At 35.5% G+C, this 57,671-nt stretch carries 58 protein-coding genes (1 of these 58 running past the window's edge); 36 read left to right on the top strand and 22 right to left on the bottom strand.

What is annotated here, in order from left to right; genetic code table 11:
- Positions 1-139: 139 nt before the first annotated feature.
- From QWY86_RS03950 to QWY86_RS03960, 3 genes are all read right to left on the bottom strand, one after another.
- A complete protein-coding gene (locus QWY86_RS03950; protein ID WP_290239002.1) occupies positions 140-907 on the bottom strand; it encodes a TatD family hydrolase in 768 nt (255 codons plus the stop codon).
- A 455-nt stretch (positions 908-1,362) separates the two neighbouring features.
- Entirely contained in the window at positions 1,363-2,358 is a 996-nt protein-coding gene (locus QWY86_RS03955) for an FKBP-type peptidyl-prolyl cis-trans isomerase (protein ID WP_290239003.1), read from the bottom strand.
- 75 nt (positions 2,359-2,433) lie between these two features.
- The gene (locus QWY86_RS03960; protein WP_290239005.1) at positions 2,434-3,444 is read right to left on the bottom strand and encodes a DHH family phosphoesterase; all 1,011 of its coding nucleotides are present in this window, start codon (positions 3,442-3,444) and stop codon (positions 2,434-2,436) included.
- Between the two features lie 215 nt (positions 3,445-3,659).
- Between QWY86_RS03960 and QWY86_RS03965 the strand changes: the two genes are divergently transcribed.
- From QWY86_RS03965 to QWY86_RS03980, 4 genes are all read left to right on the top strand, one after another.
- Entirely contained in the window at positions 3,660-4,079 is a 420-nt protein-coding gene (locus QWY86_RS03965; protein ID WP_056088170.1) for a nucleoside-diphosphate kinase, read from the top strand.
- Between the two features lie 101 nt (positions 4,080-4,180).
- A complete protein-coding gene (gene bamJ / locus QWY86_RS03970; protein WP_290239011.1) occupies positions 4,181-4,918 on the top strand; it encodes a BamJ family beta-barrel-assembly machinery protein in 738 nt (245 codons plus the stop codon).
- A gap of 56 nt (positions 4,919-4,974) precedes the next feature.
- Positions 4,975-5,148 carry a hypothetical protein gene (locus tag QWY86_RS03975; RefSeq protein ID WP_290239013.1) on the top strand — a complete coding sequence of 58 codons (174 nt, stop codon included), beginning with the start codon at positions 4,975-4,977 and terminating at the stop codon, positions 5,146-5,148.
- Between the two features lie 75 nt (positions 5,149-5,223).
- Entirely contained in the window at positions 5,224-5,730 is a 507-nt protein-coding gene (locus tag QWY86_RS03980) for a hypothetical protein (protein WP_290239015.1), read from the top strand.
- A gap of 14 nt (positions 5,731-5,744) precedes the next feature.
- Here QWY86_RS03980 and QWY86_RS03985 read toward each other — a convergent pair whose 3' ends face one another.
- Complete coding sequence (locus QWY86_RS03985; RefSeq protein ID WP_290239017.1) at positions 5,745-6,035, bottom strand: DciA family protein; 291 nt, start codon at positions 6,033-6,035, stop codon at positions 5,745-5,747.
- Positions 6,028-7,131: a DNA replication/repair protein RecF gene (gene recF, locus QWY86_RS03990; protein ID WP_290239020.1), complete on the bottom strand. Its 1,104-nt coding sequence runs from the start codon at positions 7,129-7,131 to the stop codon at positions 6,028-6,030. Before recF ends, QWY86_RS03985 begins: the two co-directional genes overlap by 8 nt.
- 85 nt (positions 7,132-7,216) lie before the next feature.
- On the opposite strand from recF, the gene QWY86_RS03995 reads away from it, so the two are divergent.
- From QWY86_RS03995 to QWY86_RS04010, 4 genes are all read left to right on the top strand, one after another.
- On the top strand, positions 7,217-7,624 hold the full coding sequence (locus tag QWY86_RS03995) for a hypothetical protein (RefSeq protein WP_290239022.1): 408 nt from the start codon (positions 7,217-7,219) through the stop codon (positions 7,622-7,624).
- A 124-nt stretch (positions 7,625-7,748) separates the two neighbouring features.
- Entirely contained in the window at positions 7,749-8,414 is a 666-nt protein-coding gene (locus tag QWY86_RS04000) for a tetratricopeptide repeat protein (RefSeq protein WP_290239024.1), read from the top strand.
- A 222-nt stretch (positions 8,415-8,636) separates the two neighbouring features.
- The gene (locus QWY86_RS04005) at positions 8,637-10,049 is read left to right on the top strand and encodes an MBL fold metallo-hydrolase (RefSeq protein WP_290239026.1); all 1,413 of its coding nucleotides are present in this window, start codon (positions 8,637-8,639) and stop codon (positions 10,047-10,049) included.
- A gap of 236 nt (positions 10,050-10,285) precedes the next feature.
- Positions 10,286-11,254, top strand: a complete 969-nt coding sequence (locus QWY86_RS04010) for a YpdA family putative bacillithiol disulfide reductase (protein WP_290239027.1) — start codon at positions 10,286-10,288, stop codon at positions 11,252-11,254.
- 91 nt (positions 11,255-11,345) lie between these two features.
- Here the strand turns inward: QWY86_RS04010 and QWY86_RS04015 are convergent, their stop codons facing one another.
- Together QWY86_RS04015 and QWY86_RS04020 are read right to left on the bottom strand one after the other, a co-directional pair.
- Positions 11,346-12,338 carry an alpha/beta hydrolase gene (locus QWY86_RS04015; RefSeq protein ID WP_290239030.1) on the bottom strand — a complete coding sequence of 331 codons (993 nt, stop codon included), beginning with the start codon at positions 12,336-12,338 and terminating at the stop codon, positions 11,346-11,348.
- Positions 12,339-12,866 carry a DinB family protein gene (locus QWY86_RS04020; protein WP_290239032.1) on the bottom strand — a complete coding sequence of 176 codons (528 nt, stop codon included), beginning with the start codon at positions 12,864-12,866 and terminating at the stop codon, positions 12,339-12,341.
- 285 nt (positions 12,867-13,151) lie between these two features.
- Between QWY86_RS04020 and QWY86_RS04025 the strand changes: the two genes are divergently transcribed.
- The 3 genes from QWY86_RS04025 to QWY86_RS04035 all read left to right on the top strand — a co-directional run bounded on the left by QWY86_RS04025 (position 13,152) and on the right by QWY86_RS04035 (position 16,910).
- On the top strand, positions 13,152-14,123 hold the full coding sequence (locus QWY86_RS04025; protein ID WP_290239034.1) for a polyprenyl synthetase family protein: 972 nt from the start codon (positions 13,152-13,154) through the stop codon (positions 14,121-14,123).
- Positions 14,123-15,175 (top strand): TerC/Alx family metal homeostasis membrane protein, encoded by a 1,053-nt coding sequence (locus QWY86_RS04030; RefSeq protein ID WP_290239036.1) that lies wholly within the window; start codon positions 14,123-14,125, stop codon positions 15,173-15,175. Before QWY86_RS04025 ends, QWY86_RS04030 begins: the two co-directional genes overlap by 1 nt.
- Positions 15,176-15,461: 286 nt before the next feature.
- Complete coding sequence (locus tag QWY86_RS04035) at positions 15,462-16,910, top strand: M20/M25/M40 family metallo-hydrolase (RefSeq protein WP_290239038.1); 1,449 nt, start codon at positions 15,462-15,464, stop codon at positions 16,908-16,910.
- A 127-nt stretch (positions 16,911-17,037) separates the two neighbouring features.
- Here the strand turns inward: QWY86_RS04035 and QWY86_RS04040 are convergent, their stop codons facing one another.
- The gene (locus QWY86_RS04040) at positions 17,038-17,466 is read right to left on the bottom strand and encodes a CBS domain-containing protein (protein ID WP_290239039.1); all 429 of its coding nucleotides are present in this window, start codon (positions 17,464-17,466) and stop codon (positions 17,038-17,040) included.
- Positions 17,467-17,881: 415 nt separating this feature from the next.
- On the opposite strand from QWY86_RS04040, the gene ahcY reads away from it, so the two are divergent.
- A complete protein-coding gene (ahcY, locus tag QWY86_RS04045) occupies positions 17,882-19,198 on the top strand; it encodes an adenosylhomocysteinase (RefSeq protein ID WP_290239042.1) in 1,317 nt (438 codons plus the stop codon).
- Positions 19,199-19,505: 307 nt separating this feature from the next.
- Entirely contained in the window at positions 19,506-19,832 is a 327-nt protein-coding gene (locus QWY86_RS04050) for a DUF6370 family protein (RefSeq protein WP_290239043.1), read from the top strand.
- Positions 19,833-20,053: 221 nt separating this feature from the next.
- Here the strand turns inward: QWY86_RS04050 and QWY86_RS04055 are convergent, their stop codons facing one another.
- Both QWY86_RS04055 and QWY86_RS04060 read right to left on the bottom strand, forming a co-directional pair.
- Positions 20,054-20,434: a GtrA family protein gene (locus QWY86_RS04055; protein ID WP_290239045.1), complete on the bottom strand. Its 381-nt coding sequence runs from the start codon at positions 20,432-20,434 to the stop codon at positions 20,054-20,056.
- Position 20,435: 1 nt separating this feature from the next.
- Positions 20,436-22,076 carry an ArnT family glycosyltransferase gene (locus QWY86_RS04060; RefSeq protein ID WP_290239047.1) on the bottom strand — a complete coding sequence of 547 codons (1,641 nt, stop codon included), beginning with the start codon at positions 22,074-22,076 and terminating at the stop codon, positions 20,436-20,438.
- An 84-nt stretch (positions 22,077-22,160) separates the two neighbouring features.
- Here QWY86_RS04060 and QWY86_RS04065 point away from each other — a divergent pair, with 84 nt between their 5' ends.
- The 3 genes from QWY86_RS04065 (at position 22,161) to QWY86_RS04075 (ending at position 24,544) form a co-directional block, all read left to right on the top strand.
- On the top strand, positions 22,161-22,877 hold the full coding sequence (locus QWY86_RS04065) for a pyridoxine 5'-phosphate synthase (protein WP_290239049.1): 717 nt from the start codon (positions 22,161-22,163) through the stop codon (positions 22,875-22,877).
- Positions 22,878-22,964: 87 nt separating this feature from the next.
- Positions 22,965-23,855, top strand: coding sequence for an EamA family transporter (locus QWY86_RS04070; RefSeq protein ID WP_290239051.1), 891 nt, complete (start codon positions 22,965-22,967; stop codon positions 23,853-23,855).
- A 125-nt stretch (positions 23,856-23,980) separates the two neighbouring features.
- A complete protein-coding gene (locus QWY86_RS04075; RefSeq protein WP_290239053.1) occupies positions 23,981-24,544 on the top strand; it encodes a hypothetical protein in 564 nt (187 codons plus the stop codon).
- A gap of 4 nt (positions 24,545-24,548) precedes the next feature.
- Here the strand turns inward: QWY86_RS04075 and QWY86_RS04080 are convergent, their stop codons facing one another.
- The gene (locus tag QWY86_RS04080) at positions 24,549-25,397 is read right to left on the bottom strand and encodes a hypothetical protein (RefSeq protein WP_290239054.1); all 849 of its coding nucleotides are present in this window, start codon (positions 25,395-25,397) and stop codon (positions 24,549-24,551) included.
- A 376-nt stretch (positions 25,398-25,773) separates the two neighbouring features.
- On the opposite strand from QWY86_RS04080, the gene gcvP reads away from it, so the two are divergent.
- Positions 25,774-28,650 (top strand): aminomethyl-transferring glycine dehydrogenase, encoded by a 2,877-nt coding sequence (gcvP, locus tag QWY86_RS04085; protein ID WP_290239056.1) that lies wholly within the window; start codon positions 25,774-25,776, stop codon positions 28,648-28,650.
- A 296-nt stretch (positions 28,651-28,946) separates the two neighbouring features.
- Here the strand turns inward: gcvP and QWY86_RS04090 are convergent, their stop codons facing one another.
- Positions 28,947-29,306 carry a VOC family protein gene (locus QWY86_RS04090; protein ID WP_290239058.1) on the bottom strand — a complete coding sequence of 120 codons (360 nt, stop codon included), beginning with the start codon at positions 29,304-29,306 and terminating at the stop codon, positions 28,947-28,949.
- 409 nt (positions 29,307-29,715) lie between these two features.
- On the opposite strand from QWY86_RS04090, the gene QWY86_RS04095 reads away from it, so the two are divergent.
- Positions 29,716-30,288, top strand: coding sequence for a YceI family protein (locus QWY86_RS04095; RefSeq protein WP_290239060.1), 573 nt, complete (start codon positions 29,716-29,718; stop codon positions 30,286-30,288).
- 426 nt (positions 30,289-30,714) lie between these two features.
- On the opposite strand, the gene QWY86_RS04100 is transcribed toward QWY86_RS04095, so the two are convergent.
- Positions 30,715-31,479 carry an MBL fold metallo-hydrolase gene (locus QWY86_RS04100; protein ID WP_290239062.1) on the bottom strand — a complete coding sequence of 255 codons (765 nt, stop codon included), beginning with the start codon at positions 31,477-31,479 and terminating at the stop codon, positions 30,715-30,717.
- Between the two features lie 124 nt (positions 31,480-31,603).
- Here QWY86_RS04100 and recJ point away from each other — a divergent pair, with 124 nt between their 5' ends.
- From recJ to QWY86_RS04145, 9 genes are all read left to right on the top strand, one after another.
- Positions 31,604-33,307 (top strand): single-stranded-DNA-specific exonuclease RecJ, encoded by a 1,704-nt coding sequence (gene recJ, locus QWY86_RS04105; RefSeq protein ID WP_290239064.1) that lies wholly within the window; start codon positions 31,604-31,606, stop codon positions 33,305-33,307.
- A 102-nt stretch (positions 33,308-33,409) separates the two neighbouring features.
- Positions 33,410-34,150: an LPS export ABC transporter ATP-binding protein gene (gene lptB, locus QWY86_RS04110; protein ID WP_290239066.1), complete on the top strand. Its 741-nt coding sequence runs from the start codon at positions 33,410-33,412 to the stop codon at positions 34,148-34,150.
- Between the two features lie 9 nt (positions 34,151-34,159).
- Positions 34,160-35,677, top strand: a complete 1,518-nt coding sequence (locus QWY86_RS04115; RefSeq protein WP_290239067.1) for a GH3 auxin-responsive promoter family protein — start codon at positions 34,160-34,162, stop codon at positions 35,675-35,677.
- Positions 35,678-35,712: 35 nt separating this feature from the next.
- Positions 35,713-36,141, top strand: a complete 429-nt coding sequence (locus tag QWY86_RS20185; RefSeq protein WP_435406623.1) for a YkvA family protein — start codon at positions 35,713-35,715, stop codon at positions 36,139-36,141.
- On the top strand, positions 36,125-36,448 hold the full coding sequence (locus tag QWY86_RS04125; RefSeq protein ID WP_290239069.1) for a DUF2752 domain-containing protein: 324 nt from the start codon (positions 36,125-36,127) through the stop codon (positions 36,446-36,448). The genes QWY86_RS20185 and QWY86_RS04125 overlap by 17 nt, the downstream gene beginning before the upstream one ends.
- 7 nt (positions 36,449-36,455) lie before the next feature.
- The gene (locus tag QWY86_RS04130) at positions 36,456-36,902 is read left to right on the top strand and encodes a CCC motif membrane protein (RefSeq protein ID WP_290239071.1); all 447 of its coding nucleotides are present in this window, start codon (positions 36,456-36,458) and stop codon (positions 36,900-36,902) included.
- Positions 36,903-37,004: 102 nt separating this feature from the next.
- A complete protein-coding gene (locus QWY86_RS04135) occupies positions 37,005-37,415 on the top strand; it encodes a BrxA/BrxB family bacilliredoxin (protein WP_290239073.1) in 411 nt (136 codons plus the stop codon).
- A gap of 391 nt (positions 37,416-37,806) precedes the next feature.
- The gene (gene pnuC, locus QWY86_RS04140) at positions 37,807-38,430 is read left to right on the top strand and encodes a nicotinamide riboside transporter PnuC (RefSeq protein ID WP_290239075.1); all 624 of its coding nucleotides are present in this window, start codon (positions 37,807-37,809) and stop codon (positions 38,428-38,430) included.
- Positions 38,431-39,519, top strand: a complete 1,089-nt coding sequence (locus QWY86_RS04145; RefSeq protein WP_290239077.1) for an acyl-CoA dehydrogenase family protein — start codon at positions 38,431-38,433, stop codon at positions 39,517-39,519.
- Here QWY86_RS04145 and msrA read toward each other — a convergent pair.
- From msrA to QWY86_RS04185, 8 genes are all read right to left on the bottom strand, one after another.
- Positions 39,516-40,058 (bottom strand): peptide-methionine (S)-S-oxide reductase MsrA, encoded by a 543-nt coding sequence (msrA, locus tag QWY86_RS04150; protein WP_290239079.1) that lies wholly within the window; start codon positions 40,056-40,058, stop codon positions 39,516-39,518. The genes QWY86_RS04145 and msrA overlap by 4 nt on opposite strands.
- A 75-nt stretch (positions 40,059-40,133) precedes the next feature.
- Complete coding sequence (locus QWY86_RS04155) at positions 40,134-41,543, bottom strand: hypothetical protein (protein ID WP_290239081.1); 1,410 nt, start codon at positions 41,541-41,543, stop codon at positions 40,134-40,136.
- Positions 41,544-41,608: 65 nt separating this feature from the next.
- Positions 41,609-42,655: a hypothetical protein gene (locus QWY86_RS04160; RefSeq protein WP_290239084.1), complete on the bottom strand. Its 1,047-nt coding sequence runs from the start codon at positions 42,653-42,655 to the stop codon at positions 41,609-41,611.
- Positions 42,656-42,752: 97 nt separating this feature from the next.
- On the bottom strand, positions 42,753-43,634 hold the full coding sequence (locus QWY86_RS04165; RefSeq protein WP_290239086.1) for an RsmD family RNA methyltransferase: 882 nt from the start codon (positions 43,632-43,634) through the stop codon (positions 42,753-42,755).
- A gap of 3 nt (positions 43,635-43,637) precedes the next feature.
- Positions 43,638-43,964: a type II toxin-antitoxin system VapC family toxin gene (locus QWY86_RS04170; RefSeq protein WP_353958901.1), complete on the bottom strand. Its 327-nt coding sequence runs from the start codon at positions 43,962-43,964 to the stop codon at positions 43,638-43,640.
- 56 nt (positions 43,965-44,020) lie between these two features.
- Positions 44,021-44,263, bottom strand: a complete 243-nt coding sequence (gene vapB, locus QWY86_RS04175; protein WP_290239088.1) for a type II toxin-antitoxin system VapB family antitoxin — start codon at positions 44,261-44,263, stop codon at positions 44,021-44,023.
- A 20-nt stretch (positions 44,264-44,283) separates the two neighbouring features.
- A complete protein-coding gene (locus tag QWY86_RS04180) occupies positions 44,284-45,036 on the bottom strand; it encodes an ABC transporter ATP-binding protein (protein WP_290239089.1) in 753 nt (250 codons plus the stop codon).
- Entirely contained in the window at positions 45,036-45,770 is a 735-nt protein-coding gene (locus QWY86_RS04185) for an MlaE family ABC transporter permease (protein WP_132403625.1), read from the bottom strand. The genes QWY86_RS04180 and QWY86_RS04185 overlap by 1 nt, the downstream gene beginning before the upstream one ends.
- A 145-nt stretch (positions 45,771-45,915) precedes the next feature.
- Between QWY86_RS04185 and QWY86_RS04190 the strand changes: the two genes are divergently transcribed.
- The 6 genes from QWY86_RS04190 (at position 45,916) to QWY86_RS04215 (ending at position 52,641) form a co-directional block, all read left to right on the top strand.
- On the top strand, positions 45,916-46,605 hold the full coding sequence (locus QWY86_RS04190; RefSeq protein WP_290239097.1) for an SDR family oxidoreductase: 690 nt from the start codon (positions 45,916-45,918) through the stop codon (positions 46,603-46,605).
- A 19-nt stretch (positions 46,606-46,624) separates the two neighbouring features.
- On the top strand, positions 46,625-47,302 hold the full coding sequence (locus QWY86_RS04195; protein WP_290239099.1) for a PspC domain-containing protein: 678 nt from the start codon (positions 46,625-46,627) through the stop codon (positions 47,300-47,302).
- Between the two features lie 5 nt (positions 47,303-47,307).
- The gene (locus tag QWY86_RS04200; protein ID WP_290239101.1) at positions 47,308-48,282 is read left to right on the top strand and encodes a toast rack family protein; all 975 of its coding nucleotides are present in this window, start codon (positions 47,308-47,310) and stop codon (positions 48,280-48,282) included.
- 123 nt (positions 48,283-48,405) lie between these two features.
- A complete protein-coding gene (locus QWY86_RS04205) occupies positions 48,406-49,008 on the top strand; it encodes an RDD family protein (RefSeq protein ID WP_290239103.1) in 603 nt (200 codons plus the stop codon).
- A gap of 166 nt (positions 49,009-49,174) precedes the next feature.
- The gene (gene ispG / locus QWY86_RS04210) at positions 49,175-51,154 is read left to right on the top strand and encodes a (E)-4-hydroxy-3-methylbut-2-enyl-diphosphate synthase (RefSeq protein ID WP_290239105.1); all 1,980 of its coding nucleotides are present in this window, start codon (positions 49,175-49,177) and stop codon (positions 51,152-51,154) included.
- A gap of 212 nt (positions 51,155-51,366) precedes the next feature.
- Positions 51,367-52,641 (top strand): mechanosensitive ion channel family protein, encoded by a 1,275-nt coding sequence (locus QWY86_RS04215; RefSeq protein WP_290239107.1) that lies wholly within the window; start codon positions 51,367-51,369, stop codon positions 52,639-52,641.
- Positions 52,642-52,750: 109 nt separating this feature from the next.
- Here the strand turns inward: QWY86_RS04215 and QWY86_RS04220 are convergent, their stop codons facing one another.
- Positions 52,751-53,581, bottom strand: coding sequence for an alpha/beta hydrolase family protein (locus QWY86_RS04220; RefSeq protein ID WP_290239109.1), 831 nt, complete (start codon positions 53,579-53,581; stop codon positions 52,751-52,753).
- Between the two features lie 58 nt (positions 53,582-53,639).
- On the opposite strand from QWY86_RS04220, the gene QWY86_RS04225 reads away from it, so the two are divergent.
- From QWY86_RS04225 to hemC, 3 genes are all read left to right on the top strand, one after another.
- Entirely contained in the window at positions 53,640-53,864 is a 225-nt protein-coding gene (locus QWY86_RS04225; protein WP_290239111.1) for a YtxH domain-containing protein, read from the top strand.
- Between the two features lie 407 nt (positions 53,865-54,271).
- Positions 54,272-55,498: a glutamyl-tRNA reductase gene (gene hemA, locus QWY86_RS04230; protein ID WP_290239112.1), complete on the top strand. Its 1,227-nt coding sequence runs from the start codon at positions 54,272-54,274 to the stop codon at positions 55,496-55,498.
- 598 nt (positions 55,499-56,096) lie between these two features.
- Positions 56,097-57,671, top strand: the 5' portion of a protein-coding gene (gene hemC / locus QWY86_RS04235) for a hydroxymethylbilane synthase (protein WP_290239114.1). Its footprint extends 6 nt past the window's final position; 1,575 of the gene's 1,581 nt are visible here — the first part of the coding sequence; its start codon is at positions 56,097-56,099; its stop codon lies off the right edge, out of view.

Below are 57,671 nucleotides of genomic sequence, written 5' to 3' on the forward strand. Positions count from 1 at the left end.
CAGACAACTCTTGCGAATCGTAAAAAGTAAAAGAACCAAAGGAAAATATCAAACATGGACCAACTACAAAAGAGCGATATGAGCCTTAAGTTAATGACATTGGGGCAGGGGGAGGATTTATTAATCAATAATAACCAATTTACACGCCAAAAATTTTCTTAGAATTAGCTGTAGTAATGTTCGCAATTTCCTCTACCGATACATTATAAATATCGGCCAGCTTTTGAGCAACATAAATTAAATAGCTGCTTTCGTTTGGTTTGCCTCGAAATGGAACCGGGGCAAGGTAAGGTGAATCGGTCTCGAGTACCAGTTTTTCGAGTGGAATATTAACCAAAACCTGATCTAATCCAGCTTTTTTAAAAGTTACTACGCCGCCAATTCCGAGGTAAAAATTCAAATTAATAGCTTGGTTGGCTTGTTGTTCATTACCTGTGAAGCAATGGAAAATGCCTCTTAATTTATCGTCTTTTTCTGCCTCCAATACTTCAAAAACCTCATCAAAAGCCTCTCTGCAATGGATAACAATTGGTAAACCTAAATCTTTGGCCCAATTAATTTGTTTACGAAAGGCATCTTGCTGAATGCCTAAAGTGGTTTTGTCCCAGTATAAATCAATTCCAATTTCGCCGATTGCATAAATTTTTCTGCCTTCAATACTGTTGTATATTTCTTCCAGTTGAGTTTCATAATCATCTTTAACATCGCAAGGGTGCAAGCCTGCCATAGCAAAACAATTATCAGGGTATTTTTTCACCAAGTCATCAATCATTTTAATTGAAGCCACATCAACATTTGGCAAAAACAAACGGTTAACATTATTTTCAAAACAACGCTCCATCAATTGAGCTTGCTTTTCTGCGTCCTGTTCATAATATAAATGCGTGTGAGTGTCAGTAAAATTCATGGGGCAAAGGTAAGGATTTAAAAAATGGACTAGCTTTTTGAATTGTGCTATTTTTTTGAAAATGGATGTTTTTAAGCTTTTGGCAGCTTGCAGTCCTGCTTTCCGTTGCAATCTTTTTGGTTGTCCTTCGACTACGCTCAGGATGACAATCCAAAAAGTATTTTCACTCCAATCAGGTTTATAAACCGTGGTCAGTTTTGTATGGCGTAAAAGCAACCGTTGTTAAATAGCCCCGACATACGCGGAAATACTTTTGGCTAACTAAACTTACGAAGTTCCGCTCCAAATGCTTCCTTAACTTTGTAAGTTATCGGACTGAAGTTTTTTCGAGCCAAAAGATTGCAGCATTGGCGAGACAGGTGTTGCCATGAAACAGAAACAATCCGCTCCAAAAAAGCTCAAATAAAAGCCTCAGAATTATAAATCCTGAGGCTTTAATATGTTTTAAACTATAATTATTGAGCAGGAGTTGCCATAGGTTGTGCTGCAACAGGAGCACCAGCCGGACCTTTCTTAATCGCTTTGATTTCGATATCGAAAACCAATGGCGTGAATGGGTTGATTGGACCACCACCATTTTCGCCATAACCTAATTTAGAAGGAATAATGATTTTGATTTTACCACCAACACCAATTAGTTGAACACCTTCTACAAAACCTGGAGCCAATTGGTTTAACACTAACGGACGAGCAGTATATTGTGCCATTGGAGAGTGAATGCCAGCTTTTTTAGCGGTTTTTTCATCAGAAGTATCAAATACATTTGGGTCTCCATTGCTTTTTTTGCTGGTAAATTGACCAGTGTAATCAACAATTGCAGTATCCGTTAATGCAGCTCTTTCTGCGTTACCTGGTTTCTCGATGATGTAGTTTAAACCTGAAGCAGTTGTCTTAACCTCCAATTTATTTTCATCAATGTATTTTTTGATTTTTGCAGGCTCATTAGCTTTGTTTTTGTCGATTAAAGCTTTGTATTCAGTTTCAAAGAAATCTCTTTTCTTTTTCTCGAATGTAGAATCAGCTTCGTTTGTAGCTTTGTGTAATACTTTTTCGATTTTCACTGTAAAAGTTGCATAGTTAGATTTTAAACCAGCTGGTTTTGGTTGGCCAGAATATTTAGCCATCGAATCTAAATTTAATTTGAATGATGCGCTATCGCCTTCGCCTAACATTTTTAAAGCCGCAACTAAATCGCCCTTAAACATAGATTTGTTTATTGGAAAGAATGCCGGACGCTCATTATCGTAAGTGTTTACTAAAGTAGAATCTGCGTTGGTTGTGCCTTCAACTGTTTGAATACCGTTTAATTTTACAAAATCGCCTTCTTTAATTTTTTCTTTGCCTTCATCTTTTAAGATTTTGTATTGCAAATCGCCTTCGCCCTTTTTGTAATTGTTACATGCAACCAAACCCATTGTTGCTGCAAATAGAATAATAATTCCTTTTTTCATTATTTTATTGAATTGTTTTTTTGTCATGAAATTAGCTGAGCCATTTCATTATTATTTATATTTCTGTTTAAATTTTTAAGCGATTAACTGGCTTTTATACTCTGGTAAAATTGATTTAAATTCTTCTATAACATCTGCTAAAGATTTATCTGATGCACCTCCGGCAGCATTTCTATGTCCGCCGCCGTTAAAATATTTTTTACAAATTTCATTTGCAGGAAAATCGCCGGTAGAGCGTAAAGATAATTTTACCTTATCTGGTCTTTCGATAATTAATGCTGCCAAACGAATTCCATTTATAGATAAGGCATAATTTACAACGCCTTCGGTATCGCCTGTTGCGCTGTGGTATTTTGCAAGTTCTTCTTTATTTACGGTAATAATTGCCGTGTTAAACTCATGAAAAACTTCTAATTTGTTGGATAGGCAATAACCTAAAAACCTAAGGCGGTCTTCGCTTGCGTTATCATAAACCAATTGATGTATTTTATAATGCTCGGCACCTAAATCAATTAAATTTGCCGCAATGCGATAAACATTTGATGTAGCTAATGGAAAACGAAATGAAGCAGAATCGGTCATGATACCGGTATATAAACAAGTTGCTACATCTTTATTAATACCGTTACTGTCATTTAGCTGGTTGGCGATAAAATCGTACACCAGTTGCGCTGCAGCGCAAGCATTTATGTCCCAATGGCGGTAATCGTCAAAATCTTCTGGCTCAAGGTGATGGTCTATCATCACTTTTTTCGCAGATGCTGCTCTTACCAATTCACCAAGCTCGTTAATTCTGCTAAGGGTGTTAAAATCAAGGCAGAAAATCAGCGCTGCTTCTTCTACTAATTTTGCTGCTTTTTCTTGTTCCTCTGTAAAAATTACAACATCAGCATTATTTGGCATCCAATGTAAAAAAGTTGGGTAATCAGTAGGGGTAATCACTTTTACGTGATGACCTTTTTGAATAAGATAACCGTACAATCCTAGCGATGAGCCCATTGCATCACCATCAGGTTTATGATGTGTAGTGATAACAATTTTCTGTGGCGAAGCCAGAATGGATTTTAGTTCTGTTAATGTAAGCATAATTTTTGCGCTGCAAAGCTAATTAAATTTAGTGTTAGTTAAACTGTTATTTAACCGTTTAATTGCTTTTGTATCTAACATCCTTATAAATTTTACGAACAATGCCTTAATGTAATTGTTTAACAACTTGGTTTAGGCGATAAAGAGATTGTTATTTAGGCTTTTTCTTTCATCAATAAAACGTACTTTTGCAGAAAAATTGATATCAAAGCACAATGAGCACTAACAGAACTTTTACAATGATTAAGCCAGATGCAGTTGCAAACGGCCATATCGGATCTATTTTAAACGACATTACTAATGCTGGTTTTAAAATCATTGCATTAAAATATACTAAATTAACTGATGAAACTGCTGGTCAGTTTTATGCAGTACACGCTGAGCGTCCTTTTTATAAAGATTTAGTAAGTTTCATGTCTTCAGGACCAATTGTTGCCGCTATTTTAGAAAAAGATAATGCAATTGAAGATTTCAGAAAATTAATCGGTGCTACTAATCCAGCTGAGGCTGCAGAAGGTACAATCCGTCAAAAATATGCAAAATCAATAGATGCAAATGCAGTTCACGGTTCAGATTCTGACGAGAATGCAGAAATTGAAGGTAATTTCTTCTTCAAGGCAGACGAGCGTTTCTAAGCATATTCTAAAATATAAAACATGAAAACCCTGAAATATTTCGGGGTTTTTATGTTTTATAAGTTTTGTATCTTTCGCCTTTCAAACACAATATAAATTAAATGAAAAAAATTTTCTTAACGGTATTGGCTTCTGGTATCGCTATCACATCATTTGCACAAACTAAAAAACCTGTAGCTAAAAAACCAGCAATAGCAACCAAAGCTGCAGCAAAACCAACTGCTTCTCCAGCCGTATTAAAATCATCTTTAGATTCGGCCAGTTATGCATTCGGCATTTCAATTGGTGCAAGTTTAAAAACAACCGGTTTATCAACCTTAAATTACGATATATTATTAAAAGGCTTAAAAGATGCCTTTACTGATGCAAAAACAGTTTTAGATCAGCAACAAGCGCAACAAGCCATTTCAACAGTATTAAATAATGCCAATAAAAGCAAATTTGCAAGCAAAATTGCAGAAGGAAAAGCATTTTTGGAGCAAAATAAAAAACGTGCAGGTGTGCAAACAACTGCAAGCGGATTACAATATGAAGTGTTGAAAGCTGGAAACGGTGCGAAGCCAACGGCAACGGATTCTGTTTTAGTAAATTATAAAGGAACATTGCTTGATGGAAAGCAATTTGACAGTTCTTATGATAGAGGCGAGCCAATCACTTTTACTTTAAACCAGGTAATTAAAGGTTGGACTGAAGGTGTACAGTTAATGAATGGAGGTTCAAAATACAAGTTCTTCGTTCCCTACAATTTAGCTTACGGCGAGCGTGGATATGGTCCAGATATCCCACCTTACAGCACCTTGATTTTTGAAATTGAATTGTTAAAAGTTAACGGCAAATAGCCTTAAAATAAAACTTTCTTTCGGGTTTGATGTTAATTATAGCAAATTGACATCACATGAAAAGAACATTGCCTTTAGTACTTATTGCATTTTTGTGCACTACCTTAACCAGTTGCGAATTGGCTCAAGGTATTTTTAAAGCCGGCGTTTGGTCGGGAATTATTATTGTAGTAATCGTAGTTGCGCTTATCATCTGGATTCTATCTAAAGTGTTCGGCGGTAAAGGATAAGTTAAAACAAATTAAAGACTTTAATTAAAGGCTGGCAATTATAATTGCCAGCCTTTTTGTGTTTATATTGGCGTGATGAAAATTTTTAACTTACAACCGATAACCGTTAAAGAATATTTATTTAATGAAGAACATTTAGTCGAACGGATGAATGATGGTCATTTCGAATATGGCTTTTCTTTCAATTGTAGTATTGTTGGTTCAATAAAAACGATGATTGTTGAATTTAAAATTCTTTATTCTGTTGGAGGGTCAGAATCACATGAAGAAATTTTTATGACCGATAACCCAAATGAATGGTTAGTGATGGGAACATCCATATATGAAGATGGTGCAGGTGAAATATTATTATCTTACAAAAGCTATTGTAAATTTAATTTAGAAAACGAAGGCTTCGAAGCTGATGTGATATCAATGAGTGAGTTTCTCAATGACTATAATATTCATACACAAACATTTCTCAATCAATATAAACCTGATTCATTAGTGCTAGAAGATGATTTATTTGCGTATAAAACTTTGAAATCAAATGCGATGAATGCAATTGAAAACTTAAAGGGAAGTAATATGTATGAATTTTAAAGCTTACCGCTTTTCTACAAAAACACAATTTCGTTTATCACAACGCTTCCTGCGTGGTCATTTAGTTTTTGTATAATTCCTGCTCTTACTAAAACCAATTCATTTTTTATTACGGATGATTCTATCCTGATGAAAAGTTTTTTATCATGAATGTAGATTTGTTTTGTACGGTTTGCAATTGCTGTGCCCATTATCTCAGGCCAAATGGCTACAATAGAGGTTTCATCAAATTTGCGGCGTATTCTGTAAACATCCAGCATTTTGCTGATGGCATCTTTTAAGGTTACATCGTTGGGTTTACGCATTTTGAATCTGGCCGTTATCTACTTCAAACAAAGTTACATCAACTTCTATCTTTTTAAAAATTGATTTTACTCTTTCGATGCCTGTATCGGTAATAAAAATTTGTCCGAAATCGTGATGCGAAACCATTTGCATTAGTTTCTGAACACGGTTATCATCCAGTTTATCGAAAATATCATCAAGTAAAAGTAATGGCTTAAAGCCCTTATTTTTTGCCAGATAAGCATATTGTGCAAGTTTTAAAGCAATTAAAAATGATTTCTGCTGACCTTGCGATCCGAATTTTTTGAGTGGCATTTCATGAATGCTAAATACCAGCTCATCCTTATGGATACCAGTAGTTGTGCGTTCTAAAACCCTATCTTTTTCAACTGATTTTTTCAGCAATTCTTCAAAAGGTGTTTCAATTAATTGAGATTGATAATTTAAATCGACCAACTCATTATTATCCGTTAAGTAAATATAGTATTGATTAAACAGGGGAATGAAATCATCCATGAAAGCTTTCCGTGTAGCGAAGATTTTATTACCAGCCAAAACCAATTGCTCATCCATAATTTCGAGCAAAGTTGGGTCGTATCTTTTTGTAATAGCAATTTGCTTAAGCATTGCATTTCGGTTTGCCAAAACGCGGTTATAACCAATTAATTGATCTAAATAATGTGCATCAGTTTGAGAAATCACATTATCAACAAATTTCCGGCGTTCTTCACTACCTTCCATAATCAAATTAACATCGTATGGCGAAACCATTACGACCGGAAATAAACCAATGTGGTCTGCAAGTTTATCGTACTCCTTTTTGTTTCTTTTGAACTGCTTTTTCTGGCTTCTCTTTACGCCACAGCTAATCTTTTCGTTTCTTTCATTGCGGTCAAAATCACCCTGAATCATAAAAATATCAGCCCCGGTTTTAATTTGCTGTCCATCAATCGGGTTAAAATAGCTTTTGCACAAACACAGATAATGAATGGCATCTAACATATTAGTTTTGCCAGAGCCATTATTGCCGGTAAATACATTGACGGTTTCAGAAAAGCTGATTCCGGCATCGCTGTAATTTTTAAAATTAAGAAGGGTAATGTTCTTTAACCACATAAATATGTCGCAATTTACCTAATTTTTACCCTTTAAGTGGTTAATGTTAAAAATTAAAGCTTACATTCATTTCAAGAAAAAATAAATGGTAGCACAAAAAATGTTAGAAGGTAACGTTCTCTGGTCATACGATCACGAACTAAACAACGATAAAAGATACGGTTGGCTAAAAAACATTGCCGGGATATTCTCCTTTATAAGGCCAATGCACAGTCACGAAGGTAATATTTTACTGGCATCAAATGGTCTTTTCATTACTGGCGATGAACATTTAGAACTTCCACTTTCGCACATTGAAGAGGTTTACATGGGCTTTGACGATTTATTTCCGGCAACATCTGTAAAAAACTTTTGTGTATTTTGGCAACCCATCCGCATTAAGTCTTTTATTCGCAACTCTGAAAGTCAAACCATATACCTTATTATTAACTATAAAGGTATTTTTAGTGATAATAAAACCTGGTTTAACACCTTAATTAGTTTGCTAAGGTAAGAGAAACACAATTTACCATATTTCCAGCTTCTAAATAACTATAGTTTAATTAAATACTTAAAAATAAAGGTTGATACTTTGATTGAAAAACGTATTTTTGCAATCTTAAATTTTTTAAACAAACATGTCTACAACAGATAATCAGACAACTCAACCTATTAGAAAAGGTTCTTTTTTACAGGAAAACAATAAAAGCCTGCTATTTATTGCGGGTGCTGTAGTGGTATTAATAGGCGTTTATTTTTGGTACCAAAACGTTTACTTAAAAGATCGTGCTGAAGAAGCTGCAAGTAAAATGTTCAAAGCAGAGCAGTTAATCGGTGTAGATTCTTTATCTAACAAAGCGATTAAAGGTGAAGGCGGTTACCCTGGTTTGGAGCAGGTTGCTAAAGATTATGATAATACTAAATCTGCTAATTTAGCTAACCTATATTTAGGTGGTATTTATTTACGCAAAGGCGAATATAAACAAGCTATTGATGCTTTGAGTAAATATAGTGCTACAGGTAGCCCGGTTGCAGATCCATTAGCTTTAGGTTTATTGGGTGATGCATACAGCGAATTGAAAGACTACAAACAAGCATCAACTTATTATAAAAAAGCGGCTGATAAAGCGAGCAAATTTACTTCGCCAATGTTTTTAAAGAAATTAGGTTTAGTAAACGAGAACCTGAAAGACTTTAAAGGTGCTGCTGAAGCTTACAATAAAATTAAATCTCAGTATCCTGAAAGTCAAGAAGCGCAGTTAATTGATGCTTACATTGCAAGAGCTGAAGAACAAGTTAAATAATCATTAACTAAATATTTGTGAAAAGATTATCGAAAGATGGTCTTTTTTTTTGCTCTTGGAAGTTAAGTTTAAAAGTAAAACTTCTGCAATTATGATGGAAGTCACACCAGATATGAGTAATTAGCTCTATTTTTGTCTTTAACGCAATCGTCATGCTGAATTTAATTCAGCATCTATCAAATAAGACCCTGAAATGAATTCAGGTTGACGAAAAGATTAAATATGAAGATAGAACAGATTTACACAGGTTGTTTAGCAGAAGCTGCATATTATATAGAAAGTAATGGAGAAGCTGCGATAATTGATCCTTTGAGAGAAGTTTCAACCTATTTAAAAAAGGCAGAAAAAGCTGGAGCAAAAATTAAATATATTTTTGAAACTCATTTTCATGCCGATTTTGTTTCTGGTCATGTTGATTTATCTGAAAAATCTGGGGCTGAAATAGTTTACGGTCCAACGGCCAAAACTGAATTTAAATCACATATTGCTAAGGATGGAGAACAATTTAAAATTGGTAACCTAACCATTAAAGTCTTGCACACGCCCGGACATACGCTAGAATCAACTACATATCTCTTAAAAGATGAAAACGCTAAAGACCATTGCATCTTTAGTGGCGATACACTTTTTATTGGTGATGTTGGTCGCCCGGATTTAGCACAAAAAGGAAATTTAACAATGGAAGATTTGGCAGGAATGCTTTACGATTCATTAAATGAAAAAATTAAGCCTTTGGCAGATGATGTAATCGTTTACCCTGCTCATGGTGCAGGTTCTGCTTGTGGCAAAAGCATGAGTAAAGAAACGTTTGATACTTTAGGCCATCAAAAAGCAGTTAATTATGCTTTAAAAGCACAAACAAAAGAACAGTTTATTGCCGAAGTTACGGATGGAATTATGCCTCCGCCACAGTATTTTGCAAAGAATGCGGCAATTAATAAAGGTTCAGTAGAAAGTATTGATGAAGTTTTTGAGAAAGGACTTAATCCATTAACGCCACAAGCTTTTGAAGACTTGGCAAATCAAACTGGTGCCTTAATATTAGATACTCGCGATCCACAGGTTTTTGCGAAAGCATTTATACCTAATTCTATAAATATTGGTTTAAATGGGCAATTTGCACCTTGGGTTGGTGCATTAATTAATGATTTGCAACAACCAATTTTATTGGTTACGGATGCTGGTAAAGAGCAAGAAACTATTACGCGTTTAACTCGTGTGGGTTACGATAATACAATCGGTTACTTGGAAAATGGATTCGAAAACTGGATTTCTACAGATAAAGAAATTGATAATATAGAAACGATTTCTGCCGAGACTTTCGAGGAGGCAGTTAATCAAAATGAAATTATCGCTTTAGATGTTCGCAAGCCCGGTGAATATGAATCAGAACATTTGGAGTTTACGTTAAGTCGACCTTTGGATTTTATTGACGATTGGATGGAAGAAATAGATACAAAATTTACTTATTACATTCATTGTGCAGGTGGTTATCGTTCTATGATTGCAGCATCGATTTTAAAATCTCGTGGTGTAGAAAACGTAATTGATGTTGCTGGCGGTTACGGTGCTATTAAAAATACAGGTTTAAAAAGAACGGATTTTGCTTGCCCGAGTAAAGCGATGAAAGTTTAAAATTTTCTATGCTCGTCATTGCGAGGCACGAAGCAATCTTTCTGTCCTGGCCGGACGGGCTTTTTTCTTTTGACAACAAAAGAAACAAAATTGCCGGTTTAAAATTTTTCTATTAAAGATTGTGGATTGGTTTTGACAGTTCTTCCCGAAAAATTTGCTAGGCCGGATTAAAGTAGAACGAAGATTTAGTGGTTAGGCCTAGCTAAAAGGCTAAATTCTACAATAGATATAAAGGTATGTCAGGAAACCAAAATCATTTCGATATCATCATCATTGGCGCTGGCCCAATTGGTATGGCTTGTGCTATCGAAGCCCAAAAAGCTAACCTTAGTTATTTAATTATAGAAAAAGGTGCACTAGTAAACAGTCTTTATAACTATCCGGTTTTTATGACCTTTTTTTCTACTTCGCAAAAATTAGAAATTGGGGGAGTGCCTTTCGTAACGATTAGCCCGAAGCCGAATAGAAATGAAGCTGTTGAATATTATCGCCGTGTGGCCGAAAAGTTTGAATTGAAAATTAACCTTTTCGAACGTGTGAATCAGGTAAAAAAAGAAGATGATGACTTGTTTAAAATCAATACTTCAAAAACTGATTACACAGCAAAAAACGTAATTGTTGCAACGGGCTTTTACGATGTTCCGCTGATGTTAAATGTTCCTGGTGAGGATTTGCCTAAGGTTACACATTACTATAAAGACCCACATTTATATGCTTTTCAAAACGTGGTAGTTGTTGGAGCAAATAATTCTGGCGTAGATGCTGCACTGGAAACGTATAGAAAAGGTGCAAAGGTTACAATTATCATTAGAGGCAATGAACTTGGTCCGCATGTGAAGTACTGGGTTCGTCCGGATATTGAAAATCGAATTAAGGAAGGTGAAATTACAGCGATTTTTAATTCTGAACTGCTTGAAATCAGAGCAAACGAAGTAGATATAAAAACGCCAGAAGGTGTGAAAACCATTCCTAATGATTTTGTAATTGCAATGACGGGTTATCAACCCGATTTTTCGATGTTGCGCAAATTTGGAATTGATTTACCTGAAAGTTTATGTCCGGCTTACAACGAAGAAACGATGGAAACAAATGTGAAAGGACTTTACCTTGCCGGTGTAGTTTGCGGAGGCTTAGATACACATAAGCTTTTTATCGAAAACTCTCGTGTTCACTCAGAATTGATTGTGAGGAATATTGTTGGGTAAAAAGCTTAATTAAGTCGTCATGCTGAACCTGTTTCAGTATCTATTTGTATGAGGCACTGAAACAAGTTCAGGATGACGATAGGAAATATCGTTAATGAGTAGGCACCTTCAAAACTGTTTCTACAAAACCATCAATCGCTGATTCTACACTTGGCAAATCTTTTGATGTTAGATAGCTGCCTAATACATGATTATTGGCATTTGGAATTGCAACCTTACGTTTTAAGGCAGGAGAAGTACCAAGTTCATCATACATTTTTATCATTGCATCAACTCGAACAACGGGATCTTGTTCAAGTTCATTTTTGTAATAATAAACCATTAAAACAGGTTGTTTTACTTTTTCAAAAACACTTTTGAGCATAGTGGTTTCTACAAATTCCTGCAGTTGAACTAAAGATTCTATCCGGTAATTGGTGTACCAGTATTTTTTGTATTCTAAAGTTCTGCCATCAACGGTGCGTTCATCACTACCTAAAACCTTTCTGGCAATTTGCAAACCCCAAGGGTCATTTAACATCCAGGCATTTCTATCATTTATAGCAACATTTGGAGATAATAAAATCAAACTGTTAATCTCTGGATAAGTTGCCGCAAGTTTTAAGGCAACTGTGCCACCGGTTGATGTGCCGATTAAAATTACTTTCTTCCCCAGCTTTTTACCAATTGCGAATGCTTGTTTACTGGTATTCCACAATCCATCGGCGGTAAAATGTTGTAAAGGTGCAATGGTATCGACACCATGATCGGCTAATCGCGATAAATATAGGTTTGCTTTTAACTTTTTCGCAAGATTTAAATGAACCGGATTACCCTCTGTTTTGGATGCAGAAAAGCCATGCAAATAGACAATTGCATACTCAGTTTGCATATGGCTTGAATCTGCCCAAACAATCTCGGCTTCGTTACCAGGCTTAATTTTATGCTTTCCTTCAATCGTTTTAACGTAATTATCAAGGTCTTTTAAATCGGGAACATTAATTGGTTCGGCATTGTAAAGTGGTTTTTTAGGTTTGGGGCCCATTAAATAGCCTGCTACTAATATTGCCGAAAGCCCTAGTAAAACTTTGTAACGTTTTTTCATTTAGAGGATTGATTTTGAATGAATTTCTTTTACCACTGCTGCGGTAACCATTAATTGGCCAACATGGCGCATGGTGTGTTCTGCGGCATGGAATAGTAATCCAATAACTGTTGATGGCAAACCTGCTCTTCCAACGCCGCGATAATCGCTTAACGTTGCTTCGTCAGTATTTTTTAATTGCAGCAAAGCTATATCAACTTGTTTATCAAATCTTTTAACTAATGCTTCAACGCTGTAACCCTCTGCTGCATCTTTTCCTTCTTCATACAATTGTTCGAATTGAAAATCAGATAACTTTTCTGCTCTGGCATAAGTAAAAACTCTATCGAGTACGCCACTCAAATGCTGAAGATGAAAACCTACAGATGCCATATTTGCAGGACGTAGCCAAAGCAATTCTACCGGGAATTGTTGCATGTATTCATTTATTTCTTCTCTCGCCTGTAAAAATGCATGAGCAATAGGTTGCAATATGGTTACATATTCGGGTAATGGACCTCTTTGCCAGACTTCGAGTTTTTGCGACATTGATACAACTTTTTTCTAATTAAAGGTAAAATATTTAATGAACAACCGAAACCTGCAATGGGATTTAAAAATCTGCGCTTTGAGTTTTTATTGCAGATAATTTTGTTTATTAAACCCGACAAAGCCAAATAGCCCGCAAGCCGAAGCATGAGGTGAGGACTATAGGCGATGGCGGGACTGAAGAATGTAATTTGTAGTTCCTTTCCAAATCCTTATTATTAGCATTATAGATTATCTTTTTATGGGAAATAAGCTTAAGTTTGCAGTCAAAATTTTTTCGACTTAATGCCGGGAATCGAACAGATAAAAACACCAATAGCAGCCGATATTAAAGCGTTTGAAAAAACCTTTAAAGAATCTATGCACAGCGATGCACCATTGCTGGATAGGATTACACATTATATTGTAAAGCAAAAAGGGAAGCAAATGCGCCCGATGTTTGTTTTTTTTGCTGCAAAACTTTGTGGCGGAATTACCGAATCTACGCATCGTGGGGCGGCTTTAGTAGAGCTTTTACACACGGCAACGCTGGTACATGATGATGTGGTGGATAATGCATACGAGCGTCGTGGTTTTTTCTCTATAAATGCTTTATGGAAAAATAAAATTGCCGTTTTGGTGGGCGATTATCTTTTAGCAAAAGGTTTGTTGCTTTCTGTGAACAATAACGAACATCGATTGTTACAGATTGTATCAGAAGCGGTTAAGCAAATGAGTGAGGGCGAATTGTTGCAGGTTGAAAAGGTAAGGCGAATGGATATTTCGGAAGATTTGTATTTTGATGTTATCCGTCAGAAAACGGCTTCGTTAATTGCATCTTGTTGTGCTGCAGGCGCAGCTTCATCAGGTGCAGATGATTCTACGATTGAAAAAATGCGCTTGTTTGGCGAAAAGGTGGGAATAGCTTTTCAGATTAAGGATGATACTTTTGATTTCGGTACGGATGATGTTGGAAAACCTTTGGGCATAGACATTAAAGAAAAGAAAGTGACTTTACCTTTAATTTATGCACTAAATAAAGCCGAAAAATCTGAAAGGAAGCGTATTATTAATCTGGTGAAAAACCATCAGGATGATGCAGTGAAAATTCAGGAGATCATTGATTTTGTAAACGCAAAGGAAGGCGTTTATTACGCTAATCAAAAAATGCTAGAATACCAAAAGGAAGCTTTTGATATTTTACATGAATTTGAAGCCGGCGAAGCGAGAACGGGACTCGAACAACTCGTTTTATATACTACCGAACGTAAGAAATAATGAGTAACGAATTACTTTTCAGTCTGGGTTTCCTGTTATTTATAGTGCTTATTTTAGCACTTGATTTAGGTCTTTTTAGTAAGAAAGAGCATGTTGTAAGTTTAAAACAAGCTGGCATTATGAGCTTGATAATGGTTGGACTTGCGCTTGGTTTTTACTTTTTGCTGCTAACCGAAGGTCATCAATTACATGGTATTGAAGATTTTAAACGATTACAATACATCGTTACTAAACATCAACACCACATTAAACTGATACCCGACGATTTTCCACAGAGTTTGGCGGTTTACAGGCAAAACCTCGGCTTGGAATTTTTAACGGGCTATGTTATTGAATATGCACTATCAGTAGATAATATTTTTGTAATTGTATTAATTTTCTCAGCCTTTGCTGTCGAAGAAAAATATTATCACCGTGTGCTATTTTGGGGCATTTTAGGCGCAATTATTATGCGTTTTATTTTCATTTTTGTAGGTGCAGCATTAATTACAAAATTTGCCTGGATACTTTATATTTTCGGTGCATTTCTGGTTTTTACCGGCGTAAAAATGTTTTTCAGCAAGGAGGAAGATGATAAAATAGACCCTGAAAACCATCCGGTTGTTAAATTTGCATCCAAAATTTTTGCAATACATCCCAAATACGAAGGCAAAAACTTCTTTGTTAGAATAAACCATAAACGCATGGTTACGCCATTATTTCTGGTTTTATTAATCGTAGAATTTACCGATTTGCTTTTCGCTGTAGATTCTATTCCGGCAATATTTGCAGTTACTAAAGATCCATATATTGTATTTTTCTCAAATATTTTTGCCATCATGGGATTACGTTCTATGTTCTTTCTTTTGGTCAATATTATCCATAAATTTCACTATCTAAAAACTGGTTTGGCGTTTCTTTTGGCTTTTATCGGTATAAAAATGTTAGGTCATGTTTATTTGGAAAAATGGGGCTTCACAACAGAACATTCGTTAATCATTATTCTGAGCATTCTGGTAATTAGCGTGGTTGCTTCACTGGTTTTTCCAAAGAAAAAAGTACATCATACTTAAGTTTACCAGATAAGAAATGTAAGCTTCATATAAGTATAAGGTCTTATATTTTCTAAAATTCCTTACATGTTTGATTTTTTTCATCACCTAATACACTTAAGGTTTATGTAAGCTTATGATTTTAAATTTTTAACTTATAGATTTAAATTTTTTAGCTCATTGGCATAGATTTTCTTGTATGCCTAATGTGGTAAAGTATGCTCAATTGCAAAGCGCAAAATAAACGTTACAGCAAAAATCTGGCAATTAAAATTTGTACTTTAAGCCCATCAAAAACCAAACCTTTATGAAATACCTTTTTTCTGCTGCCCTAGTTTGTGCAGCATCATTTGCAAGCGCACAAGATAAATTTGGCGATGTATTTGCAAAAATCAATTCTGAAGTACAGCAACATTCAAAAGCATATCAAACCTTAAAATACGAAACGGAAACCATTGGTCACCGTTTAACGGGTTCAGAAAATGGCGCAAAAGCAGAACAGTATGCGTACGATTTACTAAAATCATACGGTTGCGATGTTAAATTTCAACCCTTTGAAGTAGAAAGCTGGAGTAGAAAGGCCATTAGTGTAGAAATTGGTGCGGATAAAAATTCTTTGGCAAAAGTTAAAGCAGTAACCCTTGCACATTCGCCGGTGAGTGCAAACATTACAGGCGAGATTGTAGAAGCAGGAAATGGCTTGGAAGTTGACTACAAAGCAAATCCTGATAAGTTTAAAGGTAAAATTGTTTTGATATACTTAGGTGTTTTACCTGGTTCTCCGGTAGGAACGAAATCTTTACACCGTTCAGAAAAAACCGCAATTGCAACCAAATATGGTGCATCTGGCGTAATTATAATCAATACCGTTAAAAATGGTGTTTTATTAACTGGTACAGCATCGGTTACCGGTAAATTAATTACTATTCCGGCTGTTTGTATTGGTTTGGAAGATGGTTTAGCATTAAAGGAAAAACTTAAAACACAATCGCAGGTTGCACATATCGAAATGACAAATTTCTCAGGCTTAATTAAAGCCCGAAATGTAGTTGCAACCTTTAAAGGAACTGAAATGCCGAAGGATAAAATTGTTGTTGGCGGGCATTTGGATAGCTGGGATTTAGCCACTGGTGCAATCGATAATGGTATTGGGTCGTTCGCAATTATGGATATGGCCAGAACGTTTAAAAAGCTAAATCTTAAAACGAAACGTACTGTAGAATTTGTATTGTTTATGGGTGAGGAGCAGGGTTTATTAGGTTCTAAAGCTTATGTAGAGCAAGCCAAGAAAGATAAAAACCTTAATCAGGTTAAGTTTATGCTTAATTACGATATGACTAACGACCCGAAAGGTTTTGCTACATCGAGAGCAGAAATGAAAGAATTATTTACAGCTTGGGGAGCAGATATTGTTAAAATAGATACTGGCTTTAAAAACTTATTTAATGCCGGTGCAGGTTTGCACAGCGATCATCAACCATTTATGTTAGAAGGCATCACAACAGGTGGTGGAGCAGGAGGTAAGTTGCCAAATAATTCCGGTCCGTTTTATCATTCAGATGGCGATAGTTTTAAACTGGTTGATGAGCAAGGCTTGAAAAACACAGTTCGTTACAGCGCAATGTTAACCTACGCATTAGCCAATACTCCAAAAATTCCGGTTGACACACAAGGCGAAGAAGAGTTGAAAACTTTCTTAGAATCGCAGAATTTAAAAGAGCCGTTAACTATAGCAGGCGAATGGCGTTGGAAATAGTTCTCCATTAAAAATATTTTAATCATTAAACCCGTCATTTCAACCGAAGCCGTGAAATCTTTTTTACGCTTTGTTTCTCGAAATGACGGATTTTTACTTTTAACTTTTTACTTTCCACTTTAACTTTCTACCCACTTATATAGCTTTCCAGCTGAGAAATTGTTTGTTTTTGATCTGCAATAATAAACTTTACCAAATCGTCAATGGAAATCATGCCCTTAACTTCATTGTTGGCAACAATTGGCAAGTGGCGAATGTGCTTTTCAGTCATAATTTCCATGCATTTATCAATTGTATCGCTCATTGAAATAGTAACTGGGTTAGCAGTCATGGCTTCATCAATATTAGTATCTTTTGAAGCCTTGCCATGCAAAACTATTTTCCTGGCATAATCTCTTTCTGTAAAAATCCCAAGCAAAGTTTCATTTTCCATAACAAGTACAGCACTTATATTTTTATCTGTCATAACTTTTAATGCATCCAAAACAGAACTGTTCGGACTAACAGAAATAATTCTAACTTGCTTGGTGTCAAGTAAATGTTTTACAGTTTTCATAATCGTTTAATTTGGTTACTTCAATTTAAGAAATAATTAATGGTAAATCAATTTTTCTTTTAGAAGTTATTTTAATCACTTTTTTAGTGAATCATCGGAGCAAAAAGGGTGATTTTACCTTATAAACCTTTGGTTGTTACATGTAGTTTTGGGAATGAATAATCAATCGAATGATGCCCGGAAAATGCTTATAATTTTATTAGGCTTTTTGATTGTAGTTAGCATTTTAAGCTCATATCTATTAAGAAATCAGAAAATCTCAAATGAAAAGGATGTATCATTCTTTTGCCCTTCTTGCAGTAGTAATCTGTAAAACAACTGGTTTGTTTACAATTATCAAACGTTCCTGTTAGGTATTTATTTGGCTTTCACAAAGCTATGCCGTAACTTTGTATCACATTTAAAAACAAATAATATGTCATCAGTAGAGACAACTTACATCCCTTACAAAGTTAAGGACATTTCACTGGCAGAATGGGGCCGTAAAGAAATCGAATTAGCCGAAGCAGAAATGCCAGGTTTAATGAGTTTACGCGAAGAATTCGGTCCTACGCAACCGTTAAAAGGTGCTCGTATTGCAGGCTGTCTGCATATGACTATCCAAACGGCTGTTTTAATCGAAACTTTAGTGGCTTTAGGTGCAGAAGTTACCTGGTCATCTTGTAATATTTTCTCAACACAAGACCACGCTGCTGCTGCAATTGCTGCTGCAGGTATTCAGGTTTATGCTTGGAAAGGCTTAAACGAAGAGGAATTCGATTGGTGTATTGAGCAAACTTTACACTTCGGTCCGGAGCAACAACCATTAAACATGATTTTGGATGATGGTGGCGATTTAACTAACATGGTTTTCGACAAATACCCTGAGTTAATTGCTGCAATTAAAGGTTTATCAGAAGAAACTACAACTGGTGTTCACCGTTTGTACGAGCGTATGAAAAACGGAACATTGCACTTACCTGCAATCAACGTTAACGATTCGGTAACTAAATCTAAATTCGATAACAAATACGGATGTCGCGAATCATTAGTTGACGCAATTCGTCGTGCTACTGATGTAATGATGGCTGGTAAAGTTGCTGTTGTTTGTGGTTATGGCGATGTTGGTAAAGGTTCTGCAGAATCTTTAAGCTCACAAGGTGTACGCGTAATTGTTACCGAAATCGACCCAATTTGTGCTTTACAAGCTGCAATGGAAGGTTACGAAGTTAAAAAATTCGCTACAGCAGTTAAAGAAGCAGATATTATCGTTACTACAACTGGTAACCGCGATATCGTTCGTGGCGAGCATTTCTTAGCGATGAAGGATAAAGCCATCGTTTGTAACATTGGTCACTTCGATAACGAAATTGATGTAGCTTGGTTAAACGAAAAATATGGCTCAACAAAAGTAGAAATTAAACCTCAGGTAGATAAATATACTATCGAAGGTAAAGATATCATCTTATTGGCTGAAGGCCGTTTGGTAAACTTAGGTTGCGCAACTGGCCACCCAAGTTTTGTAATGAGTAACTCATTTACTAACCAAACTTTAGCGCAATTAGAACTCTGGACTAACACTGATAAATACGAAAACAAAGTTTACGTTTTACCAAAGTATTTAGATGAAAAAGTTGCTCGTTTACACTTGGCTAAAATCGGTGTAGAGTTAGATGTTTTAGACCAACACCAAGCTGATTATATTGGCGTAAAAGTAGAAGGTCCGTTTAAATCAGACGAATATCGTTATTAAAAAAGTCGGAAGTTTCTAGTCAGAAGTCCGAAGTTTAATATATCAAAAGGGATATGCAATTTGCATATCCCTTTTTTAGTTTATAATCAGAGTCCCTGGGCATGTTAAAGAATAAAATTTTCCGTGCTTTCCGTGTTTCCGTGGCCGAAAATATTTAGAAAATGATGTTCAGTATTTCTTCGGCAATTTCAGCCCTGCTGTACACTTTACTTCGTTGCACTCCGTGTTCGTTTCCATCAGGTTTATTTTTGCAAAATCAGTAATACTTTTGCAGCTAAAAAACCTACATTTATAAAAAATAGCCACCATGAAAAACTTTAGTTTTACCATAATTATTGTTGTATTTTCCTTAATTGCAAATGCACAAAGCCCTCCCAAAAAAGTAATCACTAAACAAACTGTAGATATCGCCTGCGGCGAATGCCAATTCAAAATGAAAGGTAAAGATTGTGACTTAGCTGTTAAAATCGATGGTAAACCTTATTTTGTGGATGGCAAAAACATTGATGATTTTGGTGATGCCCATGGCGAACATGGATTTTGTAATGCGGTAAGCAAAGCCGAAATTACAGGAGAAATTGTTGGTAATCGTTTCAAGGCAACTTCGATTACATTATTACCATTAAAAAAATAACTTACAATGCGCAGTTGTTGGCATAGGCGTTCAATATTAAATCCCAAAAATCCTTATTTAAAATCTTTCTAATTTAGGTTAATTAATTTATCTTTACCTCATCGCCATGAATAAAGAGAAATTAAAATTATGGTTTAAACGAGTAGGATTAATTGGTTTCCTATTCTTTTTAATTAAAGGCTTGGTTTGGCTTGTGGTATTCTATTATATTGGCAAAAATGTTACTTAAAAGTAAACAGCATATTCGCTAAAAAATTCCATACAAAAACAATTACAATTGCAAAAAACTTAGCTAAGTAAAAGTTAATTCCATTTCGACGTTGATGAAAAAAGTAAATAATTACCGTATTTAAGCCTAAGCCAAATAAACTTACGGCTAAAAACTTAAAAAATTCGGCTCCCCAGTGCGCATTTGTACTTTGGAAAGTCCAAATTCTGTTAATTAAATAATTGTTCGTAACTGCAAGCGAAAAACCAATCGCATTCGCGATATATTTATTAATATGTAACTTTTCCTTACACAACCAGGTTGCACCAAAATCTATCACCATGCCTAAAAGGCCGGTTAATCCAAATTTTACAATGCGGAAAATCAAATCCATACTATTCTACTTTAACCAAGTAAAAGTGCTCTAATAATTGGTTTCTTGTTTTTTTATTTAAAAATTTGGGCGTCAATTTTGAAATATGAAAGTATTCAAAAGAATTTAATACTTTAACATTATACGCTGATTTTAATTTCGATAACTCTATTTCCGAAACATACAAAACCAAATCTTGGGTGTTTTCATATTGCTTTAAATCTTCATAATTCCATAAATATTTTACTTCGCCCGGCGCATAAAAATCAAAAGAAAAAGCATCAATATAATTTAAAACCGCCGGTTTAGCTGTTGGGTAATTTTTCTTTAACCATTTGCCAGCTTCGCTTCCCGATTGGTATTTCAATAATGCAGGATAGAAAAACACAAAAAGATATATCATTAACCCAACGGAAAGCAGTACGCTTCTTCCGATTATCGTTTCAATTTCCGCTCCTTTGAAATACAAAAACGCCACGATAAATAAAATGGCTAAAATTATAATTGCTATTAAGAAATTATCAAAACCATAGAAATAAGCTAAAGCCGAAAGAATGAGTACGACTAAAATGTAAATAACATTTTGAACAATTAAAAACCCTTTTAAACCTTTGCCCTCAAGTTTCTGCAAAAATAAAGATGTTATGATGGCAAACTGCGGAAAAATTATTAAAATGTAATGAGGCAGTTGAAACTTTGAGAGAGAAAATATTAAAAAAGTAACAGCTGCACTTGCCCAAATTATAATACTTTCTGGAGCTAAATTTTGTCTGTTTTTCTTTTTGAAAAGATTTATGACTCCTGCGTAAAACAATACCGACCAAGGTAAAAACGCCCAAAGTGTAGTGTGTAGAAAGAAAGAAATATCTCCCTTTCCTTTAATCGGTCCGTTATTAAAAAAACGCCCAAATTGACTATCCCAAAAGAAAAACTTTAAACCCGAAACGCCAGTTCTGTTAAAAACTACCTTTTCAGGATGTAAATCGAATTGGGTATAGAGTGAATAGAGTTCTGGTGTAATAAAAACAAAGATTAACACAATTGCAATCCACCATTTTGGTTGCCACAGTTGTTTGTATTGTTTCGTGAATAACCAATATATAATGAAGCCAGCAAAAACCGGAATCAAAACAAAAATGCCTTTAATTAATATGGCGCATGCCGCAAAAAATGAACCAGCAATCACATGCCAAATGCTATGTTGATGTGCCTTATAGTAATGGTAAATTGAAGCTAATGTAAATGTGGTAATGTAAATTTCTGCACGAACATCAAAAGTTGAGGTAATGATGTGTAATGCACTTAGAAATATCACTGCCGATATTAATCCTGTTTTTTCATCATAAATATCTTTTGCCAACTTATATAGATACCATGCGCCAAGTAAGCCGAATAAAAAGTTTGGTAATTTATAAGCAAATGAAGAAATGCCGAAAAGCTTAAAAAACGCAGCCGAAATCCAGAAAGTTAAATGTGGTTTGTCTAACCAATCTGCTCCTCGGCCATAAAGATTAAACCAATCTTTAAAAAGAATTATATTTTTCGACATGGAGGCATATAATGCACCATCTGGCTCCATTACACCGCTAAACAATGCAGGAATACTTGCCAGTCCAAGCAAAACAACAAGAAATTTATATAGGGTTGTATCTTTTGAATTCATCTTGATTTGAACAAATATGAGCAAAAAAAAGTCAAATTTATGGAAGGTTTAAGATAAACTGAGGCAAAGCCTTATCTTTACCGCATGACAAAGTTATCGGTTAATATCAATAAAATTGCTACACTACGTAATAGTCGTGGAGGTAACAATCCTGATTTGGTTAAGGTTGCGTTAGATTGTGAGCGTTTTGGTGCGCAGGGTATCACGGTACACCCTCGTCCGGATGAACGCCATATCCGTTATCAGGATGTTTATGACTTGAAAGCTGTTATTGCAACTGAATTTAATATAGAAGGTAACTGCCGTGAAGATAAATTTGTTGATTTAGTTTTAGCAAATAAGCCTGCTCAGGTAACGCTGGTTCCAGATGCGGAAGGACAAATTACTTCCAATCATGGTTGGGATACGGTTAAACATAAAGACTATTTGAAAGAAATGGTCGCTGTTTTCCAAAAGGAAGGCATTCGCGTTTCTATTTTTGTTGACCCAGTTGTTGAAATGGTAGAAGGGGCAGTCGAAACTGGAACAGATAGAATTGAATTATACACTGAAGCTTATGCACACAATTATTTTGGTGATAGAGAAAAAGCTGTTGTTAATTACATCGCTGCTGCTAACCATGCCAATAAATTAGGCTTAGGCATCAACGCAGGGCATGATTTAGATTTGCATAACCTACATTATTTCGCTCAAAGTATTCCAGGTTTATTGGAGGTTTCTATTGGTCACGCATTAATTAGCGATGCACTTTACCTGGGATTGGAAACCACAATTCAAAAATATTTAGCACAACTTATTTAAGTCAAAAGTTTAAGGTTAAAGGTATAAAGTGTCAAGGCGTATACCCATCAACTTTCTACTTTAAGCTTTTCACTTTAAACTTTATAAATGTTAAAAGGAATACTCCTCGTCTTTTTCGGTGCCTGCAGTTTCGGTATTTTATCAACGTTTGTAAAATTAGCTTACCATGAGGGCTACACTTTGGGCGATGTTACAGGTGCCCAAGCATTTTTTGGTGCCGTGATTTTATGGGTTTTGTTTTTCTTTCAAAGCACAACATCTAAATACAAAGCCAAAGAAATTAAAATAGTTACGCCTCGGTGGAAGATGGTATTGTCTGGAACCTGTACCGGATTAGTAAGTGTTTTCTACTATCAATGTGTAAAGCTGGTTCCAAACTCGGTTGCGATAATTTTATTAATGCAATTTATCTGGATGAGCATTTTACTCGAACTTCTTATTTTTAAAAAGAAGCCTACCGGATTGCAGTTTATTGCCATTCTATTAGTTTTAGGCGGAACGGTTTTAGCAAGCGGTATGGCAGAAACCAGTATAGGAAGTTTGAATCTAACTGGCATTGGTTTTGGTCTGTTGGCGGCAATTTCTTATGCAGGCTTTTTAATGTTGAGTGGAAGAATTGGGAACGAATATCCGCCACTTAAAAAAAGTGCACTGATGATAACCGGAGCATGTATTTTGATTTTTATACTATTTCCACCTGCGTTTTTATTTAATGGTGCTTTGAGCGGGAGCTTGTTAAAGTGGGGATTAATTATTTCAATTTTCGGAACAGTAATTCCACCTTTATTTTATGCTGAAGGTGTTCCGAGGATTGGCACGGCCTTAAGTTCTATTTTAAGTGCAGCAGAATTACCAGTAGCGGTAATGATGGCTGGATTTGTATTACAAGAACAGGTTTCGTTTTTAAGATGGGTAGGCGTAGCAGTGATATTGTCGGCTATGATTTTGCCAAATTTGAAGTATTTGAAAAAGGTATAGGCAAAAGGTAGAGGGTATAAGGTTTCATTGTCAAATATATTTTGGTTTAATCACCCGACTTTCGGATTTCGTACCTCCGACTTTTAAAAAAAATAAATATCTTTAAAAAGCATAAGACATCTACAATGAAAAAGATTACTATTTATATTTTATCAACAATTATTATCGGCTTTGCCGGATGTAAATCGAAAACGACTATCAATCGCGATGAGGCCGGTGAAGCAATTACAGAATACCTAATAGCAAATCCTGAATATAAAACTACGCGATTTAGTTTTGGGGAATTAAAGTTTAATAGTAAAAATGATATGCTTGATTTAAATAAGTACAAAACTTTATCGAATGAGGGCTTGGTTTTACTAAAAAGATTAAGTGCAAAGAAAAAATTTCTTTCCAGCGATAGCAGTTTTGTTTATCAGATTAGTTTGACTGACACAGCAAGTCCACTGGTGTTGAAACAAGATGAAGATAAAGCAACGGTAAAAGTTGTAGATTATGTTTTGGCAGATTCTAAACCTGTAGATTTCTCGCAGGTAAATTCTACTACGGCTAAAGTAACTGTAACCCTAAAAAAGGTAAATACGCCATTCGCGACTTTTGACAAGGATGCGAGCGAGAATAGTAATTTCATCACTAAAACATACAAACTTAAGTTGAGTAAGGATGAAGGTTGGAAAGTGCAGAAATAGTTTTTCATTTCTTTCTACTCAAAAACCAGGTTTTAAATTTCTTAAATAAATCTACTTTCTTAGGCTTAGGTTTACCGTCATGTGTTAAGTCATTATCATAATGGTTTTGCAACTCAGCGGCATAGCATTGCTCTTCTTTACTTCCAGATTTTAACTCATTTATAAACTGAACCGCATTGAAATTTAATGTACTGTTAAAAGAAACTGCATAATACTCACTTCTCTTTACAGTCTCTTTATTTGTATTAATTGCAGCAGCTCCATTCTCTGCAAAGTAATCAATATGATGAATTAAGGGATTGAGTTTCTTTAAACGTATAGTTCCTTTTCTTTCGTTACGCCACGGATGTTCTTTTTTGTGAAGTTGAGCAAGTAAAAAGTCCTTCTTCCAAAGCGTAATTTGGTGCGACATTAAAAAGTTAGAGGCTTTGTTGTTAACCTCTGCAACATTAAATCCCTCGATAAATGTATCAGTTTGATTGGTTTTGTAAACATCAGAACTGTGAAGTTTTACCTGTTGCCAATTATTTCCGGTTGCAAGTTGAAACAATTCGGTAAAGAATTTAGCACTTACAGGTTTGCTTAACCACATATCTTCCTGAAAATAAAGAATGTATTCTTCGTCTATATTTCCTAAAAGTGTTGCCAGTCTATCTGCCCATTCACCTTTGCCTGATTTGATGTTTGTAAAGCCCTTTACCTTTGCATCTTTTACTTCGGTTGCAAAATAATGGTTGCAAGGAACTTTAAAATCCCAGTTTTTGGAAAACGCATAATCGAAACCTTTATATAAAAATTCGTAGCGGTCGCAGGCATGAACTAAAAGCGCAACATTATTTTTAGCGTTTGACATGTATACTTAAAAGATTAAGGTTGTAAAGTTATAAAAAATTGAAAAGGTTTAGGTTGGCATATTGGTACAGGTTAGAGTACCTAAACCCGACAGCCGCGGAAATACTTTTTTTAGCAGTCCTTCGACTCCGCTCAGGATGACAAAAAAAAGATTGGAGCAAATGGCGGGAGCGAACTTAAATTTTTACACAAGCAGCGCTTTCCAAATAATTAAAATCTTTAGTAAAAACACACAAACGTTTGAGTTTATAGCGAGGCATATAAACTACTATTTTTGTAGCTTTTAATTATAAATAAGACACCTTTTTTACACTTTGATATAGCAAAATTAAGCCTCGTTTTTGCTACCTTTGCAGCAAATTATTATTCATACCTGCATGAGCTTAAATATCCATTACAAGGAAGATTTTCAAAATCGTCATATTGCACCAAATGAGGCAGATACAGCTGAAATGTTGCAAACTGTTGGCGTAAATTCTATTGATGAGCTAATTGAACAAACTGTTCCGACGGCAATTAGGTTAAAACAACCGTTAAATTTGCCGGCAGCAAAATCAGAAACTGAATATCTGGGTGCTTTAAAACAAACTTCGTTGTTAAATAAAGTTTTCAAAAGCTTTATCGGTCAGGGTTATTATGATACCATTACGCCAGGTGTAATTTTGCGTAATGTTTTCGAAAATCCGGGATGGTACACACAATACACGCCATACCAGGCTGAGATTGCGCAAGGGCGTTTGCAAGCTTTGTTAAATTTCCAAACCATGGTTATCGATTTAACCGGAATGGAAATTGCCAATGCATCACTTTTAGATGAAGGTACAGCTGCAGCCGAGGCGATGTTTATGCAATATAGTACGCGTAAAAATCAAGCGGCTAAAAAGTATTTTGTATCAGAATTGGTTTTCGCTCAAACGATAGATATTTTAAAAACCCGTGCAAATCCTTACGGTATTGAGTTGGTTATTGGCAATCATTTGGATTTTGTTGCAACTGAAGATTTCTTCGGTGCAATTGTTCAATATCCGGCAGGTAATGGCGAGGTTTATGATTATAAAAACTTTGCTTCTGAATTACATAATAAAAACATAAAATTAACAGTTGCGGCTGATATTTTAAGCTTAACCTTATTAACGCCTCCGGGCGAGTGGGGCGCTGATATTGTGGTTGGTACTACACAACGTTTCGGTATTCCGATGGGTTTTGGTGGACCACATGCAGCATTTTTTGCAACTAAAGATGAATACAAACGCTCTATCCCGGGTCGTATTATTGGGGTAACCATCGATAGCCATGGCGATTACGCTTTACGTATGGCTTTGCAAACCCGCGAGCAACACATCCGTAGAGATAAAGCAACTTCAAACATTTGTACAGCGCAAGCATTATTGGCTATTATGGCTGGTTTTTATGCAGCTTATCACGGTCCGAAAGGCTTAAAAGCGATTGCAGAACGTACACATGGTTTGGCAGTAAGTTTAGCCTCTACATTAAAAACTTTAGGCTACGAGCAATTAAACTCGGCTTATTTTGATACCATTCGTTTCGATTTAGGCGATTTAAAAGGTGGTATTCATTCTGGTTGTTTAGATAATGAAATCAACTTAAACTATTCAGGCAATGTTGCAACGATTTCAATTGATGAAACCACAACTTTCGAAGATGTTGCTTTAATTGCTAAAATCTTTGCTAAAGTTAAAGCAGTAGCTGCCGACCAGGTTGAAGTTGTAGAAAATGTTGAAACAGTAATTCCATCGGCTTTACAACGTACATCTGAATATTTAACACACCCAATTTTTAACTCGCACCATTCAGAGCATGAAATGTTGCGTTACATCAAATCGTTAGAAGCAAAAGATTTATCGCTATGCCATTCGATGATTGCTTTGGGTAGCTGTACCATGAAATTAAACGCAACGGCAGAAATGATTCCGGTTACCTGGTCTCACTTCGGTCGCGTACACCCATTTGCACCAGCTGACCAAGTTTTGGGTTACTATTCGGTTTTTAACGAATTGGATAAATGGTTAAGTGAAATTACAGGTTTTGCAGCCATGAGTTTACAGCCAAATGCTGGTGCTCAGGGCGAATATGCTGGTTTGATGGTTATTCGTGCTTATCACCAAGATAGAGGCGATTTCCACCGTAACGTAGCTTTAATTCCTGCATCTGCTCACGGTACAAACCCTGCTTCTGCGGCAATGGCCGATATGAAAATCGTTGTGGTTAAATCTTTAGAAAATGGTAACATTGATGTTGAAGATTTAAAAGCGAAAGCGGAATTACACAAAGATAACTTGTCATGTTTGATGGTTACTTATCCATCAACTCACGGTGTATTCGAAGAGAGCATCATCGAAATTTGTGAAACTATTCACGCTAACGGCGGACAGGTTTACATGGATGGTGCTAACATGAATGCGCAGGTTGGTTTAACAAGCCCGGCTAATATCGGTGCCGATGTTTGCCACTTAAATCTGCACAAAACATTCTGTATCCCTCATGGTGGTGGTGGTCCTGGTATGGGTCCGATTGGTGTGGCAAAACACTTAGTGCCCTTCCTTCCTGGTCATGCTGTGGTAGATATCGATAAGGGAAAATCAATATCTGCGGTTTCATCTGCACCCTGGGGTTCGGCTTCAATCTTGATTATTTCTCATGCATATATTGCAATGATGGGTGCTGAAGGCTTAACCAATGCAACCAAATACGCAATTTTGAATGCTAACTATATGAAAGCTCGTTTAGAGCAACACTACCCGGTGCTTTATTCAGGCGCTCAAGGTCGTTGTGCACACGAGATGATTTTAGATTGCCGTTCGTTCAAAGCTTTCGGAATTGAAGTGACTGATATTGCAAAACGTTTAATGGATTATGGTTTCCACGCACCAACTGTTTCGTTCCCGGTTGCAGGTACTTTGATGGTTGAGCCAACAGAATCTGAACCTAAACACGAGTTAGACCGTTTCTGCGATGCCTTAATCGCCATTAAAAATGAAATTAGCGAGGTTGAAAACGGTACTTTAGATAAAACAGATAACCCTTTAAAAAACGCTCCGCACACCGTTTCGGTAATTACTGCTAACGATTGGTCGCATAGCTATAGCCGTCAAACTGCTGCTTTCCCGCTTCCTTATGTGTTAGAGCGTAAGTTCTGGCCATCGGTTGGTCGTGTGAATGATAGCCATGGCGACAGGTCGTTAATTTGTGCTTGTCCGCCGGTTGAGAGTTATTTGGAGGAAATCGTGCCTTAAAGATGTGAAATGGAAGAGGTAATATGGATGATGGTTTTATCGTCCATTGCAATTCCGTCATTGCGAGGAGGTTTTTTCAGCTGACATGGCAATCTAATTAGAAAAATTTAAGTCTCGGTTCGTGTCTCCACGAATCGAAAATCATCTGCAAGTTTTTATAAAGCTTGCAGATTTTTTTTTGGAAATGAATGCTCAGTTTTTCATCGGGAAATCCAGCCCCGCCATTCACTACAATTCCCGATGAAAAATCGGGAGATTTTCGTTGCTGTCGGGTTTAGGTACAAAGAACAGTAATCCTATTTAAAAACGCCAAAGTGCCATAAATTTCCGGCGGGGTCGAGTAAGAAACATTCGCTTCCCCAATCTTCGTGCTTTATTGGTGATGGACTAACCTTGTATTTTTTTTCTAAATCTAATGCAGATAATTCCGTATGAAAACGATTCAAATCATCGACTTCCATAAAAATCATGGTATTTTCAATCCAATCTTTTACGTAAGCATTTTGTAGGTAAAATGCCATTTCGCCACTCTTAAAAACCGACATCTGTTCGCCAAGGGTTGTTTCTTCAAAGCCTAAATCGCGGTAAAAACTTCTTGATGTTTCGAAATCCTTTGCGCCAATAAACGGGCGGATTGATTTTGCGTTGTGGTTCATATTAATTGAATTTGTCATACTGAGCTTGTCGAAATACATTTAAATGCTTTCGAATATTCTACAGACTAAAGGTAAATAATCGGCCAGCAACTTTGCAACCTTAAATAGTAGTAATAGCTTTTGTAGTTTAAACGGGATTGAAATGATATCCTTTTTGTTGCAGGTGCTTCGACAGGCTCAGCATGACATTGTCAAAAAGATTTAATGTAAAGCCCGGCTAACATTAATTAAAAATGCTGCATCTGCTTTCCAAATCATTATAAAATTCTTTCGATTAAACCTCAACAATATTTTTCAGTCAATAGAATGATTTTAAATAAATCCGATTAATTTTGAAAACTTAACATACATCAATAATATTCGGATTAAGTTAATTATATATTTGTATCAAATTTTAAAAAACCAGAAAATGAAATTAAAAATCTCTTCAATCTTTTTATTAGTTGCAGTGGTTGCATTGTCAGCTTTTACAACTATTAAACCAGTAACTTACACTGTAGATGCAGCAAAATCGACCATAACTTGGGTTGGTAAAAAAGTTACAGGTTCTCACAACGGAACTATCGCTTTACAATCAGGAACGTTAAACGTTGATGGTAAAAAAGTAACAGGTGGTACTTTCACTATCGATATGAACTCAATTAAAGATGCTGATGGTAGCGCTAAATTAGAAGGTCATTTAAAGGCTGATGATTTTTTTGGTGTTGCTAAATTTCCAACTTCAACCTTCGTAATTACTAAAGTTTCTGGTGCAAACGTAACAGGTAACTTAACCATTAAAGGAATTACTAAACCAGTAACTTTTCCTGCAACTATCACTGTAAATGCAGATGGTACTGTTTCGGCTTTAGCAGGTAAAATCGTTGTTGACAGAACTAAATATGATATCCGTTACGGTTCTAAATCTTTCTTCGATAGTATTGGCGACAAAGCAATTGATGATAACTTCGAGTTAGCTGTTAAATTAGTAGCTAAAAAATAATTTCCAAGTCTCGGAAAAAGTAAAAGTCTCGATGAAAATCGGGACTTTTTTTGTTAAACGTTATTGCAAGGCAAAGTTTATACCGATTTTTCGGGAAAGCAAGCTTTACGCTAAAGAATGGAGAAGTAATTTTTTAAGATTTTGAAAAGCTTTGCAGTTACAACTATCAAAGCTTGTTCCCGCACTACGCTAAATCTTTTTGTTGTCATCCTGAGCGGAGTCGAAGGACTGCATACAAAAAGGATATCGCTTCGTTCGGGTTTAGAAACTCAAAACAGGGTAAGTAACTCAGGTTGCAGATTTGCCTAAAAGCCTAACTTTTATCCGTCAGTTGAAACTGACGGCAATTAAATCATCGCCTTGATTCTCACTTTGAGCTTTTTACTTTTAGTCTTTATTCTTTGTTCTTTAATCTTTGTTCAACTTTTACCTAATCTTAAACCCGCCCTCAACTTCATCTACAAATCCAGTTGCTTGTTCTTTGCTATGGTAAAATAAACATTCCCAGTTTTGGGCTGCGGCTCTTTTTCCAAATTCCTTACGCAGTTCCATCGCCTTTCGACCGTCGAAATCGTATTTAGCAATAAAGTTCTTAATTAATTCGCCTGGTTCTGGTAAAACATCGCCACCAAAAAATACTTTCTGGTTACCTTCAGTTAATAAAAAAACCTGGTGATTCGGGCAATGTGCGCCAGTAAATTCAAAGGCAATGGTTTCATCTAAATTACCATCGCCCTCTATAAATTTCAGTTGGGCATTGCGCTGCAAAAACTCAAAAATGTCGGTGTGGTAAGAAGTAGAAGTACTGCTGAAAGCAGTTTCCCATTCGCCACGATTAATGATATATTCTGCATCAGGAAAACTGATTTCGGTTTTATCGCCGAGTTTATGAATCATACCGCCAGAATGGTCGTAATGTAAATGCGACATTAAAACCTTAGTTATATCTGTCGGGTCGAAACCTGCATTACGAATGTTTTTATGTAAAATCAATTCGCCATGGTCATCGCTGAAACCTAAGCCAGTATCGAACAAAATCAAATCGTTTTTCAGTTCAACTAAAAAAGGTTGTACATTAATAAATAATGATGCCGGTCTATCTTTAAAGCTGTGAATAGCAGAATCGAATGGAATAAATTTTTTTGTTGCATCTACAGAATAGGTGCCTTCAAATAAGGTATGAACTTGCAAAATGTTAGAGTTTTAATGTTGTACAAAGTTAACAATCTATTTGTGTATTCGTTTTTACCAGTAAGTCTTAGTTATGTAAGAGTATTTAATTAAAATGTATATTTACTGTTCGGAAATATAATAAATGGAAAAAAGATGGGTAAAAGCATCAGATTGTAATGATGATACGATAAATAAAATTGCTGACGAATTAAATATAGATCGCTCTCTGGCGCAAATTTTAGTGCAAAGAAATATTTGCAGTTTTGATGAAGCGAGAGATTTTTTCAGGCCAAATTTAGAGCATCTTCACAATCCTTTTTTAATGAAGGATATGGATGTGGCCGTTGCCAGAATTGAAGTTGCGATTGATAACAACGAAAAAATACTAATTTACGGCGATTATGATGTTGATGGAACAACATCCGTGGCACTCGCCTATAGTTTCTTCTCGCAATTAACATCCAATATCGAATACTATATACCTGATAGATATTTAGAAGGTTATGGTATATCTACGTTGGGAATAGATTATGCAAAAGATAATGGATTTACGTTAATTATTGCATTAGATTGTGGCATAAAATCGATTGATAAAATTGATTATGCGAATACTTTAGGCATCGATTTTATTATCTGCGATCACCACTTACCCGGCGATGAATTGCCGAAAGCTTTAGCAGTTTTAGACCCAAAAAGGAATGATTGCGACTATCCTTTTAAAGAACTTGCAGGCTGTGGAATTGGTTTCAAACTGGCACAGGCTTATGCTCAACAATACGAATTGCCGCAAGAAACTTATTTACAATACCTGGATTTGGTTATGGTAAGTATTGCAGCCGATATTGTTCCAGTGGTGGGCGAAAATAGAATTTTGGCTTATCATGGTTTGCAGAAATTAAATTCTAACCCTTGCGAGGGTTTGAGGGCTTTAATGGAGGTATCTGGTAAAACCGAAAATTACACCCTTACTGATGTAGTTTTTACTTTAGGTCCGCGTATTAATGCGGCAGGCAGAATTGACCATGCAAAACATGCAGTTGCCATGTTGCTTTGCCAGGCTGATGGAAATTCTTCAGAACAAAGTGAACTGATAAACTTAAAAAATACAGAACGCAAAACTTACGATCAGGATATTACCCGAGAAGCTTTAGCTTTAATTAGCGATAGCGAAGATTTAATTAACCGAAAGACAACGGTTGTTTTTAATGAAAACTGGCATAAAGGTGTTATCGGCATTGTTGCATCCAGGCTAACAGAAAAATATTATCGACCAACAATTGTGCTAACAAAATCTAACGGACACGTTGCAGGCTCTTGCCGCTCGGTTGTTGGTTTTGATTTATATGAGGCCTTAAGCGGATGTGCCGATTTATTAGACCAATACGGAGGACATAAATTTGCAGCAGGTTTAACCATGCAACAAAGTAATGTTGATGCCTTTGCGGATAAATTTGAGCAAATTGTATCGGCCAGTATAACTGAAGAATTGCTTACGCCAATGATAAAGCTTGATGCTGAAATTGAGCTGGCACAAATTGATGGCAAGTTTTATAGAATTTTAGCACAAATGGGTCCATTCGGGCCAGAAAATATGGCTCCGGTTTTTGTAACCCATAATGTTTACCTATCACAATATCCAACTGTGGTGGGTGCAAATCATTTAAAAATTAATATAAAGCAACAAAATTCGAGTATTTTTGAAGGCATTGGATTCGGTTTAGCAGAATTTGAAAAACTTTTACAACCAAATACTCCTTTCTCTGTTTGTTATACTTTGGAAGAAAACGTGTGGAGAGATAAAAAAAGGCTGCAACTGAATATTAAAGGCATTAAGATTAAGGAATAAAGAACAAGGAATAAAGACAAGGACAGTCAACTGAATTGAAAGTTTTTTTCAAAAAAATCTTTCATCATTGTTCTTTTTTCTTTCATCAAATAAAGAATATAAATGATATTAAGAGCTGAACATCTGGTTAAAAAATACAAACAGAGAACTGTTGTAAACGATGTTTCATTTAGTGTAAGTCAAGGTGAAATTGTTGGTTTATTGGGGCCAAATGGTGCTGGTAAAACTACTTCCTTCTATATGATTGTTGGTTTAATAAAGCCAAATGAAGGTCGGATTTTCCTTGAAGATGAAGATATAACTGAAGATGCAATGTATCGAAGGGCACAAAAAGGCATTGGGTATTTGGCTCAGGAAGCATCAGTTTTCAGAAAACTTACCGTTGAAGATAATATTCTTTCCATTTTGGAAATGAGTAAGCTAAGCAAAGAAGAACAAAAAGATAAACTTGAAGAATTAATTAACGAATTTAGTTTACACAAGGTTCGTAAAAACCGTGGCGATTTACTTTCTGGTGGAGAGCGTAGGCGAACAGAAATTGCAAGGGCTTTGGCTGCCAACCCAAGTTTTATTTTATTAGATGAACCATTTGCCGGAGTAGACCCAATTGCGGTTGAGGAAATTCAATCAATTGTAGCAAAACTCAAGCACAAAAATATTGGTATTCTGATAACTGACCACAACGTACAGGAAACACTTTCGATTACCGATAGAGCTTATTTGCTTTTCGAAGGGAAAATTTTGGAGCAAGGTGTGCCAGAAGTTTTGGCAGAAAATGAAATGGTTAGAAAGGTTTACCTGGGTTCTAACTTTGTTTTAAAACGTAAGAACTTCGATGTTTAAGAAAAGCTCATGGCAATAGTAAACTCTATTTTTACCTGGTTAATGAAAAAGCGCATTCATCAGATTGAGCTTTTTATGAAATATCCTCACGATGTTCAGCAAGAGTGGTTTCATACTTTAATTGATAGTGCCGAAAATACAGAGTGGGGAAAGCATTACGATTACAAATCCATATTAACGCCACAACAATTTCAGGAGCGTGTACCCGTTCAAAACTATGATACCTTAAAGCCATACATCGAGCGTATGCTTAATGGTGAGCAGAATATTCTATGGCCATCAGATATAAAATGGTTTGCAAAATCTTCTGGTACAACAAGCGATAGAAGTAAATTTATTCCCGTATCAGAAGAAAGTTTGGAAGAATGCCACTTTAAAGGTGGTAAAGATATGTTGTCTATTTACTGTAACAACCGTCCTGATAACCAAATGTTTACCGGAAAGGGTTTAGTATTAGGTGGTAGCCATCAGGTTAACCAATTAAACGAAGATTGTTTTTATGGTGATTTATCAGCTGTGCTGATAAAGAATTTACCCATTTGGGCCGAGTTTTACCGTACACCAGATATGTCTATTGCTTTAATGGATAATTACGAAATTAAGATGGATAGAATGGCAGAAGCTACTATCCATGAAAACGTAACCAGCATTTCAGGTGTACCAACATGGACCATCGTTCTTGCCAAAAAGGTATTAGAATTAACTGGGAAGAAAAATTTACTTGAAGTATGGCCAAACTTAGAACTTTATGTTCATGGGGCTGTAAATTTTGCTCCCTACCGCGAGCAATTCAAACAGCTGATTCCATCGCCAGATATGTATTATCTTGAAACTTATAATGCATCAGAAGGTTTTTTTGGTATTCAAGATCAAGATAATTCTGATGAGATGCTTTTGATGTTGGATTATGGCATTTTCTACGAATTTATTCCAATGGAAAACATTGGAGAAGAAAACCCGAAAGCACTTTTACTTGGAGATGTTGAACTGAATAAAAACTATGCGATTGTAATTTCTACCAATGGTGGTTTGTGGCGATATATGATTGGAGATACCGTTCAATTTACTTCGTTAGAGCCTTATCGTATTAAAATTACCGGAAGAACTAAACACTTTATTAATGCTTTTGGAGAAGAAGTAATTATCGATAATGCCGAACAGGCGCTAACTAAAGCTTGTGCCGAAACTGGTGCGGAAATAAAGGATTATACCGCCGGACCAATATATTTTGAGGGTGAAAAAGCAGGTGGACACGAATGGATTATTGAATTTGATAAACAACCAAACGATTTTGAGAAATTTATCGATGTAATGGATAATACGCTTCGTGAAGTAAATTCTGATTATGATGCAAAGCGCTTTAAGGATATGGCGCTTTGTCGCCCGAAAGTGCATAACGCAGCGGCCAACACATTTTACAACTGGCTAAAGGCTAAAAATAAATTGGGCGGACAACATAAAGTACCACGCCTTGCAAATGAAAGAAAGTACCTAGACGATATTTTGGAAATGATGAAATCTCAATAAAATTGTGATTTTCTCGTTAAATTTAAAACGGTTGTATGAAATTGAACAAACAGAAAATTTTAGATTTCTTTAAAAAATCGGAAAGTAAGGCGAGTGTTTTATTGAATAATAAAAGTAAAGCCAAGCAAACCATTAACGATGCTTTAGGCAAAGCTGTCACAAATAAAGGTGATTTAGAAGGTGTTTGGAGCAAATTGATTTTGCTTTTTGCCGTCGCAAAGGATTATGTTAGTGGTCGGTACACAGAAATCCCTAAACGTTCAATTATAGCTGTATTAGGTGGTATTGTTTATTTTTTATCTCCAATTGATGTTGTGCCAGACTTTGTTCCGGTATTGGGTTTTATAGATGATGTATTTGTTTTAAACCTGGTTTACAAACAGGTTTTAAAAGATTTGGAGAAATACAAGGCTTGGAAAGACGAACAACTGAACCTAAATGAACTAGATGGCGCAACAACATAAAGGTTTTTTCGATTGGTTAAGTCACCATTTATTTGCTTGTCCTTTTAAATCGCAATTTGGTTTTGATTGTCCAGGTTGTGGTTTACAACGTTCTGGTATTGCACTTTTACAGGGTAATTTTGTTGAATCTTTTAGGCTTTACCCGCCAACCATTTTCATGGTTTTTCTTGTCTTGTTTACGGCTCTACACATACAGCTCGATTTCAAATTTGGGGCACTAATTATTAAAAGTACTTTTATTGCTATTGCAGTAATTATAGTAATCAATTACATTTACAAAATATACAACCACCAACTCATAAGTTAACTCTACCATGTCAGAAGAACAAACTCCACAAGAAAACCAATCATTTGGAACAATTAATACACCACCGGTAACGCCACCACCGTTTCAACAACAGCCGCCTTTCGGCCAATTTGGTGGAGGCATGGGGTATCAAAATTTACCAAATTCGACCATAGTATTGGTTTTAGGTATTGCATCAATTGCATTATGTTGCTGTTATGGTATACTAGGTTTAATTCCTGCTATAGTTGCACTAGTATTAAGCAAAAAGGATAAAGCTTTATATGCTGCAAATCCTTCAATTTATACACAAAGTTCGTTTAAAAATCTAAATGCAGGAAGGGTTTGTGCGATTATCGGTTTAATTTTAAACATAATATCTATACTCTATTATGCTGCAATTATCATTATTTTCGGCTTTGGAATGATGAACGATCCTCAAAAAGTACAAGAGATTTTGAAGGGACTTCAATAGTATAAGCTTTTTAATTTTACCTTAAAAATATAAATCGAATGGTTGATGCCATTCGATTTTCTTATTTTTGTACATTCAATTGTAAATCAAAACATAAGATAAATGTATCCAGAATATTTAGTAGAACCAATGCGTAAGGAATTAACCAACGTTGGTTTTGAAGAATTAAAAAATGCAGAACAGGTAGATGCAGCTATTAAAGGCGAAGGCACTGTACTAGTTGTTGTAAACTCTGTATGTGGTTGTGCGGCAGCAAATGCTCGTCCGGCAGCAAGAGCAGCAGCAGCACACGAAAAACATCCTGATAAATTGGTTACAGTTTTTGCAGGAATGGAAAAAGAAGCAGTTGACCAGGCTAGAAATTACATGATGCCTTTTCCTCCATCATCACCAGCAATGGCTTTGTTTAAAGATGGTAAATTAGTACACATGATTGAGCGCCACCAAATTGAAGGCAGACCAGCGGCTATGATTGCTGATAACCTTATCGGTGCTTTCGAGCAGTATTGCTAAACATTAAACTATTGTTACCCTGAGAAATAAACTAACTCAGGGTAACAATTAGAATAAAAATCAATTTCTTTCAATTTAAAAACTATATTTGCCTTACTCAATAGGGGTGCTTTTTGAAATGTCTCCAAAGCAATCAAAAGGCTGAGATTACACCCATTTAAGAGGCTTAAGGTATTGGGTTTGAGGTGTAGGGTTTTGACCCTATAACTTTTAGCTTACACCTTTTACCTTTTGATGCACCTGATTCGGATAATGCCGACGTAGGGAAGAGGTTATAGATAATACTGTTTCGCCCCTGAAAGCAGTTTTCAATTATTTTTTATTTTTTTTGATTCACCAGTGTAAGGAGATATTTCTGCTGTAAATCAAATTATTTAACGATTTGTTGTAAATGAATTTTCAGGATTGGTTTAAGCTTTTTGCAGAGCAGATAGAAAATACTTCAATAATAGAATGGTTAGCCGTTGGTTTTGGTGTTTCAGAAGTTTTACTGGCGAAAAAAAACAACATTTGGTTATACCCAACAGGTATAATTTCAATTTTATTATCGATGTTTTTATTGCTCAATGTAAAACTCTACGCAGAGATGCTGTTGAGCATTTACTATTTAGTGATGAGTGTTTACGGCTGGATAATCTGGAAAAAACGCAAAGAGGATGGTGAAAATCAAGTTTCTTATAGTTCCAATAAAGATTTACTAATTGCAATACTAATTTCTACACTCGGTTTCTTAATCTTTTACTTTGCACTAAAAAATCATACAGATTCTGATGTTCCGGTTTTAGATGCATTTGTTTCTGCAACAGCATGGGCTGGAATGTGGTTGCTGGCCAAAAGAAAAATTGAGAACTGGATTTTTCTAAACATATCCAACATTGTTGCTATTCCACTTTTATTTCACAAAAAACTTCCTTTAATGGGTTGCTTAACTGCGTTTTTATTTGTTGTTGCCATATTTGGTTTTTTCGACTGGAAAAAAATTATCGATAGTAAAAAATTAAAACTTGCAGCCTAAATGGAAACACTAACCTCAATAAATTGGCAAGAAAAGGTTAAGCAATTTGCAGCGCCTTCAGAAAAAATGGGTGAATTGCATCCAGAAATTCTGGAACTTGCTTATCAGCAAGATTGGTTTAAATTATTTGTGCCGAAAGTTTATGGAGGTGCAGGTAAAAAACTTCCGGAGATTTTAAGATTAGAAGAGCAACTTGCCCAAGCAGATGGCAGTTTAGGTTGGACCATTACACTTTGCGCCGGAGCGGCATGGTTTGCAGGCTTTTTAAACCCTGAATTAGCAATGGAAATTTTTTCAGTCCGAGAGGTTTGTTTTGCCGGAAGTGGCGCTGTTGGTGGTTATGCAATTAAAACAGCAGATGGATACGTGGTTAATGGCCATTGGAAATATGCAAGTGGCGCTTTGCATGCAACGATATTTACCGCAAACTGTTTTCTAAAAAATGAAGATGATTCTGATGTTTTAGATGACGAAGGGAATCCAAAAGTAATGTCTTTCATCCTTAAAAAGGATGAAGTGAAAATTTTATCAGGTTGGTCTTACTTTGGTTTAGTTGCAACTGGTAGTCATGCTTTTGAAGTTGAAAATCTTAAAGTACCTGCTAATCGTACTTTTAAAATTAATAACGATATAAAGTTTGAAGATGAGGGTTTCGATTACCCATTTTTACAACTTGCAGAAACAACACTTGTTGTAAATACTTTGGGGATGACAAATCACTTTATCGAATTGGTTGAGGGTGAATTTTTATCGCGTAGTGGTTTAAAAAGATATTCGGAAGAACAGGTTTTGTACTTTAAATCTGATTTAAATACCTGCAAATATGAAATTTCTAAGCTTCGTAATAATTTTTATATAGCTTTTGATGAATCATGGTTACAACTTGAAACTAACGGTAACATCACAATTGAAAAGTTAAAAGAAGTAAGCCACGCAAGCAGAACATTAGCACATACTTGTTGGCGTGTAACAGGTAAATTATTTCCCTATGCCGGATTAGAAGCCGCGAAAAAGGAGACGGAAATTAACAGAGTTTGGAGAGATATCCATACGGCGAGCCAACATGCTTTGTTAACATTTATTGATTAATTAGATAATTCCGACTTAATCATGTCGTTAAATTCTAAAATAAGTTTATCGAGTTTTGGTTGTATTACAAACGCACAATAAGGTTTACCTGCATTTTTTAGAAAGTAGTTTTGATGATAGTTTTCTGCTTCATAGAAATCTCCTGCCAAGCTAACATCAGTAATAATAGGTTTTTTATAAATTTTTTCTTCGGTTAATCTTTCTATCATTTTTTCTGCAAGTATCTGCTGTTCAGTATCATGGTAAAAAATAACAGAGCGATATTGACTACCGATATCATCACCCTGCCTATTAAGAGCAGTAGGTGTGTGGGTTTTAAAAAATACAAGCAATAGCTCGTTATACGAGATTACATTTTCATCAAATTCTATTTGAATAACTTCTGCATGTCCGGTATCGCCGTTAGAAATTTCCATATATGTTGGATGCTTCAACACGCCGCCCATATAGCCAGAGATAACGCAATTTACGCCGTTTAAAACTTGAAATACAGCTTCAGTACACCAAAAGCATCCTCCACCAAATGTTGCTGTTTGCATAACATATAAACGTAACGGAGATAATAAAGGTTTTATGAAAAAGAGCGTCCTCAATTTACTTGAGGACGCTCTTTTTTAAATTTGTCTTGCTTTCATTTTTTTCAATTCATCTTGAAGATGTTTTGTGTCGCGATTTTCAGCTTTAGATTTTTCTATAGCAAGCTGCTGATTTTTTATCGCTTCTTCATAGTATTCGAGCCTATATAAAATATGCGCCAATGTATCGTAATATCCACTTATCGGATTTAATTCTAGTGAACGTCTACTCCAAATCATGGCTTTGGTTAAATGATTTATGTTTTTTGTACCAGTTTCATAAAATTTGTAGGCCGCGTTATTTAATTCATTCGCATAACTGCTAGATGTTGGTCCTACAGAAACAACAGATTGCGTAATCATGCTTGCGCCTCTTATTTTCATCAAGCTGTCCATTTTTTCTTTGGACACAATGTTTTGATTTAATCTTGCTGGCAATCCCCGCTTTTCCATTGCCTTGCGTTCTGCTGCTTCCATCTTCTTTATGCTATCAGCTCCAATTCTCATGTAATAATTATCATAATGATATGTTGCAGTTTGTAGATATCTAGAAGTATCTTTTACGGCTAAATAATAACGCATCATTTGAGTGTCGTAAGCTTTAGAACCCTTTATGTAATCATTTGTCCAGGTGCCCCTGGTAAAATTTGCTGCAGACTGAGCTTTCGCAATATTTTTGGCTTTAATAGCATCATTCATGGTATTGTTAATCATAAAATTATTAAATGCTGAGCGTTTTGCAAAAGGTTCTATTTTGTATATACTATCAATTAATTTTCGATTAGTATGAGCAAACTTAAATGCATCACCATCGGTGTGTGGTCCGGCTTCTAAAATGTAAAGTACAGTTTGGTAATTGTTAAAGTCATCAATTTTTAAGTTCTTAACATAAGCCTCAATTAATTCGGCATTGTTATTTTGGCCAAGTTTTTTTCTAGTGTCTATTAAATTTTTCAATAATTGAATATTAGATTTATTCTCTGCATACTCACGTTCTAACTCTGAAAGCGGTTTTTCATTTAAAGCTTTTAAAGCATTATCAATCATGCTAAAATATCTTTGTTTAGCGGTAGAATTCCCGAAATCCTTAAAAAAGACTTCTTTATTTGAACGTAAAAAGATATAGGCTGGAAATGAATTTATGGCAGATTTTGATAAAATACTTCTTATCGAAGTATCATTCATTATCGTTTTATAAGCGATAAAATTTTGGTTAATTCTATCAATCACTTCAGCATCATCCATTGCAGAACTAAAATCTATTTTTGTGCCATTTGAAGTTTGCGGCACATTCATGTGTGGAACTGAAACAATTAAAATAATCGGTTTATCTTTTTTAACCGATTGCTCTAACGCTTTTTGTAGTGTTGATTGTGTATTTAGCTTTTGTGCAAATGAAGTAGAAAAAGACAGTACAATAGTAACTAGTGTGATAAATAAGTTTTTCATGAGGCGTTTGATATTTTTCTGTTAATATACAAAAAGCCTGTAAACTTAATTACAGGCTTTGCATATTATTGGTACTGTATGTAAATTGGTTTTGGCGTGAGTTTCAAAAGTTCCTCCGGAGTCATTAATCTATTTGGAGCTTTTTTCAAATCGTTTTTATAAAATATCTTAAATCCGGTAAACTGAACGGGTTCAGAAAAGATGAAATGTCTATAAGTACCTTTTTTCAATTCGGGCTCTCCCCATCCATCCATGTGCATTACAACTTGTACCTCTGGGCGAAGTTTAATGTTTTGGGAATTGGTAACCATTTTTTTTGTAAAACGATGTAATACAAATACTTTTGGAGGAAGATTGTGCTTTTTAACTAAATCTGCTAAGTAGCCAGTTACATAGTTTATATCTGTAGCATCGTATGTTCCGATTTTCTTGCCTGGTAAAGAACCGTCTTTCATAGAAAATTCAGGATCGATGCCTAAGTGTACGTAAGGCAATTCTAAATATTTCGCAATATGCGGTAATTCTGCTTTAATTGTACTTAGGGCAACTTGTAAATCTAAAAATACAATTGTATTTGGCTGCATTTTAGCGATTTTTAAAACAGAGTCAATCTGCTTATTTCCCATACGGTTAATGTATTTGCCATCTTTACCAGCTGTTCCACTAGCTACAGCAGCAATATAATGTAAACCTGGTTGCACAGGCGTAGATGGATCTGCTTTTTCCCAACGTTTAACTTCTGTATTTAGGCGTTGCCACATTTCTTTAGGTGCGTATTCTCCAAGTGCACCCATTTTTTTTGAATGAAGATTTCCGTAATAAACAACAATCCTTTTGAATGGTAAAATTGCTCCTGCTAATGGTGTGGGTTGGTTTTTAACCGGCCATTTCCCTGTTGTATCTGTTAAAGAAAGCTTTTTTACTAATGAATCGTAAAGCTTTGGATCAACTGGCTTCATTACGTTTTCAGCTGAATCTGTCTTTTTCTTTGTCGTGTCAGCAGAGAACATTTTGCCAATTCCACCGGTTTTGCCGTCAGAATTACAATTGGCAAATAAGCCTATTGCAGCAAAGCCAAGCACAATTGTGCCGGTTAATTTTGGAAATTTCATAGATATATTTTAGGTTAAATTTTAGACAGTTTTTCCGAATCTGTTTGGGATGAAATTATAACGGAAAATTGAGAGTACAAAATAAAATAGTTAACATTTAAACATTACAGAATTTACCAAAAACGCCAAGTGGCAATTTTACGCCTTCAGTAGCTTGTAAGTATAATTCGCCGGTTTCTAAATTTTTTACAGATGGAAACGATGTTCTGATTAAGTTTTCGACAATAACTGATGAAAATCCTAATGAATAGGTATTCAGAATTAAGAAATGCTCTTTTTCATCAAGAAGTTGAACAACATCTTGCATCATTTCCTGAATATGATCTTCAAGCTTCCACTTTTCGCCGTTGGGTCCATGACCATAAGCAGGAGGGTCTAATATAATTCCGTTGTATTTTTTACCTCTTTTAAGCTCTTTTTTTACAAATTTTAAAGCGTCTTCAACCATCCAACGGGTATTTTTTAAACCAGAAAGTTCTTGATTTTCATTTGCCCAGGTAACTACTTGCTTAATCGAATCTACGTGAGTTGTTTCTGCACCAGCAGCGTTGGCAATTAATGATGCTGCACCAGTATAAGCAAACAAGTTTAAAACTTTTGGCTGAGGCGTTTTAAATTTTTTAATTGACGATGAAATATAATCCCAATTAACAGCTTGCTCAGGGAAAACGCCTACATGTTTAAATGATGTTAAACCTAAACGAAGTTTAATGGCAACTTCATTGTTTTTGTATTCAACGTGCCATCTATCTGGTATGTTTTGGTTTTTCTTAACCCATTCTCCTGATGTAGCAGAACGACCTCTGAAAGTTATATTTGCCCTCTTTTTCCATTCTTGCTCTGATAGCGTTTTTTTCCAAACTGCTTGCGGCTCCGGACGAATTAAAATTGCGGTTCCAAAGCGCTCTAATTTTTCAAAATCCCCGCAATCTATCAGTTCATAATCTTTCCAGTGGGTTGGGGCAAGTAATTGTATCATGTGTTAAAATAACTTTAAATTTGGGTAATTTTTGATGTGTTGGTCATCAGTAATCAATGTTAAATCGTTAGCTAAAGCTTGCGAAATAATCATTCTGTCAAAAGGATCTTTATGTATAAGAGGTAAATTCTGATAAATTTCAAAATCATCTTGTGCTGGACTTAAAATTTCTATTTCGCCTTTTTGTAATAATTTATAAATTGAAGCAATATCATCTTTTAGTTTGAGCTTGCCAATATTCATTTTCATTACAATTTCCCAAATACTAACTACACTCAAATGTTTTTTAGTTAATGGATTGCTAATCGTGTTTATTATTTCATCTGCGATTCATTTATCGCCATTGATGTAGAACAAGAATATATGAGTATCCAATAATAAACTCATTACATATAATCTTTAAAGTCTTCTAATGGCTCATTGAAATCTTTAGAAATATATAATATTGTTCCTTTTGCAGCACCATACAAACTTCTAGGTTCTTCAACCAAACTACTTTGGTTAGGAGAATCATTTAGCTTTTTAGCATGTTTGGCTTTCAAAAAATCAATAAAGTCTTCAACCTCGGTTACCATGCTTTTTGGTAAGGTTTCTAGCTTATCGATGATGTTTTTTGTCGCCGTTGTCATTCTCAAATATAAGAATTTTATTAAAACTTATCTTTTGCGGCTTTCATGAAGCGACTCGCAAATACGAAGTCGTTAAGTTCTTTTATATCAGTATGAGCGATTTCTTTGTTGCTTCCTTCCCAGAATTTTTTTCCTTCGTGTAAGAACAAAATGTAATCACCTATACCCATAACCGAGTTCATATCATGCGTAACTACAATAGTTGTGGTTTTAAATTCTTCTGTTAATTCCTGAATTAATTCATCAATTACGATTGATGTTTTCGGATCCAAACCGGAATTTGGTTCATCACAAAATAAGTATTTAGGATTCATTGAAATTGCTCTGGCAATACCTACACGCTTTTTCATACCACCTGATAATTCAGCTGGAAAAAGTTTGTTTTTGCCTGCGAGATTAACCCTTTCCAAACAAAAATTTACCCTATCTATTTTTTCGTTTCTACTTTGGTCGGTAAACATATTCAACGGAAACATAATGTTATCCTCCACTGTCATGCTATCAAATAATGCCGAACCTTGAAACAGCATTCCAATTTCTTTACGAACATCAATACGCTGCTCGTAAGTCATTGGTGTAAAGTCACGTCCATCGTATAACACCGAGCCAGAATCTGGTTGATGTAAACCAACCATACATTTTAGCAAAGTTGTTTTGCCAGAACCTGAACCTCCAATAATTAAATTAGTTACACCTTCTTCGAATTTCCCTGAAATGCCTTTTAAAACTTCATTTCCTGAGAATGATTTGTATATATCTTTAACTTCGATCATTACAATAATAATTGAGTAACTAAATAATCGCAAACAAGGATAGAGATACAGCTAATCACAACTGCTCTTGTACTGGCTTGTGAAACTTCTAAAGCACCACCGCGAACATAAAAACCTTCGTAAGCTGGAACTGATGTAATGATGAAGCCAAAAACAAACGCCTTAACCAAAGCAACAACAATTGTGTATGGGTTGAAATCTGTTGTAATGCCTTGAATGTACTCAGCTGGTGTTACAGCGCCAGAAATAGAACCGCCAATGTAACCCCCAGAAATACTTAAAAACATCGAAATAATTACCAACATTGGAACCATTGTTATGCCTGAAATAATCTTTGGAAGAATTAAATAGCCTGGTGCATTTATACCCATAATCTCAAGGGCATCAATTTGCTCTGTAACACGCATAGAGCCAATTTCTGATGAAATAGCAGAACCAATTTTACCAGCCAGAACAATCGCACTAATTGTAGGGCTAAGCTCTAAAATACTCGAATCTCGGTTAACCGAACCAATAATAGTTTTAGGGATAAAATCACTAACCAGCTGGAAAGCAATCTGCAAAGTCATTACCGCACCAATAAACGTAGAGATAATTGCAATTAAACCCAGTGAGCCAACACCAACATAGTCCATTTGTTTGGCTATTTCCTTTAAGTATATCTTCAGTTTTTCCGGCTTTCTGAATACAGATTTGAGTAGCAGTATGTACCTGCCGAAATTGGTAAAATTCATTCCGTATGTATTGCTTAATTTAAATGTACATTATATAATACTACAAAGAAACGATAAAAAAGTTGTAGCAATTGTTAATTACAAAAATATTCGTGGTTTTGAATATAAATATGGTTTTTTGCTTACAAAAACTAACTCATAAAACATGAAAGCTTTAATAACAGGTGCAACAAAAGGAATTGGCAGAGCTATAGCGGTTAAATTATGGCAAAACGGCTTTGATTTAGCGCTTGTTGCCAGAAATCAAAAAGAACTCGAAAGCTTTAAGAATGAATTATTGCTGAACAGGAGAAAGGTTTTAATTTATGTAGTAGATTGTTCTAACAAGGAGCAGGTTTATAATTTTTTAAACAAAGTTGATGATGAGTTGGGTTTTGTTGATGTTTTGGTGAATAATGTGGGTACTTATTTGCCTGGTAGTTTGATTGATGAAAAAGATGAAGTTTTTGAAAAACAACAACAACTTAACATAAATTCTGCTTATTACATTAGTAAGTTCTTTGCTAAAAAAATGCGTTCAGCAAGGCGTGGGCACATATTTAACATTTGTTCGGTTGCCAGTAAAGCCGCAGTAAAAAATGGTGGAAGTTATAGTGTAACAAAAGCAGCGATGTTAAGTCTTAATAATGTATTGCGGCAAGAATTAGCTCCGCACAACGTAAAAGTAACTGCTTTTTTGCCGGGTTCAACCAAAACATCATCTTGGGAAGGCACAACAATTCCAGATGAAAAATTTGTACAACCCGAAGATATTGCAGAAACGTTATTTACCATTTTAAACTTAAGTAAAGGGGTAAACGTTGATGAGGTTTTAATCACTCCGCTTGATTTTTAAACACAAAATGAACAGCGTTATGGAAAAGAAGCTTTTTAGAAACGAACATGATAAAATGATTGCCGGTGTAGCTTCGGGTCTTGCAGATTACATGCAGGTTGAAGTAACCATTGTTAGGTTATTATTTGCACTATCTGCAATATTTTTTGCAGGAGGCGGACTCATCGCTTATGTTGTAATGTGGATTATTGTTCCGGTTAATAATGATCCGGCTGCAAAATTCTCAAAATTTAACGATTATTTTAAGAATAATCCGAACACACCACCTTTTGGTAATCGCGCTTACAGTGGGCCAGTAGGGGCTGGGAATACAAATTGGGGCCAACCCTTGAGCGATGCTCAAAAAGTACCATTTGAAAGTCATGCAGACTTTAGCAAATTCAATAAACCGAATGATACAGGGCGTACAATAGGTGGTTTGGTATTGCTGGTAATTGGATGCTTTTTTCTCATGAGAGAACTTGATTTTATTCCGGATTGGTTCCGTTTTAGAAATTTTTGGCCAGTTATTTTTATTGTATTAGGAATTAGCATTATCGCGAAAGCCAAAAGAAAAAATGAATGGGCAACATTTCAAAATCAGCAGTCGGCAGCAACCGAACCAAGTACTGAACCTGTGACAGATGCAATTATTGTTGAAGAAACAGAAAAGCCAAAAGATGATAACAATTCAAATCCTGCTAATCCTCAAATATAAATATTATGAAACTTGATAGACTGATTTGGGGTATTTTACTACTTTTTATAGGTGGTGTACTCTTACTAGAAAATTTTAATGTAATTACTTTTTACTGGCGTAATGTTTGGCACTTCTGGCCAGTATTTTTAATTATTGCAGGCTTAAACATACTTTTTAATAAAAACAACAGCCAAACCGGAAGCATAATTTCGATAGGTGTTTTAGTAATAACCCTTTCTTTTTTGTTTGTAAAAGGACAAGAAAAACCCGAACGCAGTTCTTGGTGGGGACATAAACTTAAAAATGATGTTGATATCAATATTGATGATGACAACGACGACTCAAATGAGGAGGATACAGCTGAAAATCGTGTAAATTTCTCTGAGATTTTCAATGCAGCAGATAGCACCAAGAAAACGGTTTTAAACATTTCTGGAGGTGGAGTTTCTTTCAATCTTGATGGTGAAACTTCTGAATTGATTAATGCCGATGTTAAGAAGAAAAGACGCAGTAATTTTTCACTTGTTAAACAATTAACAGATAGCGCTGTGGTTTTAGACTTCAAAATGGACGGTAAAACCAATAAATGGAATTTTGGTGATGGTGGAAATGACGTTGATTTCAAGTTAAACAAAGCCCCAAATTGGGATATAAATATGAAATTGGGCGCTGGAGAAGCTGATTTCGATTTCGAAAAATATAAAATAAGGTCATTCCACTTCGATGGAGGTGCAGCATCACTGGACATTAAAATTGGCGATTTGCTGCCGATTACTGATGTGGTAGTAAAGTCGGGCGTAGCTGATGTTAAAATTAAAATACCCACAAACTCTGGTTGCCGTATAAAAACAAAAACTGGCTTATCGGCAAAAGATTTTTCTGGATTTGAAAAACTAAGTGATGGCGTTTACGAAACGGCTAATTACAAAACATCAACAAAAAAAATATTTATAAATTTAGATGGTGGTTTAAGTAACTTTGAAGTTTCTAGGTATTAAGTTGCAAGTTTTACGTTGAGTAGGTTAACCTCGAAGACACTTAATGTTGTTGATGAGCATAATTGAATAGATATTCTTTAGTCACCTAATACTTAAAACGTACTACTTAAAACTTATAACTCAATGGAATACACAGTTGTAGTAAATGGTAAACCACAAGGGCCTTATTCATTAGCCGAACTTGCCAGCTTAAATATTACACCTAATACATTTGTCCGTAAACCGGGAATGGATGATTACAAAGAAGCTCATGCAATGCCAGAATTGCGTGAGCTTCTTGGTTTTAATTATCAAAAAACAGCACCTCAATACTTCGCAAGTTTCGATTTGCGTTTGCTTGCTTCGGTAATAGACCACTTTTTAATTTTTATCATTTATTGCATTTGTATTTTAATCAGCTTTGCTTTTATAGAAGGAAAAGACCAAAGAATTATGACATTCGTATCTCCGTTAGCTCTAATTTTTATTGTTAAACTTATTTACGGAAGTTTTGCAGAATCATCAAGTAAACAGGCAACAATTGGTAAGCGGTTGGTTAATATAAAAGTAACCGATTTGGAAGGAACAAGGGTTTCTTTCGGGCGCTCTTTAATTCGTAATTTCTCAAAAATACTCTCGGTAATCCCAGTTTTTTTTGGTTACTTTTATAGTTTTCTGAATAAGAAAAACCAATGTTGGCATGATATATCAGCCAATACTTTGGTTATTAAAGATAGGTTGATATGATGAATGAGGGAATTTTGAATTAGTGGATTAGCGAATGTGCTAATTGATGAAAATTTCACAAATCGTAATCCAATTATTCTATCACTCAAAATCAGTCATTCTCTCTTTCAAACTCACTCATTCAAAATTCACTAATTCAAAATTCTATCTCTATCTTTGCAATCGCATGGAAAATATATCGGTACAACATGGTTTGGCAGGTGGTTATTGTAATAGTTTAACTACTTACTCTAGGTTTTTAACCCGCGAAGTAAAAATTGGCGACATTGCCTTGGGCGGTCACAATCCTATCCGCATCCAATCGATGACAACAACCGATACCATGGATACATTTGGTACGGTAGAGCAAACCATCAGAATGGTAGAATCTGGCTGCGATTATGTTAGAATTACGGCTCCAAGTATAAAGGAAGCTGAAAATTTAGCCAATATTAAAAAGGAATTGCGCCTTCGCGGATACGATGTTCCATTAATTGCTGATATCCATTTTACGCCAAATGCAGCTGAAATGGCGGCAAGAATTGTTGAAAAAGTTCGTGTAAATCCAGGCAACTATGCTGATAAAAAGAAATTTGAAAATCTTGAATATACGCAGGATGCTTACAACGCAGAACTGGAGCGGATAAATAAAAAGTTTGTACCGCTGATTAAAATCTGTAAAGAATACGGTACGGCAATGCGTATTGGCACCAACCATGGTTCATTATCTGATAGAATTATGAGCCATTACGGTGATACACCGCGTGGTATGGTCGAATCTGCAATGGAATTTATTCGCATGTGCGAAGCCGAGAACTATTATAATTTGGTAATTTCGATGAAAGCCAGCAACACGCAGGTAATGGTTCAAGCTTACCGCTTACTGGTAGAAACGATGGTGAAAGAAGGCATGAATTATCCGCTGCACCTCGGCGTAACCGAAGCTGGTGATGGGGAAGATGGTCGTATAAAATCGGCAGTGGGTATTGGAACTTTATTGGAAGACGGTTTGGGCGATACCATTCGTGTTTCTTTAACTGAAGACCCGGAATTTGAAGCACCTGTAGCAAAGGCTTTAGCAGATAGATATGTTATCAGAAGTCAGTCGGAGGTAGGAGGTCGAGAAGTTGATAGCACATTCTCCATTTCACATGATACGTCTTCCATTAAAACTTATTCCCCTTATACCTATTCACGTAGAGTTACCGACAGCATTCAGCATATAGGAGGGCACCATCACCCTGTGGTAATGATAAATGTATCTAAAGAGAACTTGAAAGACCCATACTTTTTAAGTGCTGTAGGCTACAATTACAGCGCAGGCTTAGATAAATATAACATGGCAGACCAAGCTTGCGATTTAGCTTTTTTTGGTGATAATTTACCATCATTTTCCTTTCCTGGGAATTTAAAGCAAATTTATAATTATAACACTTGGTTAAAACTAAGTGATAAAAATAATTGCCATCCCTTATTTTCTTTAGAGGAATTTAGCAAGGCTGAAGTTAAGGATGACCTTTTAAATTTTGTTGAAATTGATTCGAAGCAATTAAACAATCCAGCAATCGAACAATTAAACAATGTCGTACTTATTCTTAAAACATCTGCGAACCATGGAATGGCCGAGCAAAGGGCTTTCTTTGTTGCACTACAGGAGAAGAACATTCAAATTCCAGTTATTATCAAAAGAACCTACGGAGTTTTAGATGCAGATAGCTTACAGCTTTATGCATCAACCGATTTTGGCGCATTATTTACAGATGGTTTTGGAGATGGAATATGGATTGATGCACAAAACAATGATTTGGCTTTACTTAACTCAACAAGTTTTGGCATTTTACAAGCAACCAGAACAAGAATAAGTAAAACGGAATACATTTCTTGCCCAAGTTGCGGAAGAACACTTTTCGATTTACAAGAAACTACTCAGCTTATCCGTTCGCGTACCGACCACTTAAAAGGTTTAAAAATTGGTATTATGGGCTGCATCGTAAATGGACCGGGCGAAATGGCGGATGCCGATTATGGCTATGTAGGAACCGGACCAGATAAAATTACTTTATATCGTGGGCAAGAGGTTGTTAAGAAAAATGTAAACACAGCATTTGCTTTGGATGAGTTAATTGACATCATAAAAGGCGACGGGAACTGGGTAGAGAAAGTGTAGCATTTAATTTTGTAAAAATTAATATGTTTGATGTTGGGTGATCGTATTGCTAGGCAAGAAGCAATCTATTTTAGTGCATTCACATCAATGAAATTAAGTAAATGTTTTCTAATTAAGCATTTAGTAAATCTTGACAAGCTCAAGATCACAAAATGTATTAATACACAGGTGCATCCAGATTTTCTAACTAATAATAATATTAAATTGCCTCGATGAATATTCCTACTTTTCAAACCATATTTTATGAGTTAAGAAATTGGCTTATCGCAAAAGATTTATCTGGTTCAGAATTAATTTATTCGTACTTTTTTATTAGTTTAATTGGTATAGTTCTGTTCCTTTTCGTAACCATATTTGTAACCAGACAAGTATTTATTTTCGTGGTAAAAAGTGCTAAAACCAAACGCGATTGGCAAAATGCACTTTTTGAATTTAGGGTTTTTAGGGCATTTGCCTTAATTTTTGGTGCTTACATCATTTACAATGCCGTACCATTCGTATTTATCGATTTCAAAAACTGGCTTTTTTATGCATTAATATTTTCCAGAATTTATGTTGTTTTAGCAACAATGTTTGCCATTAATGCTTTTTTAAATGCTATGGTTTCTATCATGGAAGCATCTAGAAAGTATGCTGATAAACCAATAAGAAGCTACAAACAAGTTGCAAAAATTATCATTTATATTTTAGGATTTGTTTTGATTTTATCAATCATACTTAATAAAGATCCACTTTATATTTTCGGAGGTTTTGGTGCGGTAACGGCAGTTTTTATTCTCGTATTCCGAGATCCGATTTTGGGTTTTGTAGCTTCCGTTCAAATGAGTGCAATAGATTTAGTACGCGTTGGCGATTGGATTACTGTTGAAAAATATGGCGCCGATGGGGAAGTGACCGAGATTAATTTAACCACAATTAAAGTTAGAAACTGGGATAAAACAGTAACCATTGTACCAAGTTATGCAATTGTTAGCGAATCATTTAAAAATTGGCGGGCAATGGAGGAAAGTGAAGGACGAAGAATCAAACGCCACATCAACATTAAAATTTCGAGCATTAAGTTTTGTGATGAAGACTTGATAAATCGCTTAAAAAGCATCGATTTTTTAAAGGAATATCTAAGTGAAACACAGCAGCAGATAGAGCTTTTTAATGCAGAAAATACCGTTGATCCGAATAATTTAGTTAATGGTAGGCACATGACAAATATTGGAACTTTTAGGGTTTATGCAGAAAAGTATCTGGAAAGTAATCCTTATATAAATACCGATTTAACTTTTATGGTTCGCCAGTTGCAGGCTACAGAAAATGGCTTGCCAATTGAAATTTATGTTTTCTCGAAAGAAAAAGGCCTAAAGAAATTTGAAGAAGTTGCTGCCGATATTTTCGACCACTTATTAGCTGCAGTTCCGTATTTTGATTTAGAGATTTTTCAAAGCCCAAGTGGAAGCGATATGCGTGGTTTTGTTGGCAGAGGAAATGATTAATTGGTTAGTTATCCTTTTTATAGAACTTACTTAAACTGTCGTCATACTGAATATATTTCAGCATCTTACTTCCGATTGAGATCCTGATATGAATTCAGGGTGACGGTCACTAAAACTTCTCTTTTAAAAACACCAAACATTTCTCGCAAACTTTAAATAAGAGCGGTGGCAAAGTTTCACTTTCATAAGGGTGTGTTGCACCATAAACGTGATTTGCGCCTTCAATTTTTACTAATTTGCTATTCAAATTGCTTTCTGCCAATTTCTGCGCATTTTCAAACGGTACATTTACATCATCATCTCCTTGAACAATTAACCAGGGAATGTTAATCCGTTTTGCCGCATTAAGGATATTTAAAGTCTCCGCATTTTCTTCAAAATCGTTTAGTAAAGCAACATTTAATGGCATTTGTTCCTTTGTTCTAGCATTGGTAACATAAATCTTTCCGGTTTTTTTCCATTCTGCTTCTTGTTCTTTTTTCCAAAGGCTATTAAAACTTGAAATTGCACTCCAGGTAATAATTTTATTAATGCGCAAATCGTTGGCAGCTTCTACAATGGCCAAACCACCACCTCGACTATGGCCGATAACGTTAATTTCCGTTTCTTTTCCATAAGATTTCTCAATAAAATCTAACACCGCATTTACATCAAAAAGTTCTTTAGAAAAAGTATTTTCGGCAAAAGCTTCTAAGTCGCTAACATCGTTTGGATTATCGGCGGACACACCACTATGCGATAAATTAAATTTGAGGTATCGATAACCATTGGACGCAAAATATCGGGCTACTAAATTGTGTGTTCCCCAATCTTTAAATCCTTTAAAACCATGAATAAAAAGCACAATTGGTGTATTGGGGTTGTTTTCATCAAAAGTAATGTCGCCAATAATTAGTTTTTCGTCTGCGCCTTTAAGGCTAAATTCACTTTGTTTAATCATAATATTTTAACAAATGTTATTGGAATAGTGTTTGCCTCAATTTATAAAAACAAAGAACATGAGCACAGAAAACCAAACACCAAATACTGAGTCAGAAAACGGATTTTTTGATAATTTAAAGGATAAATTTAGCGATTTTAAAGAAAAGGCTGAAGATGCAATTGATGAAATAAAAGATAAAGCTGAAGATATTTGGGCTGAAACCAAAGAAAAGGCAGAAGACTTAAAAGAACAAGCTGAGGAAAAATGGGAAGACTTAACCTCAGATGAGGAGAAAAAGTAATTATACTTTAAAGGATAAAATTTCATTTTGTCGGTTGGTTTTTTAATTTTTAGCACATAATTGTGTTTAAAAACCCGATTGAAGTGGAAATACTTTTTGTTTGTAATAACTTTAAATAAGCTGTCATGCTGAGGCACGAAGCATCTGCAACCGATGAAACAGATTCTTCGTTCCTCAGAATGACAGAAGTTAAAAAAGATTGAAACGAAAAGCGGGGCTAACATTAATAGTTTTGCTGGAAGTGCTTTCCTTAACATTTAGAGCTATTTATGAGTTTTAATATCTTGTGTCATGTTATTGCATTTATTTAAAACCGTTCTAAATTGATGTAAATTACAGATTAATGACGGTGACATGCATCAACCCTGTTACTTTTGTATCCCGATAATAGTTAACAACGGAATCACTTGGAATATTTAAAAGTAATAGCTTTTACGCATCACCACATCGACTTGAAATCTTTAGGGAAATTAGTTATTTGTGACCAAAGTTTAGATAACAGGTTGAGAAATCTGCAAGCCGAGCTTCCTGTTAGCGAAATTTTCTATATCGGTACCTGTAATCGCGTTGAGTTTGTTTTTTTAACCAAAGAAAAAACCGACAAAGAGTTTGTTACTAAATTTCTTACCGTTTTAGATATGGGGTTGCCTCCTGAATTTATGGAGCGTTTCCTTGATAATGTTACCGTTTTTGAAAATGAAGAGGCTTTTAATCATCTTTTAAGAACTTCTTGTTCTTTAGAAAGTTTGGTTGTTGGCGAAAAGGAAATCCTTGCTCAAATACGTAAAGCTTACGAAAACTGTCGCGATGCAGGTTTTACAGGCGATTATTTGCGTATGATTATGGATAGGGTAGTAAAAACAGCTAAGGAAGTTTATACACATACCAATATCTCAAAAAATCCAGTTTCTGTTGTTTCATTGGCTTACCGTAAGCTTAAAGAATTAAATATGTGTGGCAATTCACGCGTTTTAATTATTGGTGCAGGCGAAACCAACCAAAATATTGCAAAATACCTTAACAAGCATAAATACTCTAATTTTTCAATTTTTAACCGCACCCTTTCTAAAGCCGAAACTTTGGCCGAAGAACTGAATGGTAAAGCTTATCAATTAGAAGCCTTGGAAAATTTTACCGAAGGTTTTGATGTAATTATTACTTGCACTGGTTCTACGGAGGCTATTATTGATGAAAAACTTTATGCCAAATTGCTCAACGGCGATACAGGTAAAAAGGTAATTGTTGATTTAGCTGTTCCGAATGATGTTGCGCCAGCTGTTATTCATAACAATCCGATTCATTACATCGAGGTAGAATCTTTAAAAGAAGTTGCCCGCAAAAATATTCAAGAGCGCTACAACGAATTGGTTCACGCCGAGGATATCATTAACGCTAACATTGCCGAGTTTTTTACCGTTTTAAAACAACGTCGTATCGAATTGGCCATGCAAGATGTTCCCCGTAAAATTAAGGAAATCAAAAATACAGCGCTAAACGGGGTGTTCGCTGATGAAATTAGTCAAATGGATGATGCATCTCGTGAAGTTTTAGAGCGTGTAATGAATTACATGGAGAAAAAATGCATAAGTGTGCCGATGATTATGGCCAAAGAAATTTTGGTTAAAGAATCATAAGTTTTATCCGCAAAGTTTAGGAGCAAAGAACGCAAAGTTAATCTTATATTTTTTGTCACCATGGTTCGTGTCTTCACGAAACATTTTTATTTTTTTGAAAAGCAAATTCTCTGCTTTTCGGTTAATTCAGTCCTGCTTTTCGTTACAATCTTTTTGTTATTGTCAGTCTGAGCTTGTCGAAGACCTGCAACAAAAAGTATTTTCTCTGCAATCAGGTTTATTGAAACTAAGCTTGTGCGCTGAAACTTAAAAACCACCCCGCCATTTGGGCACTCCCAATGTCATTAAGCTAATAAGAGTCGTCATTTCGACCTTGTGGAGAAATCTTTGAAAATGATAGCTTTAAAAGATTTCTCCACTCGCTTCGCTGCGGTCGAAATGACGACTATATATGGTGTAACTAAATTACAATACGGGCACCCTGCAAAGGAGGGGAATTGCAAATCGCAAAATAACTCACGTCCGCTGCTAACGTTCCCACGAACGCATCTTTCAGCTTCATTTTTTCAGCTCAGAATGTAACCTCACTGTCTCATTTTTAAACATTTTACAAGATAAAGCCGTATTTAATTAGATTTGCAAATCATTTAATAAAACAGTGAAGAAATTAACCATCGGAACACGCGGTAGCGAACTTGCTTTATGGCAAGCAAATCATATTCAAAGCGAATTGGCTGCTATTGGCATCGAAGCAGAGATCAAAATTATTAAAACGCAGGGCGATAAAATCCTGAATTTACGTTTAGATAAATTAGAAGGAAAAGGCTTTTTTACCAAAGAATTGGAAGAAGAACTTTTAGCCGGAACAATCGATTTGGCAGTTCACTGCTTAAAAGATTTGCCAACTACGCATCCTGCTGGTTTAACCATTGCAGCAATACCTCCACGTGAAGAGGCAACCGAATATCTTTTAATTTTAAAAGATTGTGTTGATGTTTCACAGAAGCTTTCTTTAAAAAAGGGAGCGATGGTTGGTACTTCATCAAACAGAAGAAAAGCACAGTTATTGGGTTTACGCTCTGATTTAGAAATTGAAGATTTACGCGGAAACGTACCAACAAGAATTCAAAAGCTTCGTGATGAAGATTACGATGCGATTATGTTGGCAAAAGCAGGCATTAAACGTTTAGGTTTAGATGTTAGCGAGTTTCATGTAGAAGAATTGGAAGCTACGGAATTTGTACCTGCACCCGCTCAAGGTGCTTTGGCTATTCAAATCAGAGAAAATGATGGTGAACTTTTTGATGCTTTGCAAAAACTCCACGACCCTGCAACAGCCGAAGAGGTTGGTGTAGAACGTAAGGTTTTAAATCTTTTTGAGGGTGGTTGTCATATGCCTTTAGGTTGCTATTGCAAAAAAGAAGATGGCGAATTTGAAGTTTGGACTTCAAAAGCTGAAACTGCCGAAGATTTCCCTGAAAGATTGTTTCTGCGTTCGGAAACGACCGATGGTTTAGCCGAAAAAATTGTAGCCAAGTTTGATGCATCAAGAAAAAAACCTAAAAAGGTTTTCATCTCACGCGAAATTGGCGAGCACAGTTATTTCCGAAAAGCTTTAGAAAGTAATAATATCGAAATCGAAGGACGTTCGTTAATCCGTACATTCCCGATTGTAACTGTTTTAGACCAGTTTATTCTAAAAAATATCGATTGGATTTTCTTTAGCAGTCGCAATAGTGTGGAGTATTTCTTCAATTTAAAACCTCAGTTGCCAAAGAAAACGCAATTTGGCGTTGTGGGTAGAGGTTCGGAAGATGCTTTACGCAAGTTTAATCATTTCGCCGATTTTGTAGGTACAAGCGGCGATATTAAAGAAGTTGCTGAAGATTTTGCAAAATTGGTTACAGGCAAAAATATATTGTTTCCAAGGGCGCAAGATTCATTGCAATCCATTCAAAAATCGTTACCACCCGATGCTAAGATTATCGATTTACCAATTTACGAAACGGTAATCGAAGAAAATATTGACCAAAGTTATGCTGATGTATTGATTTTCACCAGTCCATCAAATGTTGATGCGTATTTCGCTGATAATTTACTGGAGCCTGGCCAGCAAGTTATTGCGATTGGAAATTCTACTGGTAAGAAGTTTGATGAAATGGGTGTGAAGTATGCTTTACCGTATTCGCCAGATGAAATTGGATTGTCGGAAGCGGTTTTTGGAATAGAAATA

Origin of the sequence: Pedobacter aquatilis (assembly GCF_030409415.1) — a bacterium.
In the GTDB taxonomy this organism is placed as follows: Bacteria; Bacteroidota; Bacteroidia; order Sphingobacteriales; family Sphingobacteriaceae; genus Pedobacter; species Pedobacter aquatilis.

What these genes read in the sequence shown, in the direction of transcription:
- QWY86_RS03950 (WP_290239002.1), bottom strand. Translation starts at nt 907, where the DNA reads ATGAATTTTACTGACACTCACACGCATTTATATTATGAACAGGACGCA.
- QWY86_RS03955 (WP_290239003.1), bottom strand. Translation starts at nt 2,358, where the DNA reads ATGAAAAAAGGAATTATTATTCTATTTGCAGCAACAATGGGTTTGGTT.
- QWY86_RS03960 (WP_290239005.1), bottom strand. Translation starts at nt 3,444, where the DNA reads ATGCTTACATTAACAGAACTAAAATCCATTCTGGCTTCGCCACAGAAA.
- QWY86_RS03965 (WP_056088170.1), top strand. Translation starts at nt 3,660, where the DNA reads ATGAGCACTAACAGAACTTTTACAATGATTAAGCCAGATGCAGTTGCA.
- bamJ (WP_290239011.1), top strand. Translation starts at nt 4,181, where the DNA reads ATGAAAAAAATTTTCTTAACGGTATTGGCTTCTGGTATCGCTATCACA.
- QWY86_RS03975 (WP_290239013.1), top strand. Translation starts at nt 4,975, where the DNA reads ATGAAAAGAACATTGCCTTTAGTACTTATTGCATTTTTGTGCACTACC.
- QWY86_RS03980 (WP_290239015.1), top strand. Translation starts at nt 5,224, where the DNA reads ATGAAAATTTTTAACTTACAACCGATAACCGTTAAAGAATATTTATTT.
- QWY86_RS03985 (WP_290239017.1), bottom strand. Translation starts at nt 6,035, where the DNA reads ATGCGTAAACCCAACGATGTAACCTTAAAAGATGCCATCAGCAAAATG.
- recF (WP_290239020.1), bottom strand. Translation starts at nt 7,131, where the DNA reads ATGTGGTTAAAGAACATTACCCTTCTTAATTTTAAAAATTACAGCGAT.
- QWY86_RS03995 (WP_290239022.1), top strand. Translation starts at nt 7,217, where the DNA reads ATGGTAGCACAAAAAATGTTAGAAGGTAACGTTCTCTGGTCATACGAT.
- QWY86_RS04000 (WP_290239024.1), top strand. Translation starts at nt 7,749, where the DNA reads ATGTCTACAACAGATAATCAGACAACTCAACCTATTAGAAAAGGTTCT.
- QWY86_RS04005 (WP_290239026.1), top strand. Translation starts at nt 8,637, where the DNA reads ATGAAGATAGAACAGATTTACACAGGTTGTTTAGCAGAAGCTGCATAT.
- QWY86_RS04010 (WP_290239027.1), top strand. Translation starts at nt 10,286, where the DNA reads ATGTCAGGAAACCAAAATCATTTCGATATCATCATCATTGGCGCTGGC.
- QWY86_RS04015 (WP_290239030.1), bottom strand. Translation starts at nt 12,338, where the DNA reads ATGAAAAAACGTTACAAAGTTTTACTAGGGCTTTCGGCAATATTAGTA.
- QWY86_RS04020 (WP_290239032.1), bottom strand. Translation starts at nt 12,866, where the DNA reads ATGTCGCAAAAACTCGAAGTCTGGCAAAGAGGTCCATTACCCGAATAT.
- QWY86_RS04025 (WP_290239034.1), top strand. Translation starts at nt 13,152, where the DNA reads ATGCCGGGAATCGAACAGATAAAAACACCAATAGCAGCCGATATTAAA.
- QWY86_RS04030 (WP_290239036.1), top strand. Translation starts at nt 14,123, where the DNA reads ATGAGTAACGAATTACTTTTCAGTCTGGGTTTCCTGTTATTTATAGTG.
- QWY86_RS04035 (WP_290239038.1), top strand. Translation starts at nt 15,462, where the DNA reads ATGAAATACCTTTTTTCTGCTGCCCTAGTTTGTGCAGCATCATTTGCA.
- QWY86_RS04040 (WP_290239039.1), bottom strand. Translation starts at nt 17,466, where the DNA reads ATGAAAACTGTAAAACATTTACTTGACACCAAGCAAGTTAGAATTATT.
- ahcY (WP_290239042.1), top strand. Translation starts at nt 17,882, where the DNA reads ATGTCATCAGTAGAGACAACTTACATCCCTTACAAAGTTAAGGACATT.
- QWY86_RS04050 (WP_290239043.1), top strand. Translation starts at nt 19,506, where the DNA reads ATGAAAAACTTTAGTTTTACCATAATTATTGTTGTATTTTCCTTAATT.
- QWY86_RS04055 (WP_290239045.1), bottom strand. Translation starts at nt 20,434, where the DNA reads ATGGATTTGATTTTCCGCATTGTAAAATTTGGATTAACCGGCCTTTTA.
- QWY86_RS04060 (WP_290239047.1), bottom strand. Translation starts at nt 22,076, where the DNA reads ATGAATTCAAAAGATACAACCCTATATAAATTTCTTGTTGTTTTGCTT.
- QWY86_RS04065 (WP_290239049.1), top strand. Translation starts at nt 22,161, where the DNA reads ATGACAAAGTTATCGGTTAATATCAATAAAATTGCTACACTACGTAAT.
- QWY86_RS04070 (WP_290239051.1), top strand. Translation starts at nt 22,965, where the DNA reads ATGTTAAAAGGAATACTCCTCGTCTTTTTCGGTGCCTGCAGTTTCGGT.
- QWY86_RS04075 (WP_290239053.1), top strand. Translation starts at nt 23,981, where the DNA reads ATGAAAAAGATTACTATTTATATTTTATCAACAATTATTATCGGCTTT.
- QWY86_RS04080 (WP_290239054.1), bottom strand. Translation starts at nt 25,397, where the DNA reads ATGTCAAACGCTAAAAATAATGTTGCGCTTTTAGTTCATGCCTGCGAC.
- gcvP (WP_290239056.1), top strand. Translation starts at nt 25,774, where the DNA reads ATGAGCTTAAATATCCATTACAAGGAAGATTTTCAAAATCGTCATATT.
- QWY86_RS04090 (WP_290239058.1), bottom strand. Translation starts at nt 29,306, where the DNA reads ATGAACCACAACGCAAAATCAATCCGCCCGTTTATTGGCGCAAAGGAT.
- QWY86_RS04095 (WP_290239060.1), top strand. Translation starts at nt 29,716, where the DNA reads ATGAAATTAAAAATCTCTTCAATCTTTTTATTAGTTGCAGTGGTTGCA.
- recJ (WP_290239064.1), top strand. Translation starts at nt 31,604, where the DNA reads ATGGAAAAAAGATGGGTAAAAGCATCAGATTGTAATGATGATACGATA.
- lptB (WP_290239066.1), top strand. Translation starts at nt 33,410, where the DNA reads ATGATATTAAGAGCTGAACATCTGGTTAAAAAATACAAACAGAGAACT.
- QWY86_RS04115 (WP_290239067.1), top strand. Translation starts at nt 34,160, where the DNA reads ATGGCAATAGTAAACTCTATTTTTACCTGGTTAATGAAAAAGCGCATT.
- QWY86_RS20185 (WP_435406623.1), top strand. Translation starts at nt 35,713, where the DNA reads ATGAAATTGAACAAACAGAAAATTTTAGATTTCTTTAAAAAATCGGAA.
- QWY86_RS04125 (WP_290239069.1), top strand. Translation starts at nt 36,125, where the DNA reads ATGGCGCAACAACATAAAGGTTTTTTCGATTGGTTAAGTCACCATTTA.
- QWY86_RS04130 (WP_290239071.1), top strand. Translation starts at nt 36,456, where the DNA reads ATGTCAGAAGAACAAACTCCACAAGAAAACCAATCATTTGGAACAATT.
- QWY86_RS04135 (WP_290239073.1), top strand. Translation starts at nt 37,005, where the DNA reads ATGTATCCAGAATATTTAGTAGAACCAATGCGTAAGGAATTAACCAAC.
- pnuC (WP_290239075.1), top strand. Translation starts at nt 37,807, where the DNA reads ATGAATTTTCAGGATTGGTTTAAGCTTTTTGCAGAGCAGATAGAAAAT.
- QWY86_RS04145 (WP_290239077.1), top strand. Translation starts at nt 38,431, where the DNA reads ATGGAAACACTAACCTCAATAAATTGGCAAGAAAAGGTTAAGCAATTT.
- msrA (WP_290239079.1), bottom strand. Translation starts at nt 40,058, where the DNA reads ATGCAAACAGCAACATTTGGTGGAGGATGCTTTTGGTGTACTGAAGCT.
- QWY86_RS04155 (WP_290239081.1), bottom strand. Translation starts at nt 41,543, where the DNA reads ATGAAAAACTTATTTATCACACTAGTTACTATTGTACTGTCTTTTTCT.
- QWY86_RS04160 (WP_290239084.1), bottom strand. Translation starts at nt 42,655, where the DNA reads ATGAAATTTCCAAAATTAACCGGCACAATTGTGCTTGGCTTTGCTGCA.
- QWY86_RS04165 (WP_290239086.1), bottom strand. Translation starts at nt 43,634, where the DNA reads ATGATACAATTACTTGCCCCAACCCACTGGAAAGATTATGAACTGATA.
- vapB (WP_290239088.1), bottom strand. Translation starts at nt 44,263, where the DNA reads ATGACAACGGCGACAAAAAACATCATCGATAAGCTAGAAACCTTACCA.
- QWY86_RS04180 (WP_290239089.1), bottom strand. Translation starts at nt 45,036, where the DNA reads ATGATCGAAGTTAAAGATATATACAAATCATTCTCAGGAAATGAAGTT.
- QWY86_RS04185 (WP_132403625.1), bottom strand. Translation starts at nt 45,770, where the DNA reads ATGAATTTTACCAATTTCGGCAGGTACATACTGCTACTCAAATCTGTA.
- QWY86_RS04190 (WP_290239097.1), top strand. Translation starts at nt 45,916, where the DNA reads ATGAAAGCTTTAATAACAGGTGCAACAAAAGGAATTGGCAGAGCTATA.
- QWY86_RS04195 (WP_290239099.1), top strand. Translation starts at nt 46,625, where the DNA reads ATGGAAAAGAAGCTTTTTAGAAACGAACATGATAAAATGATTGCCGGT.
- QWY86_RS04200 (WP_290239101.1), top strand. Translation starts at nt 47,308, where the DNA reads ATGAAACTTGATAGACTGATTTGGGGTATTTTACTACTTTTTATAGGT.
- QWY86_RS04205 (WP_290239103.1), top strand. Translation starts at nt 48,406, where the DNA reads ATGGAATACACAGTTGTAGTAAATGGTAAACCACAAGGGCCTTATTCA.
- ispG (WP_290239105.1), top strand. Translation starts at nt 49,175, where the DNA reads ATGGAAAATATATCGGTACAACATGGTTTGGCAGGTGGTTATTGTAAT.
- QWY86_RS04215 (WP_290239107.1), top strand. Translation starts at nt 51,367, where the DNA reads ATGAATATTCCTACTTTTCAAACCATATTTTATGAGTTAAGAAATTGG.
- QWY86_RS04220 (WP_290239109.1), bottom strand. Translation starts at nt 53,581, where the DNA reads ATGATTAAACAAAGTGAATTTAGCCTTAAAGGCGCAGACGAAAAACTA.
- QWY86_RS04225 (WP_290239111.1), top strand. Translation starts at nt 53,640, where the DNA reads ATGAGCACAGAAAACCAAACACCAAATACTGAGTCAGAAAACGGATTT.